At 57.2% G+C, this 57671-nt stretch carries 41 protein-coding genes (2 of these 41 cut by a window edge); 23 read left to right on the forward strand and 18 right to left on the reverse strand.

The window, feature by feature from the left end:
- The 3 genes in view from RISK_RS04650 to RISK_RS04660 are tightly spaced (at most 48 nt apart) and all read right to left on the reverse strand, a layout consistent with a single transcriptional unit that may run on beyond the window.
- Window positions 1–1564, reverse strand: the 5' portion of a protein-coding gene (locus RISK_RS04650; protein ID WP_083434778.1) for a secretin N-terminal domain-containing protein. 743 nt of this gene lie to the left of the window's left edge; 1564 of the gene's 2307 nt are visible here — the first part of the coding sequence; its start codon is at window positions 1562–1564; its stop codon lies off the left edge, out of view.
- A gap of 48 nt (window positions 1565–1612) precedes the next feature.
- Complete coding sequence (locus tag RISK_RS04655; RefSeq protein WP_047813102.1) at window positions 1613–2260, reverse strand: hypothetical protein; 648 nt, start codon at window positions 2258–2260, stop codon at window positions 1613–1615.
- Window positions 2253–3869, reverse strand: coding sequence for a hypothetical protein (locus RISK_RS04660; RefSeq protein WP_047813103.1), 1617 nt, complete (start codon window positions 3867–3869; stop codon window positions 2253–2255). The genes RISK_RS04655 and RISK_RS04660 overlap by 8 nt, the downstream gene beginning before the upstream one ends.
- Before the next feature lie 285 nt (window positions 3870–4154).
- On the opposite strand from RISK_RS04660, the gene RISK_RS04670 reads away from it, so the two are divergent.
- The 5 genes from RISK_RS04670 to RISK_RS04690 all read left to right on the forward strand — a co-directional run bounded on the left by RISK_RS04670 (window position 4155) and on the right by RISK_RS04690 (window position 9990).
- Entirely contained in the window at window positions 4155–5627 is a 1473-nt protein-coding gene (locus tag RISK_RS04670) for a hypothetical protein (protein ID WP_390173915.1), read from the forward strand.
- A gap of 56 nt (window positions 5628–5683) precedes the next feature.
- Complete coding sequence (locus tag RISK_RS04675) at window positions 5684–6403, forward strand: zinc ribbon domain-containing protein (RefSeq protein WP_047813105.1); 720 nt, start codon at window positions 5684–5686, stop codon at window positions 6401–6403.
- Window positions 6404–6602: 199 nt separating this feature from the next.
- Window positions 6603–7625 carry a putative zinc-binding metallopeptidase gene (locus tag RISK_RS04680; RefSeq protein WP_047813106.1) on the forward strand — a complete coding sequence of 341 codons (1023 nt, stop codon included), beginning with the start codon at window positions 6603–6605 and terminating at the stop codon, window positions 7623–7625.
- Between the two features lie 180 nt (window positions 7626–7805).
- Complete coding sequence (locus RISK_RS04685; RefSeq protein ID WP_047813107.1) at window positions 7806–8831, forward strand: D-alanine--D-alanine ligase family protein; 1026 nt, start codon at window positions 7806–7808, stop codon at window positions 8829–8831.
- Between the two features lie 424 nt (window positions 8832–9255).
- Window positions 9256–9990, forward strand: coding sequence for a hypothetical protein (locus tag RISK_RS04690; RefSeq protein WP_047813156.1), 735 nt, complete (start codon window positions 9256–9258; stop codon window positions 9988–9990).
- Window positions 9991–10048: 58 nt separating this feature from the next.
- Here RISK_RS04690 and RISK_RS04695 read toward each other — a convergent pair whose 3' ends face one another.
- Together RISK_RS04695 and acs are read right to left on the reverse strand one after the other, a co-directional pair.
- Window positions 10049–12358, reverse strand: coding sequence for a serine/threonine protein kinase (locus tag RISK_RS04695; protein ID WP_047813108.1), 2310 nt, complete (start codon window positions 12356–12358; stop codon window positions 10049–10051).
- Window positions 12359–12428: 70 nt separating this feature from the next.
- Window positions 12429–14444 (reverse strand): acetate--CoA ligase, encoded by a 2016-nt coding sequence (acs, locus tag RISK_RS04700; RefSeq protein ID WP_047813109.1) that lies wholly within the window; start codon window positions 14442–14444, stop codon window positions 12429–12431.
- A 224-nt stretch (window positions 14445–14668) separates the two neighbouring features.
- Here acs and asnS point away from each other — a divergent pair, with 224 nt between their 5' ends.
- Together asnS and gluQRS are read left to right on the forward strand one after the other, a co-directional pair.
- The gene (gene asnS / locus RISK_RS04705) at window positions 14669–16069 is read left to right on the forward strand and encodes an asparagine--tRNA ligase (RefSeq protein ID WP_449314164.1); all 1401 of its coding nucleotides are present in this window, start codon (window positions 14669–14671) and stop codon (window positions 16067–16069) included.
- Window positions 16069–17055, forward strand: a complete 987-nt coding sequence (gluQRS, locus tag RISK_RS04710) for a tRNA glutamyl-Q(34) synthetase GluQRS (protein WP_047813110.1) — start codon at window positions 16069–16071, stop codon at window positions 17053–17055. Before asnS ends, gluQRS begins: the two co-directional genes overlap by 1 nt.
- A 143-nt stretch (window positions 17056–17198) precedes the next feature.
- Here gluQRS and acuI read toward each other — a convergent pair whose 3' ends face one another.
- Window positions 17199–18179, reverse strand: coding sequence for an acrylyl-CoA reductase (NADPH) (gene acuI / locus RISK_RS04715; protein ID WP_047813111.1), 981 nt, complete (start codon window positions 18177–18179; stop codon window positions 17199–17201).
- A 242-nt stretch (window positions 18180–18421) separates the two neighbouring features.
- Between acuI and RISK_RS04720 the strand changes: the two genes are divergently transcribed.
- On the forward strand, window positions 18422–20038 hold the full coding sequence (locus RISK_RS04720) for a DUF5060 domain-containing protein (protein ID WP_047813112.1): 1617 nt from the start codon (window positions 18422–18424) through the stop codon (window positions 20036–20038).
- A 6-nt stretch (window positions 20039–20044) separates the two neighbouring features.
- On the opposite strand, the gene RISK_RS04725 is transcribed toward RISK_RS04720, so the two are convergent.
- The 4 genes from RISK_RS04725 to RISK_RS04740 form a co-directional block, all read right to left on the reverse strand.
- Complete coding sequence (locus tag RISK_RS04725) at window positions 20045–20905, reverse strand: alpha/beta fold hydrolase (protein ID WP_236696025.1); 861 nt, start codon at window positions 20903–20905, stop codon at window positions 20045–20047.
- Window positions 20906–21015: 110 nt separating this feature from the next.
- Window positions 21016–21630 (reverse strand): TetR/AcrR family transcriptional regulator, encoded by a 615-nt coding sequence (locus RISK_RS04730; RefSeq protein ID WP_047813114.1) that lies wholly within the window; start codon window positions 21628–21630, stop codon window positions 21016–21018.
- A 453-nt stretch (window positions 21631–22083) separates the two neighbouring features.
- A complete protein-coding gene (locus tag RISK_RS04735) occupies window positions 22084–23319 on the reverse strand; it encodes an aminotransferase class V-fold PLP-dependent enzyme (protein WP_047813115.1) in 1236 nt (411 codons plus the stop codon).
- Window positions 23316–23744 carry a SufE family protein gene (locus RISK_RS04740; RefSeq protein WP_047813116.1) on the reverse strand — a complete coding sequence of 143 codons (429 nt, stop codon included), beginning with the start codon at window positions 23742–23744 and terminating at the stop codon, window positions 23316–23318. The genes RISK_RS04735 and RISK_RS04740 overlap by 4 nt, the downstream gene beginning before the upstream one ends.
- An 807-nt stretch (window positions 23745–24551) precedes the next feature.
- On the opposite strand from RISK_RS04740, the gene RISK_RS04750 reads away from it, so the two are divergent.
- From RISK_RS04750 to RISK_RS04800, 11 genes are all read left to right on the forward strand, one after another.
- Window positions 24552–25013 carry a hypothetical protein gene (locus RISK_RS04750; protein WP_047813118.1) on the forward strand — a complete coding sequence of 154 codons (462 nt, stop codon included), beginning with the start codon at window positions 24552–24554 and terminating at the stop codon, window positions 25011–25013.
- Window positions 25003–25455 (forward strand): MarR family winged helix-turn-helix transcriptional regulator, encoded by a 453-nt coding sequence (locus RISK_RS04755; protein WP_047813158.1) that lies wholly within the window; start codon window positions 25003–25005, stop codon window positions 25453–25455. The genes RISK_RS04750 and RISK_RS04755 overlap by 11 nt, the downstream gene beginning before the upstream one ends.
- Before the next feature lie 354 nt (window positions 25456–25809).
- Complete coding sequence (locus RISK_RS04760; protein WP_236696026.1) at window positions 25810–26574, forward strand: siderophore-interacting protein; 765 nt, start codon at window positions 25810–25812, stop codon at window positions 26572–26574.
- A gap of 473 nt (window positions 26575–27047) precedes the next feature.
- Complete coding sequence (locus tag RISK_RS04765) at window positions 27048–27608, forward strand: hypothetical protein (RefSeq protein WP_047813119.1); 561 nt, start codon at window positions 27048–27050, stop codon at window positions 27606–27608.
- Window positions 27609–28222: 614 nt separating this feature from the next.
- Window positions 28223–30031, forward strand: coding sequence for a PQQ-binding-like beta-propeller repeat protein (locus RISK_RS04770; protein WP_047813120.1), 1809 nt, complete (start codon window positions 28223–28225; stop codon window positions 30029–30031).
- A gap of 282 nt (window positions 30032–30313) precedes the next feature.
- Window positions 30314–30619, forward strand: a complete 306-nt coding sequence (locus RISK_RS04775; protein ID WP_236696027.1) for a hypothetical protein — start codon at window positions 30314–30316, stop codon at window positions 30617–30619.
- Window positions 30620–30702: 83 nt separating this feature from the next.
- Window positions 30703–31533 (forward strand): CvfB family protein, encoded by an 831-nt coding sequence (locus RISK_RS04780; RefSeq protein WP_083434779.1) that lies wholly within the window; start codon window positions 30703–30705, stop codon window positions 31531–31533.
- Between the two features lie 280 nt (window positions 31534–31813).
- Window positions 31814–32332 (forward strand): sigma-70 family RNA polymerase sigma factor, encoded by a 519-nt coding sequence (locus tag RISK_RS04785; protein WP_047813122.1) that lies wholly within the window; start codon window positions 31814–31816, stop codon window positions 32330–32332.
- On the forward strand, window positions 32329–34053 hold the full coding sequence (locus RISK_RS04790) for a LamG-like jellyroll fold domain-containing protein (RefSeq protein WP_047813123.1): 1725 nt from the start codon (window positions 32329–32331) through the stop codon (window positions 34051–34053). The genes RISK_RS04785 and RISK_RS04790 overlap by 4 nt, the downstream gene beginning before the upstream one ends.
- A 136-nt stretch (window positions 34054–34189) precedes the next feature.
- Window positions 34190–36628 (forward strand): PSD1 and planctomycete cytochrome C domain-containing protein, encoded by a 2439-nt coding sequence (locus RISK_RS04795; protein ID WP_390173916.1) that lies wholly within the window; start codon window positions 34190–34192, stop codon window positions 36626–36628.
- A gap of 62 nt (window positions 36629–36690) precedes the next feature.
- The gene (locus RISK_RS04800) at window positions 36691–38100 is read left to right on the forward strand and encodes a DUF1501 domain-containing protein (RefSeq protein WP_047813124.1); all 1410 of its coding nucleotides are present in this window, start codon (window positions 36691–36693) and stop codon (window positions 38098–38100) included.
- A 23-nt stretch (window positions 38101–38123) separates the two neighbouring features.
- Here RISK_RS04800 and RISK_RS32910 read toward each other — a convergent pair whose 3' ends face one another.
- The 6 genes from RISK_RS32910 to RISK_RS04830 form a co-directional block, all read right to left on the reverse strand.
- On the reverse strand, window positions 38124–38789 hold the full coding sequence (locus RISK_RS32910) for a PEP-CTERM sorting domain-containing protein (RefSeq protein ID WP_047813125.1): 666 nt from the start codon (window positions 38787–38789) through the stop codon (window positions 38124–38126).
- Between the two features lie 532 nt (window positions 38790–39321).
- Window positions 39322–39798 (reverse strand): thioredoxin family protein, encoded by a 477-nt coding sequence (locus RISK_RS04810; protein ID WP_047813126.1) that lies wholly within the window; start codon window positions 39796–39798, stop codon window positions 39322–39324.
- Window positions 39799–40211: 413 nt separating this feature from the next.
- The gene (locus RISK_RS29090) at window positions 40212–40901 is read right to left on the reverse strand and encodes a PEP-CTERM sorting domain-containing protein (RefSeq protein WP_083434781.1); all 690 of its coding nucleotides are present in this window, start codon (window positions 40899–40901) and stop codon (window positions 40212–40214) included.
- A 506-nt stretch (window positions 40902–41407) separates the two neighbouring features.
- The gene (locus RISK_RS04820) at window positions 41408–42130 is read right to left on the reverse strand and encodes a CPBP family intramembrane glutamic endopeptidase (RefSeq protein WP_236696028.1); all 723 of its coding nucleotides are present in this window, start codon (window positions 42128–42130) and stop codon (window positions 41408–41410) included.
- Window positions 42131–42228: 98 nt separating this feature from the next.
- Entirely contained in the window at window positions 42229–43614 is a 1386-nt protein-coding gene (locus tag RISK_RS04825; RefSeq protein ID WP_047813128.1) for a serine/threonine protein kinase, read from the reverse strand.
- 4 nt (window positions 43615–43618) lie between these two features.
- Window positions 43619–46795: a hypothetical protein gene (locus RISK_RS04830; RefSeq protein ID WP_236696029.1), complete on the reverse strand. Its 3177-nt coding sequence runs from the start codon at window positions 46793–46795 to the stop codon at window positions 43619–43621.
- 218 nt (window positions 46796–47013) lie between these two features.
- Between RISK_RS04830 and pilM the strand changes: the two genes are divergently transcribed.
- The 4 genes from pilM (at window position 47014) to holA (ending at window position 54242) form a co-directional block, all read left to right on the forward strand.
- On the forward strand, window positions 47014–49167 hold the full coding sequence (gene pilM / locus RISK_RS04835) for a type IV pilus assembly protein PilM (RefSeq protein ID WP_047813129.1): 2154 nt from the start codon (window positions 47014–47016) through the stop codon (window positions 49165–49167).
- A 66-nt stretch (window positions 49168–49233) separates the two neighbouring features.
- Entirely contained in the window at window positions 49234–51027 is a 1794-nt protein-coding gene (locus tag RISK_RS04840) for a hypothetical protein (protein ID WP_047813130.1), read from the forward strand.
- A gap of 113 nt (window positions 51028–51140) precedes the next feature.
- The gene (locus RISK_RS04845; protein WP_047813131.1) at window positions 51141–53186 is read left to right on the forward strand and encodes a hypothetical protein; all 2046 of its coding nucleotides are present in this window, start codon (window positions 51141–51143) and stop codon (window positions 53184–53186) included.
- 6 nt (window positions 53187–53192) lie between these two features.
- A complete protein-coding gene (holA, locus tag RISK_RS04850; RefSeq protein WP_047813132.1) occupies window positions 53193–54242 on the forward strand; it encodes a DNA polymerase III subunit delta in 1050 nt (349 codons plus the stop codon).
- Window positions 54243–54267: 25 nt separating this feature from the next.
- Here the strand turns inward: holA and RISK_RS04855 are convergent, their stop codons facing one another.
- Together RISK_RS04855 and RISK_RS04860 are read right to left on the reverse strand one after the other, a co-directional pair.
- Window positions 54268–56241, reverse strand: a complete 1974-nt coding sequence (locus RISK_RS04855; RefSeq protein ID WP_047813164.1) for a PAS domain-containing sensor histidine kinase — start codon at window positions 56239–56241, stop codon at window positions 54268–54270.
- Window positions 56242–56269: 28 nt separating this feature from the next.
- A protein-coding gene (locus RISK_RS04860) for a tetratricopeptide repeat protein (RefSeq protein ID WP_047813133.1) crosses the window boundary here: on the reverse strand, window positions 56270–57671 show its 3' portion. 731 nt of this gene lie beyond the right edge of the window; the window shows 1402 of its 2133 coding nt (coding positions 732–2133); its start codon lies beyond the right edge, outside the window — the gene reads right to left on this strand; it ends in the stop codon at window positions 56270–56272.

Here is a 57671-nt window from a genome sequence, read left to right on the forward strand (position 1 = left end):
TGTCGTTGCTGATCCGCGGGGTCACCTTGAGGATGATCCCGGCGTCCTTGAATTCGACCTGGGCGAAGACGACATTGCTTCCTTCAGCAGGCTGAGCGGCGACAATCGGGATCTGCTGAACGATTTTGATCGACGCTTCCCGGCGATCAATCGCGGTGATCGATGGATCGGCCAACAGCTTGGCTTCATCACTGCTGTCCAAAGCGCTGAGCAGGAAGCTGGTGTCAAAGTTGTCCGTCAAGGTTCGAATGCCCATCGTGGTGGCGCCACCGGAACCAAGCGTGCCAAAGGTCACCGCTTGCTCCACGTTGCCAGCAAAATCAGCGAGCGCCGATTCATCGGTGGTGTTCAACCGAAAACCGCGTCCCCAATTGACCCCCAGCATTTCGAGCTCTTCCAAACTGACGTCGTAGATCAACGCTGTGATTCGAACCTGAGCACGCGGCACATCCAGTTGCTTGAAGGCTTGCGATGCCAAGTCCAACTGCGCGCGATTGCCTTTGATCATGATGCGGTTCTCCGCTTCATAGACCGCCACGATCGTGCCTTCCCCGAGTGCCTCCTGAAGTGACTCACGCATCTCCGAGGCTTCGGTGAACTGAGGCGTCAAATAGATCAACTCCGTCGCCAGCGTGTCATAAACACTTGGTGCCCGCGCTCCTTGACGATCGGTGGAGGCCCCGCCGCCCGAGGTTTCGCCCCCGGTTCTGCTACGTGGCATCGCCGCTTCCGGTGACATCGCAGTCAACATTTCTTGCACGCGGTTGATGTTGGTCTTGTTGTCGACGACCAGCATCGCCCCCCGTCCAACCGCTTGGATTCGGCCGCGATCGGACAACAGCAACTGCGCCGCGGAGATCGTGGCACTCATCTCGTTCTCATCCGCGGTTTGAAAACGCAATGTTCGTGACTCGAACTCCGGACTTCCTGTGCCCACTTCATCCAGCGGCAACACCACCAAACTGTTTCCCGCGGCGATGTAACCGTAGCCGGACGAGGTCAAAATCGCGGACAGCACGTCCCGCAGAGGAGCGTCCTTGAAGACTCCCGAGACATCGCCGGTCACCTTCTCACCGGCCACGATATTGATGTTCCAGAGATCCGAGAGCAGGAAAACCACTTCTTGCAGTGACGTTTTGCGAAACGTGATGCTGCCTCGCTGCAACAGAACTTCCTCAATCGCCAGGGGAGGCCCGGTCAACGAAACGGAACTTCGGGGTGTGAGTGTCTCGGCAACGCCGTCGGACTCAACACTGGATTCGGTGTCAGGCGAATCAGTGGAGGAGGTCGCCCCCAAAGCAGGACCTGCCATCGTACTTGTCGCCGTCGTCACGCTGGCTTCGACGTTGGTAGCAACCGTTGTCTCAGCCGCGGTCAACGTCGAACCGCTCCATGTCATCCCGAGCATCGTCAACGACACGCCGATGCCCAACGAGGCTGATTGAATCAATCCCACAAGCGCGCGTCGAGTTCTCACACAACGCAAGGTCATCGGACTCGCGAGCGAATCGCTCGGAGTTGAAATGACAGGTTCAGCTTGTGACGCGGAGCCTTCCTTGGCCATGCGTTGATTCCTAATGGTGAAAATGGTGTGGGCCGACGTGGCGTCGGCTCACTTCAGCCGCATTCTTGTGCTGGTTGCGACCAGATCGTCTTCTTCGAGCACGGAACGCTGCAGGCCATACAACGAGATCCGCAGTTCCAAACCAATCCATTTGTCGTTTGAGCCTGCAGGCTCCAAGGCCAAACTCTCGACCGTCATCAACCACCGCTGGCGGTTGATTTTCTCCGTCACTTCCATCACCGCATCCAACGAGCCATCCGCGACCAAAGTCAACGAGTGCGAATGCAGCTCAAAGTCCGATTCCATGTCCATCTCTGGCAACCGTCGATTGTGCGGGTTGTCACCTCGACTGGCCCATCGACGCCGCTGCCCATCGTCAATTTCCAAACTACGCAACGTCGCGTTTCCCTGTCGAACGATACCGATCACGGTGTCGCGAACCTGTTGAATTCGGTCTGGCGTGGTGGAACGCTCCAACAGTTGCTGGCGTTCATCCGCCAGTGTCGTTTCGATTCGTTGCAACCGCACATCACGCGACTGCAGCGTGTCAAATTCTTCTTCCAGCTTTGACAGTTCACGCTGACCAGCACGAAGCTCCCTGTACTCATCGACCAGTGGCTTTCCGATCACTATCAATGCAAGGAAACTTCCAGCCGCGACGATCCCCCGGATTAGCCGGTCATTCGGTTTATTCATGGGATGCCCCTTGACCCAGATCCGTCGCGGAACGATCGGGACGCATCCCCAACCGAATCTGAAAATTCAAACCGTCATCGTCCGCGCTGGCGGTCGTCCCCAGCAACGCGACTTGGTCGATTTCAGGCACACGTCGGACGTAGCTGATCACGTCATAAATGTCGTTTTCCTGCGCCGTCCATCCTTCCAAATGAATTTGCCGATCGGAATCCAACACCATCGATCGCAAACGGGTTTGAGCGGGCAAGCACTGCGCCATTTGCGTGACCAGCTGCTCGACCTGTGGCGAGAACGTTTTGGATTCAATCGTTTGCAAATGCGTGACGATTTCCCGCATCTCACGCACGCCGGCCATTCGGACTTGGGTTTGCCGCATTTGCGTTTCGACAAACTCTCGTTTTTGCAGCTGCCGATCGGCGCGGGACCGCTCGTTGGCCACCATCGCAAACCCGAACAACAACAAACACGCGGCCGCCGCGACGGGCCAAGCGGTCCCCGTCATTCGTCGCAAAAACGATTTGCCACGATCCCGCCGGATCTCTTGCAGCAAATCAGGTTTGGGCATCTCGTGGTTGCTGATCAACGGCAACACCGCTGCCATCACAGCGACCGTGTCACTCGCCGCCAACGGTACGTCACAAGCGATTTTGTCATGGTCGTCATCGGAAACGTTCTTGTACCGATCAATCTTCCATGACGCGGAACTCAAATCGATGGCGGACACGGAGAGCTTGGAATCATTCGCGAAGTGGCGGACAACAGGATTCACTTTGTCGACGCCGCCCCCGACAAACAGTTGATCCAACTGGTGGTCAGACATCCCGCGATGACGCTGACAAAATCGCTGCAATCGCTCGAGGTGATGATCGATCACATCCGCGAACTCACTGCCATCTCGGGTCGCTGCCGGACGATAGTCCAACAACAATCGTCCCTCGAATGAAATCCCCACTTCCCACGACTGACCAAACGAATCGGCAATCAACACAGGTGCGTGTCGGTCCAACCCCAACCACCCCGTCAGTCGGGCCAAGCTGACCAACGAAGGTTCCAACCAAGCGATCTCGACATCGCACATTCGAAACACTTCGTACAGATTTTTCAGACGCACTCGGTTGCCCACCGCTGTCAGTGCGTGCTCCATCCCCGGACCGATTGTCTCGCGCGTGTGTCCCGTGACTTTCCCGCCCGGCCCCAACTGCAAATAGCGAGGGATGCGTCCCGCCAGGGCGGACAGATCGCGGTCCACATCTTCCACCGTCCCCACCGAAATTCGCGTGACGCAGAAGTCTCCGCTGAGCGAGATGGCCACTGGATCATCACCAATTTGATGGCGCTGTTTCAAAGTCGCCAGCGCTTCCGCCATTTCAGCCCAACGCCCACTGTTGATCCAACCTTTGGAATCGGAACAGCGGATTTGATCGACGATCATTTCGTCGGCGGGTTCGTTCAGTTGCATCGCCTCGGCCGAGTGACTGGCGATGCACAACATCAATCGATCGTCTTCGATTCGCAACGCGACACGTCGATCGCTCGACGGTCCGTTCGCCGATCGCCCCAAGGGCCACCGCCGAGCGCGTTCGTTCAATTTGGTTGCAGAGCGATTCATATGCTCGTGCCAACGGCATTCACGCCAGGAAGACTGAGCCTAAAACCGCACCAGGTGGAAAGATTCCACCTGCTTTCGGTTGACCGACCAGGTCTTGGCCGCATTACCGAACAGAACGGCAGCCTCGTGTTGGCAAAGTGTTACGATAACAACAGTCGATTCAATTGCTTGGCTGGTAACATCCCTGCCTCCACCGGGCATCTCCATGATCTGAAATCGGACCATCTCCTCATGACTTCTTCTCTTCCCATCGGTTCGAAATCGAGCGGCGACGCTGTGGTTTGCATGAACCAACCTTCGAACCGTCGTCGCCATCTTTTCGGACGACCGCAAACTCGCGTCGGTGTGCTGTTGATCGCCAGCTTGCTTTTCAGCTTGTTCGCTGCCCCCTCTGCCTCGGCCCAGAACGGATCGTTCCTGGAAAGCTTGTTCCGATCGATCGCCGAACAGAAGCTGCAAGAGGAAATGTCGAAACGCGAAGCGGATCGTGGAGGACGACCGACCGCCCCCGCACCTCGCCCGGCACCACGGCCCGGAGAATTCCCCGCCGGCCCCCTCGGCCCAGCCACGCCTGGAAACCGCCCCCCACCGTCTTCGAACCATCCCCGCGACGACCATCGCCACGATGGGCCGCAGACGATTCGCACGTCCTCCCGAGAGGTTCGACAGTTCGCCGAACAGTTGATTCAGATGGATCGTGAATTGGCGGAACTCAAGGAAGCCCTCCAAGCCTTGTCGCGACGTGACGCTGGCGTTCGTGCTTTGCTGCCGGAGACCTATCAGGTTCAAGCCCTCACGCGAACCGTGCTTCATCAATGCGATGGAGCCAACTCGCTCGCGCCACTGCATGATCCCTATCGCAGTTTGGACCAACGTTGGCGGGAACTTTCTTTCCAAGTTCGCTCGTTGCCGAATCGTTCCGATCAACTGCGAGCGATTGTTGCCAGTTGTGATCAAACCGGCCGCCAGTTGTCACGCCAAATGGGAATCGAAGCCCAATTTGATCGCCACGGTTTGCACGATCAAATGCTCATCGCCGCGACTTACATGCAAGCTCTGCTGGATGACGTCGAGACCGCTCGGGTGCCATCGGATCAGGCGCGCGACTTGGTGCACCGAGGCCGATTGCTTCGCGAAGTGATCCTGGAAGAAGCTGACCGGGCGGAGACGGTTCAGTACGACGTGATCGTCAGCCGCTTCACTGATTTCGTGGCTCGCTGGCAAGACTACGCCAATGAATTGGCCTCCCTTCGCGATCCGGTGCTGGACCGTCGTCTGGCTCGCATCGCTCAATGCGGCGACCAAACCTACGCTTTGTTGTGGATGCCACCGCCGTCTCGTCCGACGTTGCCTGGTGGTGGTTCACGGCAAGACGAACTGTCCCCTCGGACACGACAAGCTCTGCTGTCCGAAGCCGCGTCGCTAGAAGGATCCGCCGAGTACTTTCGAGCTGACTTGAAACGCTACGCACGGTACCTGACGCCAGACTCTTACGAGCGAGAGGTTCTTCGGGGCACGGACCGACTTTACGAACTGGCCAAAAAGCTGCACGAGGACTTGGATCGCCGCCAGCCGTTGGATCGATTGCAACGCACCGTGTCCGAACTGGCAGAGACCTGGGAAGATCTGGCAAATGAGATCGGTCACATTGACTCGCATGGTCTGACCGGTCGCCGCGCCGATGCGATCCGACAGCGATTTGAGCAAATGCTGCCAATGGTCGGTTCCTTGTCCGCCGCTTTGCTGCCGACTCGCTAATCGACGTTTGTGTTTTCCTGTTCTCATTCGCCTCCATTTCAGTCTGACTCGCGCCCATGAGCCACCGTTCCGTTCGCTGCCCGCAGTGCAAAACCACCGCCAACGTTCCCGCGTCGGTGGTGACCGCTCGCTGCCCCTCCTGCAGCCATGTGTTCAGCGTGGACTCAGCCCAAGTCGTGGAGGCACCGCAGACGACACCCGCGAAACCGAAGAAAAACAAGTCTTCCTCGGCGAGTGGTGACCTGAACGTGCCGCTTCTCGCGGGGGTACTGGGAGGCGTGTTGATGTTCGCAATGGTTGGCGTGTTGGCCGTGATGTTGACGTCGGATTCCGAATCGTCCGGTTCCTCCCCCCCCAGCGATTCCCAGGCATCGGATGCGGCACCGTCAGAGAGTGACCAACCGGTCCTCGTCGTGCTCAGCGAAGCCGAACTCGCGGCGCTCCCGATCGCGAATGTTCCCGAAAGCAAACGCCGTTTGATTTACGATCAAATCCGAGCCTCGGCCCGGACGACGCTCGAGGCCCCGCTGCTGGTTCCTGACGGAAATCCTCTGCGAGCTTCCCTGGAAAAGAACCAACAAGCCATCCACGACAACTCGATGCGGCAGTTGGCCGCGTTGCACGATGTGCCACTGAACGACATGGCATTGATCACCGCCGAAGGCGATGCCAAAAACTGGGACCCCAGCCCACGCAGTCACGCTCGACGCAATGGCGAGCGACTCTATCCCGAGGAACGCAGTCGGGGCTGGAAGGGAAAGAGCAAAGGCAATTAGAAATGGTCGGCAACAACCGCTCAGCGCAACCGGCCGATTGTGTTTCACGAATTGTCTTTCGCGAACCTTTGAACTCGCATCTGCCAAGAACGCAAATACACTGAGCGACGACCGATGGAACGTCATCAGGAAATGTCTCGGCGGCACGTTCCTGAGTGGCCACTCTCGCAACGGATTCGACTCTTAGCACCACGGATTGATGGCGAAACGAAAACCGGATCTCGATTCTCTCTCAGACGAGCAATTGCTCGATCTGCGAATGTGTGACCTGGGTGTCACGATCGCCAATTCGCCGCTGAAGAAACGGATCGAGCAACTCAATGCCGAACTGGCTGACCGCGATCTCCGATTCACTCCCCACTGTTGGTTAAGTGAGGATTGGTTCTCACCCGATGAAATCCCTGGGATCGCCATTCCGTTTTACTTGGCGCATCCCCGACTGATGCGACTGGAACGAAAACAGTTGCTGGAGGTCGAAGGTGGCACTCACGAATGGTGCATGAAGATTTTGCGGCACGAGGCTGGACATGCGATCGACACCGCATTCCGGTTGCGACGCAAGGCCATCTACCGCAACACATTCGGCAAAACCTCGCTGCCTTACCCAGAATACTATCAGCCCAAACCGTCGAGCCGCGATCACGTTTTGCACCTCGACATGTGGTACGCTCAAGTCCACCCTTTGGAGGACTTTGCCGAGACATTCGCAGTCTGGCTGCGTCCCGGTTCACGCTGGCGAACTCGCTACAAAGACTGGCCAGCGATCGAAAAGTTGAAGATGGTGAACGAACTCATGACGTCGCTACAGGGCAAGAAGCCGCCGGTGCAATGCCGAGCGACCTTGGATCCGATCAGCCGCATTCGCAGAACCTTGCGGACGCACTACGAGCGGAAACGCCAGCACTACGGGTTGGATCTCCCCAGCGTTTACGACAATGATTTGCGTCGTCTCTTCTCGTCCGACGATGGCCATCGCCGCAATGTCACCGCGGCCGCATTCCTCAGCCGCATCCGCACTGAACTGCGTGGCTCGGTCGCGAAATGGACCGGTGAATACGCCTACACAATCGATCAAGTCATCCAGGAAATGATCGAACGCTGCCGCGAACTGCAACTTCGTCTGGGAGCCTCGCCGGAAGATACCAAACGGGATGCGATGATCTTGGTCGCCGTCCGCACGACGAACTTCCTGCACGAAGGGGGTCACCGTGCTGCGGTCTAGAGCAAGTGAACCCGGCTCCCAATTCTTGGGCCACCCCAACCGCCTCGTCGAGGGTTCAGCATCGGATCCAGCGCGTAACCCTCCCCGGCTCGAAGCAGGGAGACCCTCCCCAAGGGAGGATGAAGCGAGGGGAGGCCCGAGCATGAGCTCGGCAACCGCCCTCACCGCAGGAGACCACAGATGAGCAAATTGCGTGTGCTGGTGTTGGTCCGCGAAGGCAATGTTCCTCCCGATTCACTGGAAGGCTTCACCGACAAAGAATCCGACCCTTGGAAAGCCGAATACGATGTCTGCGAGACCCTCCGTGGACTCGGGCATGAGGTGCTGCCGCTGGGGATCTTTGATGACCTGGCCCCCATTCGTGCGGCCCTGCAGAACTTCCAACCCGACATCACTTACATGTTGTTGGAAGAGTTCTACGGTGTGGTCACCTACGATTTCGCCGTGATCAGTTATCTGGAATTGATGCAGCAACCGTACAGCGGCTGCAACCCGCGTGGATTGATGCTCAGCAAAGACAAAGCATTGTCGAAAAAGTTGCTGATGTACCACCGAATCCCGACCCCGCGTTTCGCGGTGTTCCCCAATGGCCGAGCCGTCCGACGCCCTAAGAAGCTGGAATTCCCGCTCTTTGTGAAGTCCACCATCGAGGACGCGTCCTTCGGAATCGCCCAAGCCTCGATCGTTCACAACGACGAAGCCCTCGCCGAACGAGTCACCTTCCTGCACGAGAAAACGGGCGGCGACGTGATCGTGGAACAGTACATCGAAGGCCGTGAACTGTACGTCGGTGTGATGGGCAACACACGTTTGGTCACGTTCCCCGCATGGGAAATGGACTTTGGCAAAATGCCGGACGAGTCGGCGCGAATCGCCACCAGCCGAGTGAAGTGGGACCGCAAATACCAAGAGAAACATGACATCACCTGCCACGCCGCGGAAGGCTTGACCGACACCCAACAAAAGCACATCGCCAAGCTCTGCAAACGAGTTTACCGAGCGCTTCACATGAGTGGATACGCTCGCATGGATTTGCGGATGACACCTTCCGGCGAGGTCCACGTGATCGAAGCCAACGCGAATCCCAACATCGAATACGGGGAAGACTTCGCCGAGTCAGCCGCCGCAGCAGGCATCCCGTACGAGTCGTTGATCCAGCGCATTCTCAACCTCGGTCTCAGCTACCGAGCCGCCTGGATGGGCTGAGCCTGGGCTGATAAAGATGAAATCAACCAGGCGGTTTGGGCGGTTTCCGACGAATGGTATTGAGACGGCGTTTGTCGCGATTGAAAAAGTGAAAGTGCAAATTGACAATTGTAAAATGCTGGAATGCGTGGATGAGATCGCATCAATTTGCATTTTCCAATTGTCAATTTAACTTTTTCAATGAGTTGCATTCGGTTCGCACACTTACCACCCTGCCAACCTATTCATCAGCCCAGGGTGAGCCCCTGATCCGTCGGCGAGACCCTGAAATCGTCCCCGGTGGCCTTTTCCAAGCTTGCCTAACCAGACCCTCCTGGATGCAGATGGATTCTGGTGCCCATTGTTCCGATGGGAACCAATGGATGGATCGGATCACCGCCAACGCACGTCGCTCGACGGGCCAAGCCAGGAAGGGTCTCAGGCAATGCCTCTGAAGAAGCTGTGGAATTCTCTGCGTGGAGTCACTTCTCAACCGAAGGTGACTTCCGAGGCAACCCCTGCGGTCACCTCGCCGGACGCTGACGCACCACCCCAACCGGTCGTGCGTTCCAAGTCAGCCAAGAAGCTCGCTGCGAAAGCATCGGCTGCTGTGGCACAACCGGTCGCCGCCCCGACGGTGCCAGTCACCGCTCCAGCACCGGCTCCCACCGCGAAAGCGAAACCCGCCGCCACGTCGCGAGGCGTGCTGTCGATGCTGTCTCGTGGTGAGCACGATGGGCTGGTCAAAATGCTGACCAAGCAACAGCCAGCCAGCGTGTTGGAAATCGGCGTCGGTGATGGCTCGCGCACACCCGCGGTGGTGCATGCCTTGGCCGAAGCCAACCCGGCGCTGAAGTACGCGGTGATCGACCAGTTTGAGATGGTGGGCGGCACGCTGAAACTTCGGGACTTCCACGGTCAATTGGCTGGGCTCGCAATTCGTCCATCGATCATCCCTGAATCCGCCGCTCGCGGTGTGGTGACGGTCCTGCATCGATTGGGAATGATGGACGCCGTGATCCTCGATCCATCGCTGGACGCTGAAACCTTGCTTGGGCTCGAAGCCGTGCTGAGCAAGGTCTCTTACGCTGACACGATGATCCTGCGTCAAACCAACGGCAAATGGCAAGCCACGGCTTCGAACTCGCCCACGTTGCGAGCCACTCGCCGAGCCGCCTGAATCTCGGCCGCTTGATTCTCGAAACGCGCTCCCGACGAGGGTCACTTCCCCGGCTCGATCAACGAGTCAGGGCGGTGTCATCCAGCGTTGGATTTTTGGTCTGGCCCGGCTGCGTTCGCGCGGCTTGATCGAACTCATTGGCCCACCAATCGGCGGACTTGGCCTGGGTCCAGCGCCCGGCCTCAGGCAGTGATTCGAGTGCCGCGGTGCAATCGGCCACGGACTTGAAACGCTTGGATGCGGAACGGTCCAAGCATGTCATCAAGATATCTTGCAGCTCGTTTGGCAACGAACGATTGAGCCGATCCTGGGGCCGCGGGGGGACCTGTTCGAGCTGTTTCAAACACAGATCGATGACCGAGTCACCTTCGAAGATCGGGCGTCCAGTCAGCAACGCGTAGCCGACCGAACCGATCGAATAAATGTCCGCGCGAGGCGACGCCGAAGCCGGGTCGCGAATCGTTTCGGGTGCCATGTAAAGCGGGGTGCCGGTCATCGAATCGGCGCGGGTCATGCCTTCGTGCAGCGTCAAACTGGAATCGCCTCCCAGGTCTTTGACCAACCCAAAATCCAACACCTTGATATGGTCCCAAAGCCCACCGTGGGCACTGACCAGAATGTTGGCTGGTTTGATGTCGCGGTGAATCAGCCCTGTGCTGTGGGCTTCCGCGATCGAACCACAAATCTGCAACAAAAAGTGGACGGTTCGCTCCGGCGATTGAGGCCCGTAGTAATCGATCAATTGCTGAAGTGAAATCCCATCGATGTATTCCATCACATAATAAAACGTCCCCTCGGGATCGATGACATCCCCGATTCGCGAATTGCCAATCTGGGATTCTCCCGTCGCGGCACTGCACTGTCCAAAGTCATAGATCGCGATGGTATTGGGGTGACGCAGCGTTGATGTCAGCTGGACTTCGCGATGAAAGCGGGCCACCGAACGCGCCGACAATCGCTCGCCCTCAAGCACCTTGATCGCAACATCACGACGCAAATACTCGTGGCGTCCTCGGTAGACCGACCCCATCCCGCCGACCCCCAACAGTTCCAAGATTCGGTACTGACCGATCTGACGGCCATCCCCCTCCTCTTCCAACTGCCTCTGTTTGCGAACCGCTCGGTGCCGCGAATAAGCAATCAAACTCAATGCCATTCCGACGGAGATCACCCCACCGGCCAGCGTCGAGATCAGAACCCCGCGCAGGATCCTGGCTGGTTGATACGCCTCGGCCACATCGATCTCGGTCGCGACGGCCAAGTCAAATTCGGGCAACCACTTCCAAGCCCCCACCACCGTCGCCCCGCGATAGTTTCGATAGCCTTCCAGATCCATCCCGTCGGCGCGCCGGGTCGCCTGATCCGCCATCCGCGTCAAAGGCAATTTCTGGGCCGGTGTTGAGTTCATCTCGCCGGCAAGAATGTCCGATCCTGGGTCACGCACTTGATAGTTCAGCACGCTGCGTTCAGGGAAACCCTTTTGAGCCAATTGGACTTCAAACCGACTGGTCGACAACATCCGGCCTTGGCCATCCATTGCATAGGACTCATCCGTTTCACCAGATCGAGTGATTTGCAACAGATCACTGAATCGATCGTCTGCTTCCATCATCCACCCGAACGCGCCGATGCATTGGTTGCGGTCCATCAAGGGCGACATCGAAACCATGATTGCGGTCTCATTGTCGTGGCCCTTCAACCGCTGAGGTTTCGCCAGTGTCGGATGACCTCCGATCAATCGCTCTTGGTTGACTTTGGAATACTCGATCGTCAGCCCCACCATCTCGTCCAGACTGCTGGCCACGATGCCTCCACTGCGATCCATCAACACCCAGTGAACCGTCCCGATCAGCGGCGGAATGGTCGTCAACAGATCCCGCTGGATGGACTCGCGTGCGTCGGGGGACGGCGGGTCCTCGCCACGCAGCAACTGCAAACTGAGCTGACGGACGCGTTCGTCGTGAGCGTAGCGTTCCGATTCGCCTAGCAAATCGGAAAACATCATTTCCAGCGAATTCACGTTGGCAGCCAGAACCGACTGCATGGAATGAGCGACCAAGTTCTCGGTCGCTCGCTGAATGGCCGAGGCCAAGATCGCCCCGGCAAAGCACGCGGCCAACAAGATCACCAGCAGAGAAACCCCCGTCGCAACGCGACGACGAGTGAACCAAGGCACGTCCTGCGACAATTGCTGCGGGTGATTTCCCGAATGCGGTCCATTGGCCCCATCAGTGCTGTTTCCAAACATAGACGAGAGCGTCTTCGCACCCCCGGCTACCCACGGACGACCGTGCCCATTGGCCAGCGCCCCGTCCACGGACCGGCCGTTCGACTGCGGCGTGTCAACGGATTTCGGGTCACCTGGCATGGAGCATGCATCGGTTCGCTCAGGAACCGATCTCGTGGAATCAAAGAAGTGGGGTCAGGGCCCCACCACTCTAGTCTTCCTCTCGCAATTTCGCGAGCGAGGAAAGGTCTTCCAGCGTCGATGTGTCACCCACCAATTCGCGGCCAGCGGCCACATCCCGCAGCAACCGTCGCATGATTTTGCCGCTGCGAGTCTTGGGCAATGCCGCCGTGAACCGAATGTCATCGGGCTGAGCCAATGCACCGATTTGTTTCCGCACATGCAGCTTCAATTCCTTGCGGAATTCATCGTCGTGACCGCGATCGTTGGAAGTCACGAAGGCTGCGATGGCCTGGCCCTTCAAGTCGTGGGGACGACCCACCACAGCAGCTTCACACACGTCCGGATGAGAAACCAAGGCCGACTCGACTTCGATCGTGCTCAGACGGTGCCCAGAAACATTGATCACATCGTCGATGCGTCCCATGATCCAGTAGTACCCATCGGTGTCACAACGTGCGTTGTCGCCCGTCAGATACTTGCCCGGGACATCGGTCCAGTACTGCTCAACAAATCGTTCTTCGTCGCCGTAGATCCCACGCAGCATCCCAGGCCAGGGTTGAGCGATGCAGAGCTTGCCGCCGTGTTCGCTGTCAACCGAGTTGCCCAGTTCATCCACAATGCTGGGCACAACGCCCGGCAACGGCCGGGTGCAGGACCCCGGTTTGGTGGGTGTGATCCCTGGCAGAGGACTCATCATGATGCCGCCGGTTTCGGTCTGCCACCACGTGTCGACGATCGGGCATTTCTCGCCGCCAATTTTCTTGTGGTACCACATCCAAGCCTCGGGGTTGATGCCTTCCCCAACGCTTCCCAGCAATCGCAGGCTGGACAAATCGTGCTTGTCGACGTGTTCGTCGCCCCACTTGATGAAGGCCCGAACGGCGGTCGGTGCGGTGTACAGCACGCTGACTTTGTGCCGCTCAACAATGTCCCAGAACCGATCTTCGGCGGGGAAATTGGGGGCTCCTTCGTACATCAAGCACGTCGCCCCAGCCGACAACGGCCCGTACACGACGTAGCTGTGCCCCGTGATCCAGCCGCAATCAGCGGTGCACCAGTAAACGTCGTCTTCGCGATGGTCAAACACCCACTGGAATGTCCGCTTCGCCCACAAGTTGTATCCCGCGGTGGTGTGCAGGATGCCTTTGGGTTTCCCGGTGCTGCCGGAGGTGTACAGGATGAACAGCGGTGTTTCGCTGTCGAGCGGCTGAGCTGGCATCTCGCCCGGCTGATTCTCCACGACGTCGTGCCACCAGACGTCGCGACCTTCCTGCATGGGTGCCTCTTCCCCGGTGCGTCGCAGCACCAAGCATTTTTCAACCGTGGGCGATTTCTCGAGCGCTTCATCGACCGTCACCTTGAGTGGCAGCACTTTCCCGCGGCGATACAGCCCATCCGAGGTGATGACCAGCTTGGCGGAGGCATCGTTGTTTCGATCCGCAATCGACTCCGCACTGAATCCCGCAAAGATCACCGAGTGAATCGCTCCGATTCGTGCACAGGCCAGCATGGCGACCGCGAGTTCAGGCGTCATCGGCATGTAGATGCTGACGACGTCGCCAAGGCCGATGCCCAATTGCGTCAACCCTTCGGCACACTTTGCGACCTCGGTCTGCAATTCCGCATAGGTCAGCGTCCGTTGATCACACGGCTGGCCGTCTTCCATCGGCTCGCCTTCCCAAATGATGGCGGTCCGATCACCGCGGCCGGCGGCCACGTGAGCGTCGACGCTGTTGTAACAAGCGTTGGTTTTGCCACCGACAAACCACTTCGCATGAGGGGGTTGCCAATCACACACCGTGTCAAACGGTTCGAACCAATGCAAATGCTCCAATGCTTCCGCTCGCCAAAATTCGTCGGGGTTGTCGCGAGCGGCGGCGGCCAACTTCTCGTATTGTTCTTCGGTCGAAATCACCGCTTGGGATGTGAACTCGGCCGGAGGATGAAACAGGCGATCTTCGATCAATACGTGATCAATCGACCCCGACGCATCTGCCGGCTGGGATGGATTGGAATTGGATTCAGACGCGGACGCGGTGGGCATGGGTCAGGAAGGGGGCAATCGAGGACGGGGGAGGGAAACACGTCAGCCCTTAGTTTAGTGGGAATCGCTTCCGTTGTGGTGGAGGCGTCCCCAGACCAATTCGCTACGATACAACACGATCGAATCACAAAGACCCCAATACGCTGTTGTCTGCCGCACTCACGGCCCAAAACCACGTTTTGATTTTTGTGTTGGATTCCCTGTTTGTCTCCTCCCAACGCTCGATGATTGCCCCCATGGACTGGACCACGATTGATGCCTGCCGCACCTGCACCGAGTTGCCTCGCCCAGTCGAAATTCGCGGCTGGATCCGAACACGACGCGACAGCAAAGGCGGTTTCAGCTTCTTGGAAGTCAACGACGGCACGTCCCTGGGCAACCTGCAAGTCGTTGCTCCCGCCGAACTGGACAACTACGCCGAAGAGATTCAAAAGCTGACGGCCGGCTGCAGCGTGGTCGTTCAAGGTGAGCTGGTTGAATCCCCCGCCAAAGGCCAATCGACCGAAATGCACGCCAGCTCCGTTCGTGTCGTCGGATGGTGCGATGGAGAAACCTACCCGCTGCAAAAGAAACGGCACTCCTTCGAAAAGCTCCGCGAGTGGTCGCACCTGCGAGCCCGGACGAACACCCTGGGCGCTGTGATGCGGGTTCGCAATCGGATCAGCCAATCGATCCACCGCTTCTTCGACGACGAAGGCTTCAACTACCTGCACACGCCGATCATCACGGCCAGTGACTGCGAAGGTGCCGGCGAAATGTTTCGTGTCACGACGCTGAACCTGGAAAAACTGGCTGGTTCGAATCGCCCCTTCGACACCAAACAAGATTTCTTCCAAAAGCCAACCCACCTGACCGTCAGCGGCCAATTGGAAGCCGAGACCTACGCGACGGCACTGTCTCGTGTGTACACCTTCGGCCCCACCTTCCGGGCCGAAAACAGCAACACGTCGCGGCACCTGGCCGAGTTTTGGATGGTCGAACCCGAAGCCGCGTTTTATGATCTCCAGGACAACATGCGTTTGGCGGAACGTTTTCTCAAACGCGTCTTCTCAGATTGCCTCTCGCACTGTGGCGAAGACATGGAATTCTTCAACGAGCGCATCGAAAAGGGCAAGATCGATCAACTGCAGTCCGTGATCGAAAAACCGTTCGAACACATGACCTACACCGACGCGGTCGAGCGTTTGCTCGCTTGCGATGAAAAATTTGAATACCCGGTCGAGTGGGGAACGGACCTGCAAGCCGAACACGAGCGTTACTTGACCAGCGTGGTCGGCGGCCCAGTCATCCTGACGGACTACCCTTCCTCGATCAAACCGTTTTATATGCGAGTCAGCGAGGACGGAAAAACGGTCGCCGCGATGGATGTGTTGGTCCCCGGCGTCGGCGAAATCATCGGCGGCTCCCAACGCGAAGAACGACTCGATGTGCTGCAGCGCCGCATGGCCGAAGGCGGCTTGGACGAATCCGAATACTGGTGGTACGTCGACCTGCGTCGATACGGCACCGTGCCGCATGCTGGTTTCGGCTTGGGACTGGAACGCGCCGTCCAGTACGTCACCGGCATGGCCAACATTCGCGACGTCATCCCATTCCCGCGCACACCCGGCAACGCCGAATTCTGATGTCCAGTGCCGTCTGCCGATTGGCACCTTCCCCGACGGGAGCACAACACCTCGGCAACGCGAGAACATTCCTGATCGCGTACTGGAGTGCTCGGTCCCAAAACGCTCGCTTGATGCTGAGGATCGAGGACATCGATTCGCCTCGCATCAAGCCCTGGGCAACCGCACAAGCCATCACGGACCTGAACTGGCTGGGGATGGACTGGGACGGTGACCCGATCATCCAAACCGAGCGTTCGACGCTGTACGACCAAGCCCGCAACCAGTTGATGGAAGCAGGCCGTGTGTACCCGTGCACCTGCACTCGCCGCGACATCGAAGCCGCCGCTTCAGCCCCGCATGAAAGCACCGCCTCGGGATGGACGCCCGATGCCCCGGTCTATCCCGGCACCTGTGCGGGCTGGAAAAACGGTGACCCGTTGCCGGAAGACAAACCGTTCTGCTTTCGCTTTCGAATGCACGCGAAGCCCGATCGTTTCTTTGATCGAGTCCACGGCGAAGTCACCTGCGATCCCATTCGAGACATCGGCGACTTTCCCATCACACGAAAAGCCGAAACAGCAGCAGACTGCTTGGCGGCGTATCAACTCGCGGTCGTGATCGATGACATCGACGCAGGGGTCACGGAAGTGGTTCGCGGCGACGACTTGATCCTCAGCACCTTTCGACAGCTTCAACTCTACGAAGCACTGGGACATTCCCCACCCAGCCACGCCCACGTGCCATTGGTCACCGGCACCGATGGACGCCGACTCGCCAAACGTCACGGCGACACACGTCTGTCACATTTTCGCGAACAAGGCATGACACCTGAAACGATCGTCCGCTGGGCCGCGAAAACATCGGGACTGTGCCCCGATTCAGACGACTCGCTGAAAGACATGACGCTCGATCAAATTCACCAAAAACTGATCGGTCAATTCGACTGGGTTCACATCCGTCGTCAACCAACCGTCGTCGATGACTTCGGTTCAGCCATCGACTGATCCCTGCACGAGTTGTCGAGTGGTCTGTCACAGCCAAAAGTGAGGGTTGATCGTAGTGGACGAGGCCACGAGTCCTTGGATTTGACGCCAGTTCAGGACTCGTGGCCTCGCCCACTACCCTAAAAACAAGTCCTGACAGACGACTAGGCTTGAACCGCCACCACGACACGTCCGCGGTGATCGCTCTGTCCCCAATTTTTCGCGGTCTCGATCACGTCGTCCAGCTTGATCTCGTTGATCATCGTTTCCAGTTTGCCGAGGTCCAAATCGCGGACCAAACGCTGCCACGCCTCTGAGCGCCGAGGTTGCTTGCACTGGACGCTGTCGATGCCAGCCAACGTCACCCCACGCAGGATGAACGGAGCCACGGTGGCGGGAAAATCCATTCCACCGGCCAGCCCGCACGCGGTCACGACGCCGTCGTACTTGGTCGACGCACAAATATTCGCCAACGTGTGACTGCCGACCACATCGACCGCGCCCGCCCAACGCTCTTTGCCCAGCGGTTTGCCGGGCTGCGAAAAATCGGATCGCGGCAGGACTTCGTCGGCCCCCAGCTCTTTCAAATAGCCCGCTGTTTCCGGGCGTCCCGATACCGCAGCGACCTCGTGCCCCAATTTCGATAGCAAGCTGATCGCAACGCTGCCGACACCTCCGCCCGCACCGGTCACCAAGATCGGGCCTTGCTCAGGCGTGACACCGCCTCGTTCCAATGCCATCACGCACAGCATCGCAGTGAAACCTGCCGTCCCGATCGCCATCGATTGACGCAGCGACAACCCTTCTGGCAACGGCACCAACCAATCGCCGGGCACACGTGCCAATTCTGCATACCCGCCCCAGTGGGCTTCGCCAATTCCGTAGCCGGTCACCAAGACCTCTTGCCCGACTTGGTAGCGTTCATCGTCGCTGGATTCGATCACCCCAGCCAAGTCGATCCCTGGCACCATCGGGAACGATCGAATCACCGGCACTTCTCCGGTGATCGCAAGCACATCCTTGTAGTTGAAGCTGGACCAATGCACTCGAATGGTCACGTCTCCCTCGGGCAACTGTTGCTCATCGATTTCCTGCAACGTTGCGGTCAAGTCCTTGTCGTTCTTCGTGACCAAGACGCCTCGCATGGCTGTGTTCCTGTGGTTGTGGGGGAGATGATCACAAACTCTAGCAATGCAGATTCTCCCTCGACATCCGCCGATCCCCAACCCGGCACGATCCATAGAGCCCTTTCGCCATCCGATCGCGTCTCACACTGGAAAACGCGGCGTTTTCGGTTTTCTTGCGTCCGCTCGAATAGAAGCCGCCCACCGGCTGGAATACGATGCCTCGTCTCGCTTCCCCACCCCATCTCCCCCAGATGAATCTCATGCGTTTGCCAGCTTTCGCACCCCACTTGCTTCTCGCCAGTTGCGTCGCGATCGGACATTCCTTCGTCCATGCCGACGAAGCGTCTCCCCAAACACCGACGCAATGGGAGGTCACCGAGCTTCGTTTCCAAGTCGACTCGCTGGCAGACAATCCCGTCGACACACCGTTCTCCGCGACCTTCGAAAGCGAATCCGGCCAAGCGATCAGCATTCCCGGTTTTTATGACGGAGACCAAACCTATTGCATCCGTTTCACACCGTCCGCAGCAGGCAAGTGGACCTACACAACCGCATCGACGACCAATGCACTCAACAACCAATCCGGAAAACTGACCGTCTCGCCCGCGACCGACGAACGCCGTGGCGGAATCGAGCTCGATCCGGACAACGACCGCCAGTTCCAATTTCAAAACGGAGACCGCTATTACCCGATCGCCTTTGAATGCGATTGGTTGTTCGCACTCGACGCTGAAAACGCCAACGACATTCCCAAGACGCGGCAGTTCGTCGACACGCTGGCCGAAAACGGATTCAACCAAGTCGTCCTGAACGTGTTTGCCTACGACGTCAAATGGGCCAAGGACGATCGCTTGGACACCAAGTACGAATACGGAAGCCCCAAGGTCTATCCTTTCGCCGGCGACAACGAATCACCTGATCATTCGAAGCTCAACATCGAGTACTTCCAACGACTCGATCGCGTGATCGAATACCTCGATCAAAAGGGCATCGCCGCTCACTTGATGGTTTATGTCTGGAACAAACGTGTGAACTGGCCGGAAGCCAACTCCGACGCCGACAACCGCTACTTCGATTACGTCGTCCGCCGCTACCAAGCCTACCCCAACCTGATCTGGGACATCTCCAAAGAGGCTCTTGGATACGGTCACAACGACGTCACCTACATCCACGGCCGCATCAAGCGTCTGCGTGAGTTGGATGCCTACCAACGTTTGATCACCGTGCATGACTACGGCTACTGCCGACGCTTCGCCGACAAAATTGATTTTGTTTCGGTTCAGCTTTGGCAATCCGAGCTCTACCACGTGATGCGAGAAGTCTGCAAAAACATCCCCGGCAAACCGATCCTCAACATCGAACACGGCGGCTACGAAAAAGGCCCCTACGTCGTCTTCAACGGCAACTACACGTCACCAGAGGTCTGCCTGGAACGATCCTACCAGTGTGTCTTCGCAGGCACGTTCCCAACCCACTACTGGCAAGGCGCCGCGTGGAATGTCATCGTCCCTGACGTCACCGAACTCGCTCCCGCAGACCGCCCGCGATTGGAGTACTACCGCCACCTGCAAACTCTGGTCGAGAAGTACGACCTCGGCAATTTGATCGCCGGTGACAAACGCAGCAACGCTGGCTTCTGCCTCCACAACGGCAAGGGCCAAGTCCTCTACTACGTCCCCAAAGAAAATGACTTCTTGGGACTGCGACTGCCCAGCGAAGTCCGCGGGCAAACGATGAGCTTGACCTGGTTCAATCCCTTCGACGGCACGTTCAGTGAAACGACTCAGCAAAAGATTGAACAATGGCCCGCGGTGAAAGTCCCTGGCGGAGATGGTTTCCGAATTTTGATTCTGAACCATCCCGTCGCCAGCGAGTGAATCACCCTACACGGCCACAGGAACCCGTTGCAGGAACTCGAGCGTCGCACTGGCGAACTCTTCCGGGTTGTCTTGCGGCACCCAGTGCGAGCAGTCCTTCATCGGATGCAGTTCCGCATGAGGCATGTCCTTCACCAATTGCTCCGCCGTGCTGATCGGCTGCCATTTGTCATCTTCGCCCCACAGCAGTAGCGTCGGTTGCTGCATCTGGCCCAGACGACTGGTCAGTGGAGTGGTGTGGTTCGTGTTCAAGCTCGCCGCGTTGCGAACCAAGCTCACGATTCCGTCACGTTCTTGGTAGGGCGTCACGATGCCTTCCTTGAACTCTTCGGTGAGTCGTTCTGGACGCGACAAACCAAACTGAAAACTCTCGACCAACTTTTCGGTCATCTCTTCCGGTTCCATCTTCGCATTGCGAGGATGCCCCATCGCGAGCATTTCATCCACGGGCCAACTGTCATACGCCACGCTGTTGGACAACACCATCGACCGAACCAACTCCGGTTTTCGGTCCGCCAAAATCAAAGCCACCCCGCCCCCGATGTCGTGAGCCACGAAGTGGGCACTTTCGACGTCCAAGTGTTCCAGGAAACGCTCGACGAAGTTGGCCTGGAACTCAATCGATCGATCGAATTGGTCGCGGCGGTCGGAGTACCCATAGCCAATCATGTCCGGCGCGATGACTCGGTAATGCTGAGCGAGTGTGTCGATCACGTCGTGGAACAAAAACGACCAAGTTGGGATGCCATGCAACAACAGAATGGGCTCGCCCTCGCCCACGTCGGTGTAAGCGACGTCCAGCGGTTCATGGATCACGCCATCGAGCGAGATGGTTTGTTGACGTTTTCGAAATTCTTGAATATTCATCGGAGTCTCCATCAAAAGGGAAATGCATCTCGTTTTTGAATGTCTGTTCAAAAACAAAATGCACAGCGATGATTCAAGCCCGCCATGCGTTCGACCAACTCACTGTCGCATCAGCGACTGCGAATCAATTCCGTCAGCGTCGCCAGCGTTTGCTTCGCGGCAGCCGCATCGCCACTGACGCGAGCCTGCAACAATGCCCCATCGCCCAACGCGACGGTGAGCCGAGCCAACGATTTCGCGGACGGTTTGGTTGCGATCACACCTGATCTCATCGCTTGTTGATAAGTCTTGGCAAACTCATTCACCAAACGTTGGGTCGAGTTTGCCATCCGATCCGCAATGGCCGCATTTCTTGCGCCAATCTCACCGCCCGTGTTGACCAACAAACATCCGCGATGATCAGGCGCCTTCGCATCCGCTTCCCATCGAGCCAACACATTCGCGATTCGGTCCAATGGTTCGCCCTCCCCGCGAAGCAACTCGACCACTTCTTTGACGCGGTGATCGATGTAGCACTGAATGGCTTTTTCAAAGATAGCCGCCTTGTCACCGAACGCGTTCACCAAACTTTGGCGGCCTTCGCCGGTCGCGGCTTCCAATTCGCGAAAGCTGGTTTGGTTGTATCCCAATCGCCAGAACACATCGACGATCGCCAACAGAGTCTCCGCGCGGTCAAACTTGCGTGGCCGACCGATCGGTCGCGGGGAATCGTGTTCAGCAGCCATGGAGCGGGTCAGAGCCTGAATGCGGCAGGGGGTGAAGGAAGCGATCAGCTTAAACGATCCGCCTCTTCCGTCACTCTCAATTCGCGAATTCAACCTCCTGAACGCAGAGCTGTCGGTTGGCCACTCTTGGCCGACATCCACCACTCTGACGGGTAAGAGTGCCCATCCTACATGCGTCGAAATCTAGTGGTCCGTCAAAGTTAAAAGTTAGGGTTGATCGTAGTGGACGAGGCCACGAGTCCTTGGATTTGACGCCGGTTCAGGACTCGTGGCCTCGTCCACTACCCTAAAAACAAGTCCTGACAGACCACTAGGCAGGGACGGGCAGGCGTGCCCATCCTACATGCGTTGCAACGTCGTTGACGACTAGATCAACAGTCTGCCAACGCCCAAACGGTGCACTTGCTTCACAACCTGGCCTTCTTCGATGAAACCGCGATTCCCAGCGTCCGATCAGGTCAAACGCAAGCGTTGGCAGGCGAATTGGATCGCATCCATCAGTGCGTCGACGTCGCCGCGCGAGTTGTAAACGCCGAAGCTTGCTCGCACCGTCGCGCTGACGCCCAGCAGATCGTGGAGCGGCATCGTGCAGTGGTGACCATGCCGGACGAAGACGCCTTTTCGATCGAGCAGTTGGGCCAAATCTTCCGGATGGGCTCCGTCGATCGTGAAGCTGGTGATCGCCCCGCGGTGCTCGATTCCGGGGCCGTAAATCCGCATTCCGGGGATCTCTTGCAAACGGGTGTAGGCGTATTCGAGCACGTCTCGCTCGTGTGCGTGAACGCTTTCCATCCCTAGCGTCGTCATGTAATCGATCGCTGAGCCCAGCGCAATCGCTTGAGCAATCTGGATCGTTCCCGCTTCGAACTTGGCAGGGGACGGTGCCCAAGTCGAGTGATCTTTGTAGACGCGATCGATCATGTGGCCGCCGAAGAGCATCGGGTCGGTCTGCTCGAGCAATTCGCGTTTGCCATACAGCACACCAATCCCGCTCGGCCCATACAACTTGTGTCCCGAGAAGGTCAGGAAGTCGATCTCACTGGCGACGACATCCGTTTGCTCGTGCGGGACACTCTGTGCTCCGTCGACAACGATGATCGCTCCCGCGTCGTGGGCCTTTTTCGCGAGCTCCGCGATTGGATTGATGGTGCCCAGCACGTTCGACATGCCGGTGACGGCCAGCACTTTCGTTTTGTCGCTCAGCACTTCGCCGATCCGGTCCATGTCCAAACGGCCATCTTCGGTGAGCGGAAGGAAGCGGCAGGTCGCTCCCGTCTGCAAGGCGAGTTGTTGCCATGGAACCAAGTTCGCATGGTGTTCCATCTCGTTGAGGATGATCTCGTCGCCGGCCTTGAGGTTTCGCTTGCCCCAGCCACTGGCGACCAAGTTCAGCGACATCGTGCAACCAGCAGTGAAGACGATCTCTTCGGAATGCTCCGCGTTGATGAACTGCCGGATCTTCTCACGTGCACCTTCCAATTCTTCATCGACGATCGATCCAAATCGATACACGCCGCGATAGGCGTTGGCGTAATAGTTCTCGTAGACCTCTCGTTCTTTATCGATCACGCACTGGGGTTTTTGTGCGGACGATCCGCTGTCGAGATAGACGAGCGGCAAACCCTTGGGAAGTGGTTTGTGCAGAATCGGGAAGTCGCCGCGAACGGCGTCGATGTCAAGTGGATTCATGATTGGGCCTCTGCCTGGACGGCTAGTTCTCGGACTCGCTGGACCATGCTGTACAGCCCGTTCCGCCGTTGCGGGCTGAGGTGCCGCTCGAGACCCAGTTTTTTGAAAACGTCTTGGGCATCGATCGCGATGATCTCCTGTGGTGTCTTGCCGGAATACAACGCCGCGATCACCGCGATCAAACCGTTGACGATGACGGCATCGCTGTTCGCGAGGAATTCCACGGTCGGTGGGGTGGAGTTCTTGATGTCAGCAACCAACCAGACGTTGCTTTGGCAGCCGTGGACACGATTTTCCTCGATTTTGGCTTCCGCGGGCAACTCAGGCAAGTTGAAGCCGAGGTCAATCAAGTAATCACAACGCTCGTCCCAATCGGGCAAGTCCTCGAATTCCTCGTACAATTCGTCGATCGTTAAATCTTGCAATCCAATCTACCTCTGTTTGTGTGGTTGCCTTCCGCTGACCGCATCGTCCGTTCGATGCTTTCGCGGTCTCAGTTGTTGGAACCATGAAGGTCCATCGCCAGGAGCCACGCAAAGACGTTTTTCGCCTTCTTCGCTGCACTCTCGCTCTAGTTTGACGCAGAATCGCCGTTTCCAATAGGTCAGGCGATGCCGGAAAGCTCCGCGGCATTGCCCGTTCGGCGTGATTTGTCTGCACATGCGTCGGGCAAATCGTGGCGACGAGCCAGGTGTCCAGTGGAGTGCCCGCACAGAAGTCGCGTCAGGCAACCTCCAATTCGACTGTTGGGCTTGCTTTAGACTGCGAAATCTTTGCGATTGGCACTCCAACAGCGGATGCAATTTTTCTTCCGGCTTCTGCCTTTCTTCATCCCGGTAGGGATTTCAGATGGTAGCCGGGGGTCGCTGTTGGCAGCGTACCCCCGGAAAACGAGCGTCCCCCAAAATACTCTCCATCCCACCGTGGCCATTGGCCACCGCGGGATGGAGAGTGGCGACGCGGGCGACAGATCCGTCGGTGGCGCGATCGCTTACCGACGGCTACTCTCTGACGTCCCTACCTGGATGAAAACTTGCGCAAGCCAATGCGTTTCACAACATCAAACATTTCGCAGCCAAGGCTTGCTCCAGGTGGGAAGATTCTTCCCCGCCTGAGTTGACAACACCATGGATAACTGTAGAGTGCAGGTAACGGGCTCTTGGGGATGTGTGTGGTCTACACGAAAGGCCGGTCCGTCAACGTGAAATCGCAATTCAAAATGGTGCCGAAAGATGTCCTCCATGGAAAATCGAAGCGTTCGACTTCCCCGTCTCGCATTCGTGGTGCGGATTGTGTTCGCACTGTTCCTGTTCGGGACGGGAATCATGACGATGGGCTTTGGATTGAACGGGTACCCGGTCGATCAAACGCCTGACGAGGTGGGGCAATTCATGATTGCACTTCAGGCAACGGGCTACCTGATCTTTTGGGTGGGCTTGTTCAAGGCCATCGCTGGCGGGTTGATGTTCTTTCCACGCACTGCCCCGCTGGCGATCCTGATGTCGCTGCCATACGCATTCAACATCCTGCTGTATGTGACCTTCTTTGCTCATCAATACTTGGCGGTCGGGCTGCCGGATTTCGGGGCGTGTGCGTTTCTGCTTTACTGCTATTTTGATTGGTATCGACCAATCTTTGCGGCACCGACAACGGGTGCGACTCCTGGTTCATGGGAGGATGCAAATGCAGTTTGATTCGGAATCCTCACCAGGATTCGCGATTGGTCGGGTTGCCTATCTGATTCGATCTGAAATGGCGTCCGTTCTCAAAGGTGTTGGTTGGCCGTTTTCCCCAGAGGAAACACAGACCTTGATCACCTTGTCCGACGCTGGCGAACCACTTTGCATGAGCGATTTGGCAGCCCACATGATCCGAGATCCGACGACCGTCAAGCGACAATTGGATCGTCTGGTTGAGCAGCAATTTGTCGAGCGGAGCGTGTCGAGTGAAGACGCTCGCATCGTGATGGTCGGTTTGACTCGGCTTGGGGAGAAGCAACTCGCGACCGTCTTGCCGGTGCTGGACGAATTGCGGAAAGCGACGCTTGACGGCGTCTCCAAGACAGAACTCGATGCCACACAGCGGGTTCTTCGAAAGATGCAAAAGAACCTAGCAAAACGTCTTTCAAAGGGTTAACCCGACGAAGCGATTCCTCTTCTGTCTTGCTGAGGCAACCTGAAGCCTGCTGACGCGAATCGCGAATGCAAAAGGTGCCTGGCCGAGAACCGTGCGGCCCTGGCTGCTGAAGGTGGAACGATTCACAATTCAATTGGATCTGACTTCTCGCAGAGCGAAACGGAACAACCAATGCCTTCGCTTTTTCCCGTGAGAAGGAGAACGACATGAACGACTCGACGAACAGAACCGCCGTGGTGACGGTGGCGTGGTCTGAGCAAGCGTTGCCAGATCCCAAGTTGCATGCAAGGAAGCCTGCAAAATTTTTGTGCGGTCCGCTGATTGCGATCCGTATCTCATCCGAAACCTCATTGAGTGAAGATTGATTCCATGGCACAACGCACCACGATGGAACTGGAAGTGATCCGGTCGACGCCGATCACCGAGCATGTGCTTCGCATCACCTTGGGTGGTGAGGGGCTCGCGAGTTTGCCTGTTGATCAGGAGAGTGCTTACGTGAAGTTGTTGATCCCTCAGGGTGATGGTGAACCGCCGCTGAAGAGATCCTATACGATTCGGTACCAGCGACCGACGGAGATCGATATCGACTTTGTCTTGCATGAGTCGCCGGGGCCAGCGTCCAGTTGGGCGATCGATGCTCAACCAGGAGATCGGATCACCGTCGCGGGACCAGGGCCGAAGAAGCTGCTCAACCAGGAAGCCGACTGGTTTCTGTTGGCAGGAGACTTGACCGCGCTTCCGGCGATCAGTGTGAACCTACGGCAACTGCCCGACGACGCTGTCGGTTACGCCGTGATCGAGGTCCCCAGTCAAGCTGATCTTCAAGATTTGGAACACCCGGAAAAGGTTGAGCTGCACTGGGAAGTCAATCCGGAACCGAATGTCGACGGTTTGTTTTTGGCCTCGAAAGTCCGAGCGTTGCCGTGGTTGGAAGGCCAGCCTGCTGTTTGGGCAGCTTGTGAGTTCAATAGCATGCGGGTGCTTCGAAGTTTCCTGCGAGAGCACGACAACCTTCCCAACACCCATCTGTACCTGTCGAGTTATTGGAAACTCGGTCAATCCGACGAAGGGCATAAACAAGCAAAGCGACTCGACAGCGAACAGAGCCCGCTCCCGTAGTGGACAAGGCAACGAGTCCTTCCCCGGTTTGCGGCACCAGGATTCGTTGCCTCATCCACTACGATGTTGTGGTGTCCCTTCGGACGGAAGCAGGACGCGACTGCAGATTGAGACCGTAGTGGACGAGGCAACGAGTCCTTCCCTGAGTTCGCGATATCAGGATTCGTGGCCTCATCCACTACGATGTTGTGGTGTCGTTTCGGACGGAAGCAGGATGCGACTGCAGATTGAGACCGTAGTGGACGAGGCAACGAGTCCTTCCCCGGTTTTCGGCACCAGGATTCGTGGCCTCATCCACTACGATGTTGTGGTGTCGTTTCGGACGGAAGCAGGACGTGACTGCAGACTGAGACCGTAGTGGACGAGGCAACGAGTCCTTCCTGAGTTTGCGGAGCCAGGATTCGTTGCCTCATCCACTACGCAATGGCCCGCCCCATGGTCCCCGTTTCTTCCAATGAATAGCGAGCAGCCCAATGAGCCAACGAGATCATCTTCGGCGATTGCCGCGTGAGTACTATCAAGCGGATGCAATCGTGCACTGGACAATCTCGACATTTGAACGCGAGCGAGGCTGGCTGACAGGCGTGTTCCTGTACCGTTTTCGTGAACTGCTGACGCACTCGCTGTTCCGCTATGGCCTGGCTTGTCCTCTGTTTTGCCTCATGCCGGATCACATTCACATGGTTTGGATGGGACTGTGCAAAGGAAGTGATCAGCTCAATGCAATGAAACATTTTCGCCCGCGTTGTGATGAAACCTTGAATCGGATTGGTTTCACGCTGCAGGATCAGGCTTACGATCACGTTTTCAGCGAAGGAGAACGCAGCGAGCCGGAGTTTCGAAATGTTTGTGAATACATTGCTCGGAATCCGGAGCGTGCCGGACTGGTGGAAGCGGACGGGTACGCATCGTACGTTTTCACCGGTTGTCTCGTCCCTGGATACCCTGAATTGCGTCCTTTCGAGTCGGGGTATTGGAATCAATTTGATAAGATCACCTCCTTTCTTCGGAAAGAAGGCATGATGCGCACATAGCCTGAAAACGTAGTGGACGAGGCAACGAGTCCTTCCCCGGTTTGCGGCATCAGGATTCGTGGCCTCATCCACTACGATGTTGTGGTGTCCCTTCGGACGGAAGCAGGATGCGACGGCAGATTGAGACCGTAGTGGACGAGGCAACGAGTCCTTCCCCGGTTTGCGGCACCGGGATTCGTGGCCTCATCCACTACGATGTTGTGGTGTCCTTTCGGACGGAAGCAGGACGCGACTGCAGATTGAGACCGTAGTGGACGAGGCAACGAGTCCTTCCTGAGTTTGCGGCACCGGGATTCGTGGCCTCATCCACTACGATGTTGTGGTGTCGTTTCGGACGGAAGCAGGACGCGACTGCAGATTGAGACCGTAGTGGACGAGGCAACGAGTCCTTCCTGAGTTCGCGATGCCACTTTCCCCGCCCAAATATCTTCAACCTCCCCCTGGGAGGGTCGAGCGAAGCGAGGGGAGGTCGAACCGTGACCTACCAAGCCAGCTTCCAATCCCATTGCCTTCCACTCCGCTGAGAAGCTGCTCCTTGGCTGGTTGTTTGCACCCGTTTGTGCTACCAAAGCAACCAGCCAAACATCGTTCCATGACCAACCGAAAGAGCCGCTATGAGTGACACTGAGCCTGAGTCCATCGAGCCAGCGGCGGAATCAAAACCGGAGAACTCGGCGGCCGAGTCTTCGATGAGCGACGTTGCATCCGGTGAATCGAAACCGCTGCGAGTCTGGCCTGCGGTGGTGCTGTTGTTGCTGATGGCGATCGCCCGGTTCCTGCCTTCGATGATCGAAGACGCTCCGCTGTTCTTGATGATGGTGGCGGTGATCGGGCCGGTGGTTTTAGGGGGATTGATCCTGCTGTGGTGGCTGACGTTCAGTCGTGCCTCCATGAAAGAACGCTTGGTGGGCTTCTTCGGCGCGTTGTTGATTGCGGTTGGGGGCGTCTTGTCGTTGGATCAAACGATGATGGGGCCTGGCATCATCATGGTCGCCGCTCCACTGGGCACGGCGGCGTTTGGCATCAGTGCCGTGCTATTGTGTCGTTGGCAATCTTTCAAACGGACGATCGTCATCTTGCTGATGACGTTGTGCGGGTTTGGTTATTCAACCCTGTTGCGCAGCGAAGGCATGTGGGGACACTTCGCTCTGGATTTGCACTGGCGTTGGGAACCAACGGCCGAAGAATTGATGTTGGCCGATCGAGCGGACGCTCCGGCAAGCGTCGAAGCGATCAGCTCGGAGGTTGAAATGGACGAGTGGCTTGCCGATCCACAATGGACTCAGTTTCGTGGCCCAAACCGTGTGAGCCAACAGCACGGGCCTGCGATTCAAACGGACTGGTCGACGAACCAGCCCGAACTCGTGTGGAAGATTCCCGTTGGTCCTGGTTGGTCGTCGTTTGCCGTGGCTGGGAACCTGCTGTTCACGCAGGAACAACGTGGCGAACAAGAAACCGTGGTTTGCTACACCGCTGATGAAGGAAAAGAAGTCTGGTCGCAGGAAATTGAGTCGCGATTCTTTGATCCGCTCGGTGGGCCTGGGCCACGAGCCACACCGACGCTTGCTGGTGGCAGCGTTTTTGTTCAAGGAGCGAGCGGGCAACTGCAGCGACTGGATGCCAAAACGGGCGAATCAATTTGGGAAGTCGACGTGCGAGAGGTCGCGGACCGGGAGCCACCGATGTGGGGATTCTCGTCGTCTCCGTTGGTGGTCGGTGGGGTCGTGATCGTTCACGCAGGAGGTGATGGCGACAAGGGCACGCTCGCGTTTGAAATCGAGTCGGGTGAATTGAAATGGTCCGCCGCGGCTGGCGATCATTCCTACAGTTCGCCGCAGTTGCTGAATCTTTTCGGCGATGACTACGTGGTGATGTTCACTAACGCTGGCATGAACATCCTGGATCCCGAATCAGGCGAATCACGATGCGACTTTGAGTGGAAATTGGAAGGCTACAGTGCCGTGCAACCTCAGGTCATCGCAGGCAACTCGATCGTCTTGGCAACCCAGCAAGAAACGCGGTGTCTGGAACTGACTCAGGCCGACGACGGGTTCACGGTGGAGGAACGTTGGGCGTCGCGAAAGCTGAAGCCTGACTTCAATGACTTCGTGATCCACGATGGGTATGCGTACGGGTTTGACGCTGAAATCTTTGCCTGCATCGACTTGGAATCTGGCCAACGCGAATGGAAGCGTGGACGTTATGGGAAGGGCCAGGTTCTGATGATGGTTGACTCCGGCGTGTTGCTGGTGATCAGCGAACGCGGGGAGGTCGTTTTGCTGGCGGCGAATCCATCGAAGCATGAAGAGCTGGCCAAGTTCGAAGCTCTCGAGGGCAAGACATGGAACCACCCCGTTGTCATTGGTGACCGCCTGTACCTCCGCAATTCGCAAGAGGCGGCATGCTACCGACTGCCGATTTAACCAAGCCGAGCGCCGAAAGGCACTTGGTTTTGATCGTTTTCGATCTGGTTCCGGGACGGTTGGTTGTTTCCGGAGTTGTCACGGGCGTTCGAGTTTTGGTTTTTCTAGAGACGCTTGGTCCAGGCGGCTTGGTGACGTAAACGCCTGCCAGCAATGGGCTTGATGGGGCTCTCGCTGAGCGGTGACGTGCAGGACGGATTTCTGCTTTTCGACCTCGTATCGAACCGGACTCCATTCGGATACAGTTCAGTGTTCAATCACCTCCTAGTGGCCGAGGAAACCATGGCAAAAGTCGATCAACCAGCCCCAAAGAAAGATGAACCGGAGTCGCTTGCCGACCACACGGCAACCATCAAGTCGCAGATTCTCGAACAGATCGGCAGGCCCCCACGGTTGCACCGTGTCGAGGTTTGTCGGCACCACAACGGCAACTACCGGGTCAACATCTGGGAAGAACTGGAACCCATCGGGGAATTCTCTCTGTCAAAGCGGATTCACATCGGGGCGTCTTACTACCTGAAGGTTTCCGATTCCGGCGAGATCCTTCACAGCAATCCGCCTCTGAAGAAACGCAAATTCAAATCGTAAAGTTGTCCTCTCGACCTCCGGCGAATCGGATGTCCTTTGGGATGCCCCGATCAACGGTGGCTTGATTGGATGGAAGAACCATCATGATGATCGAAATCGGCGGAACGTTTGACCTGGAAGTGCTCAAGCGAACCGACTTTGGAATGTTTTTGGACGCTGGGGATCTGGGCGAGATTCTGCTGCCTACCAAGCACACCCCCGACGACCTGAGCGTCGGTGACATTGTCGAAGTCTTCCTGTACCTGGATTCGGAAGATCGCCCGATCGCGACCACTCAGGTGCCCAAGGCGGAAGTGGGCGAATTCGCTTACTTGGAAGTCAAAGAGAACACTCCTATCGGTGCGTTCTTGGATTGGGGATTGGACAAAGACGTCCTGGTCCCATTCGCGGAACAGCATCGACCGATGAGGGTGGGCGACTCCTACCTGGTGTTCCTGTACCTCGACAACCAAGATCGAATCACGGCAACGTCCAAAATCGACAAGTACGTGAGCAATGATCCCGAGCATGGTTTCTACCCGCAACAGGCGGTTGAGTTGATCATCGCCAACAGCACCGAAATGGGCCACAAGGCGATTGTGGACCAGAGTCATTGGGGGCTGCTGTACAAGGATGAGGTGGATCAACGGATCAGCTTTGGCCAGACCATCCAAGGTTTCGTCAAACACGTTCGTCTCGACGGGAAAATTGATCTCAGCCTGAAGAGTGGTCAGCAAATTCGTGACGACTTCAGCCAAGTCATTCAGACCCATTTGGAAGAGAAGGGTGGGTTTGCGGCGGTTCATGACAAGTCGCCGCCGAATGAGATTTTTGATCTTTTTGGGATGAGCAAAGGGCAGTTCAAAAAGGCGATCGGTGCCCTCTACAAGCAAAAAGTCATCGCGATCGAAAAGGATGGGATTCGTTTGCTTTGAGTGGTGCTAAGCAGGTACGCAGGTGTCATCGGGTATGTGAGCCGTTGGCGTTAGCCACGGTTTTCACGCACAACCGGGGCTAACGCCCAAACGGCTCACATGGTTGTGCCCGATCATTCCAGCCGACCTGCTTAGCTTGTTTTCTAAGTCGGAAGGCGGTTGCGAGATCGTGTGTCGGGCTCGCTGAGCCGGTTTTCGAACGGTTTCGATGTTTTTTCGTTCTCTCTGTGTCACACTCTCGATGGTGGAGACATGGTAGTGGCGAAAGGAACAGTGACCGATGCAACGAAACGAATTCGCGAAACTTGTGCTTGAACATCAAGCCCGGCTAAGGATGTTCATCCGGATGCTTGGTGCGATGCCCGATGCGGTGGATGATTTGGCTCAGGATGCGTTTGTGGTTGCGTACGAGCGAATTGAAACGCTGGACGACATCGACGACGCGGGGCCTTGGTTGCGTTCGATCGCTCGCAACTTGGTGCGAAACGAGTTGCGGAAAACGTCTCGTCGGCGACGCGTCGTCAACGCCTCCCTCAGCGAAGCCATGCTGGCGATGTCCGACGAGCCCACCACTGGCCCGTGGTCCGAGGACTGGTTCGCGGCGCTTCGTGCTTGCGTGGATCGATTGCCCGGTCACGGTCGAGCCCTGGTCAACGGCCGCTACACGCGAGGACAAAATGCGACGCAGTTGGCGAACGAATCGGAGATGACACCAGCCGCGGTGAGGCAGGCTTTGTCCCGTCTTCGCGGGCTGCTGCGGACTTGCGTCGAGACCCGTTTGACGGAGGGAACAACATGAGCGAACAAGCTCGGGAACCCGATTTCGATCTGCAACTCGGACGTTTGCTGGAAGGCGAACTCAGTGATGCGGAAATGGATCAGCTGGCTGATTCGTTGGCGAATGACGATTCGTTGCAGCGGCGCTATCGCGACCAAGTCGAAATGGACGAGGGGTTGGCGATGCTGGTCTGCGATGAACGAGCGGGTGAGCGGTTCGTGCAGTTGTTGGATCAACGACTCGATGCCGAATCGCAGAAGTTTGACTTTCTGCACAGCGTGCTGGATCGTTCCAGTCTGACGGCCGCGCGAGACCAACTCCGCCGCTGGGCTCCGCTGGCCGCTCTCGCGATTGCCGCCTGTTTGGTGGTCGCGTTTTGGATTGGAATGTGGACGGGCCGACATGCCGGGTTGGCACAATCCGGTTCCCTCCCGGGGGAGCGAACCCAGGCGATGGTGACGATCCAATCGGAACCAGCGGATGCTTCCGTGGCGTTGTTGAAACGAGTGGTCAATGTCGAGTGGATGGACGACTCGGCGTTGCGAATGGGCGATTCTGTTTCGTCAAACCAGACGCTGCACCTGAGCTCTGGATGGGTGCAGTTGCAATTCTTTCGGGGTGCCGTGTTGACGTTGGAAGGCCCTGCCAAGCTCGAGATTCGCGATCCGAACCGAGTCATGCTGCACGCGGGAAATGCCTGGGCGAGCGTTCCCGTTCCGGCACGAGGGTTCACGGTGCTGACGCCGGAAACCAAAATCGTTGATCTGGGGACCGAATTTGGTGTGTCGGCAAATCCCGGCCAGCGAACCGAGGTTCATGTCTTTGACGGATTGGTGGAACTGCACGATCCATTGGCAGCCGGCGATGCCGAATCACTTCATGAATTGGTCACCGGCCAATCGATGAGTGTTGACGGGAAAGGCAATTCGCGTCCAGAAAGCACTCGCATCGCCAAGATGCCGTCCGAATCGCTGCTTCAACAGAACCAAACCGAACGTCGACAGCAACGGATTGAACGTTGGCAGCGATGGAGTGCTGCGATTCGCAAGGACCCTCGCGTGCTGATTTACTACGATTTCGCGTCGCCGGATCCGTTTGGTTCGGAAACGTCGCCAACGACATTGCCAAACCTTGCTGCTGCCCAAGAGGATTCGGATGGTTCCATCATCGGCTGTGCGTGGTCGGAGGGACGTTGGCCAGGCAAAACCGCGTTGGATTTCAAACGTCCCAGCGACCGAGTTCGCTTTCATCTGGCGGGAGAATACGAATCGATCACGTTGGCGGCATGGGTGCGTGTCGATGGGCTGGATCGGTTGCTGAGTTCGTTGCTGCTGACCGATGGTTGGGACCAAGGCGAAGTTCATTGGCAATTTGATCAGCGCGGGCAACTTGGTTTATCCGTTGGGCAAGTGTCAGGCGTGGCGTGGCGGTACACACCGCCGCTGGTGGATCTGACGCGTCTGGGGCAATGGATTCATGTTGCTTCGGTGTTCGATGGAACCAGCCAAACGGTGCGTCACTACTTCAACGGCCAGCGTGTGCCTTGCGAAGGCGAACTTCAGTACGATGGACCAATCCGAATTGGGGATGCGGAACTGTGCAATTGGGGACGCCCTGTCGACCAGAGTTCTCACGCAATCCGTAATTTCAATGGGCGAATGGACGAGTTTCTGATGCTCGATGATGCCCTGGACGAAGGGCAGATTTTGGAGATCTACCATGCCGGAAATCCCAAGTTCTAGGAGACGTTCGATGAATCCAAGCAAGTCGGGAAGACCGCTCGTCGACCATGGTGCCGACGGTTGTTTGCATTCGGTCGGCTCGGAAATCAGGATGATCCACCACATCGTGGTTGGTGCTGTGATGGGCCTGTTGGCGATGAGTCCGATCGCCGCTTGGGCCGAAAAGGATGTCAAGCGGAGCGATACGGTGCAGGCAACGCCGGAACAGCTTGACTTTTTTGAATCCAAGATTCGTCCGTTGCTGATTGACCACTGTTACGAATGTCACGGGAGGGATTCGCAGGAATCGGAACTCCGAGTCGACACGCTAGGGGGAATGCTGACGGGCGGATTGGCGGGAGCGTCTTTGGTTCCGGGAAAACCCACCAGCAGTTTGTTGGTGACCGCGGTTCGGTATCAAGACAATGATCTGAAGATGCCACCCGACGAAAAATTGTCCGACATTCAGATCGCCGACTTGATTCGTTGGGTTGAAATGGGCGCACCGCATCCCGATTCGGGGACCGTCGGACCGATTGTCCAGCGGGGCGAGGTCGATGTGCAGGAAGGCCGCAAGCACTGGGCATTCCAAACTCCCGACAAAGCCACGCCGCCTGTTGGCGATGCTTCCTCAGACGCTCCGAACCCGATCGATGCGTTTGTGCTGGCTAAATTGCGAGCCCAAGGTTTGCGTCCGAATCCACCGGCGGACAAGCGAACGTTGCTCCGCCGAGTCACATTTGACTTGATCGGTTTGCCGCCGACCCCCGAGGAAATTGACGCCTTCCTGGCAGATGGCTCTCGCGATGCGTTCGCCAGTGTCGTTGATCGATTGCTCGCTTCGCCGCATTACGGTGAACGCTGGGGACGCCACTGGTTGGATGTTGCTCGCTACGCCGATTCGAACGGCCTCGATGAAAACGTGGTTCATGGGAACGCCTGGCGCTACCGCGATTACGTTGTGCGTTCACTCAACGACGACAAGCCATACGACGAATTCGTGGTCGAACAATTGGCGGGCGATCTGCTGGATTCCGATGACGACGTCGAACTTCGCCATGAGCGTTTGATCGCGACCGGGTTTCTCGTCCTGGGGCCAAAGGTTTTGGCGGAGCAGGACGAAGCCAAGATGGCAATGGACATCATCGATGAGCAGATCGACACCGTCGGTCGCAGCCTGCTGGGACTGACGCTCGGGTGTGCCCGCTGTCACACGCACAAGTTTGATCCGATCAGCCACCATGACTACTACGGGTTAGCTGGGATCTTTCAGAGCACCCAGACGATGGACAGTTACAAGACGGTTGCCAAGTGGCATGAGAACACGATTGAAACACCACAGCAGGCGGCCGATCTGACTGCCCACGAAGAAAAGATTACTGCTCGAGAAAAGCTGATTGCAGACAACGTCGCAGCCGCCAAGTCGAATCTGGACCCGCCAGTGGATTCCGAGGAGAAACCCGGCGAAGTCGAGAAGCGATTCCCGGCGGAGACTCAGGCGGAGCTCAAGACGCTTCGTGAGGAATTGGCCGCGTGGAAGGAGGCAACTCCAGAATTGCCGACCGCAATGGGCGTGACGGATGGCGAGATTGTGGACACCGCAGTCCATCTTCGTGGCAGTCACCTGACGCTCGGCGACGTTGTGTCTCGCCGCGTCCCTGAGGTGTTGGCATTGGACGACCAGCCCGCAATTCCAGATGAACAAAGCGGCCGCCTTCAGTTTGCTCAGTGGCTGACGAATGGGCGTCATCCACTGACCGCCCGCGTGATGGTCAACCGAATGTGGCGGGGGCACTTTGGCAAGGGGTTGGTCAGCACCGTCGACAACTTTGGACTCAAAGGCAGCCCGCCAAGCCACCCGGAGTTGCTGGATTGGTTGGCGGTTCGATTCGTCGAGGAAGGTTGGTCGATCAAGGCGATGCACCGGATGATCCTGTTGTCGCAAACCTATCAACGAAGCAGCGACTTCGATGCGGAAAATGCGGGACTGGATCCCGGCAACCAGTGGTACTGGCGATTCAGTCTTCGCCGACTGGAAGCCGAAGCGATTCGTGACGGGTTGTTGGCCGTCAGCGGTCAACTTGACCCGACCACGGGCGGGAATCTCATGCAGTACAAGAACCGTGAGTACGTGTTCAACCACACGTCGCAGGACAAATCCAAGTACGATTCGACCCGGCGTTCGATCTACGTGCCCGTGATTCGCAATCACCTTTACGACATGTTTCAATTGTTTGACTACACCGACGCAAGTGTTCTGACTGGTGACCGCAACACCAGCACGATTGCCCCGCAAGCTTTGTTCCTGATGAACTCGGAAATGGTCTCTGACCTGACATTTGCCTTGGCGGATCGTCTGCTGGAAGACGACGCCGACTCTTCCCAGCGAATCCGCCGCTTGTATCGGGAAGCGTACGGGCGACCTCCCAGCGACTTGGAGATTTCCGAGGGCGTTCGCTTCCTCTCGCAGTTTGAAACGCTCCTGCAGCGAAACCAGGTTGCGTCCGGGGACAGAGAGTCCGATCCGGAACGATCGGCCTGGCAAGCGTTTTGCCAAGCCGTGGTCTCGTCCAGTGAGTTTGTTTACATCCGTTAGGAACTATCGCGAATACCGCGTCAACCAATGCCGTCCCCCCTCCTTCCATCCCTCCTGAGCTGATGCAACTCTCACGACGACACCTCTTGCAGACCACCGCAGCTGGTTTTGGATCGCTCGCGTTGGCATCGTTGCTGGCGGACGATGTCCACGCGTCCGGCGGCATCTCAGGGGCTCCCGGTTTGGGGACCCCGCATTTCGCACCGAAAGCGAAACGTGTGATCTTTTTGTTCATGAAGGGCGGGCCGTCGCACATGGACACGTTTGATTTCAAACCTCAACTTCAGAAGGACGACGGCAAACCATTGCCGTTTGAAAAGCCTCGCGTTCAGTTCGCGCCGACCAGCAACCTGTTGGCTTCGCCTTGGAAGTTCAAGCAATACGGCGAGAGCGGCATTGCCGTCAGCGAATTGTTTCCACATGTCGCGGAGTGTGTTGACGATTTGTGCATCGTCAATTCGCTGCATGGAACCAACCCGGCGCATGGCGGGGCGAGCATGAAGTTGCACACGGGCAGCGACGTCTTCGTGCGGCCCAGCATGGGATCGTGGGTCACGTATGGATTGGGCACCGAGAACCAGAACCTGCCGGGGTTCATTACCATCTGTCCGACGCTGGCCCATGGCGGCACGAAAAATTGGGGCTCGGCGTTCTTGCCTGCCAGCGTCTCGGGGACGCCGATCGGCAATGCCAGCCAACCATCGGATCAAGCTCGCGTGAAGTTCGTGAAGAACGCACGGTTGTCGCTCGAAGCACAGCGGATGCAGCTGGACTTGGCCCAGTCGATGAACCGAGGGTTTCTGGAGACGACCGGTCCGGACTCGGCACTCGAAGCTCGGATCAAGTCCTTTGAGTTGGCGTTTCGCATGCAGACCGAGATGCCGGAGGCATTGGACTTGGATTCCGAAACGGCAGCGACACACAAGCTGTACGGCATCGACAACGAAAACACCGCCGACTTCGGTCGCCAATGCTTGATGGCACGCCGATTTGCCGAACGAGGCGTGCGGTTTGTCCAGGTCACGCATAGCAACACCGAAGTGCAATGGGACCAACACGGCAACCTTCGCAAAGGTCACACCCAGAACGCCGCGGAGGTGGATTTGCCGATCGCGGGCCTGTTAAAAGATCTGAAGGCACGCGGGCTGTTGGACGACACGCTGGTGTTGTGGGGAGGCGAGTTTGGCCGCACGCCAACGTGCCAAGGATCCGGGAATGACGGACGCGACCACAATCCGGAAGGGTTCACGATGTGGATGGCGGGCGCTGGATTGAAGACCGGGATCCAGTACGGTGCGACGGACGAGTACGGGTACTACGCGATCGAAAACAAAGTCCACCTGCACGATTTGCACGCCACGATGTTGCATCTGGTGGGGCTCGATCACGAACAACTTACCTATCGCCACGCTGGCCGAGATTTCCGGCTGACCGACGTCGCCGGCAAAGTCGTCCACGACCTATTTGCGTAGGCGAGCAATTTGTTGGTCGTCAATCAGACCAAAGTCTTGTTCGATTTGCGACGACGCCAGGCAAGCCCCGCACCACCGATCGCTAACAGTGCCATCGAAGAGGGTTCTGGAATGGCGGTGACCGAACCATTGAACGCAAATTCCTGAAGGCTATACGTCGTGAGTTGACTTTCGCCGGACGTATCGCTTTGGATGTACAGGCGAAAGTCAATGTACGTTGTGATGTTCTGGAACTTTGGGTCGGCAAGACTGATCGTGGTGCCGGTGAGATTGGCAACGCCGATATCCTCTCGAAATAAATCCAGGCTTGATCTCAATGCGAACTTGGTTGCACCAGATACTCCCTCGCCATCGACGTTCTGATTCCCCACGTAGGTGAAGCTTTCGAGGTCGATTACCGAGTCATTGGTAGGCTCGATGATGAACTCGAAGTAGCGAGTGCTGCCCGCTATCGAACCATCTTGTGTGCGCAAGTCACCCACGACCAATTCATTCTCCCCGACCAGCAGGCTGTATCCGACCCGAGAAACGCCTGCTCTGTAGACATTGGGAGCAGTCACTTGCCCATTCAAATACTCTGCTTCTGTTCCTGTGTTTCCATCGAAGGTGTTACCCAAGATGATTGCAGCGTGCGCCGACGCATCGGCAATCGCCAGGCTGACAACAACGGCGAGTAGAAATCGAGTCACTCTGGATGTTCCGATATCAAAATTGGACGGGACGAGCGTCTCGTCATGATTGGATTCTTACCGACAGTTTTGATCTTATCCGCATTGGGTTCCTTGGGGCAGGGGGCTGTGTTTCCCCATGTGGTGTTGCGTCTCGGGGCCTTGCATAGCCGTTGCTTTCAGTCGACGCGAACATAGTCGACCAGCACACGTGACAATTGCCGCATATCTTCGTTTTCGGAAGCGAAGGGGCCTGTGGTGCGTGCTCGCTCGCACTGGAGCACCGCAAGTCCATGGCGTCCGCTTTCTCGCATTGGTCTGGATCGAACCTCAAGACTCCTAAGAGTAGAACAATTGTCCCCAATTGTTCCGGGAGCCCACCTCAACACGCAAAGCCATCCACGACTTCCGAGATCAGCCAACAGAAATGCCGAGGGAATGGACGTTAGACGACGTGTTGCACGGTTCTTTACAGAACAGTTTTCCTCGACTGTTCTACTCTGGCAGGATGGAACACGCTGAAATGTTGGGTGGCACCGAACAGTGTTCCAACCTAGGAATTGTGCGGCGTCGAATCGATTTCAGAAGCGGACTTTGCCGCAAAGGGATTGGAGTGGACATCGCCGACGATGACGTTCTGCGAACTGATCCAACTGCGAATTTGTTCTTCGGTTTGATAGCCGACTTGATCGCCCAGTTTTTGTCCGCTGCGGAACAAGATCATCCGTGGGATGCCGGTGATGTCGAACTTGCGTGCGAGGTCTCGATTGGCGTTGATGCTGAGAGCATGAATCTCGAAACCTGCCGGCGGATCAGCTTCGATCGCCGCAAGTTCCTCGTCCAAACGGTTGCAGGGGCCGCACGAGGAGGAACCAAACTTCACCAAGATCAGCTTGTCTTGGCCGATCAACTGGTCGAACGATTCTTCGCTGTGCGATCCCGTGATTTCCGACATGCTGCAACCGCTACCCAGCCCGATGATTGCAATGCAGAAAAGCAAACCGATTCGAGTTGAAAACAGGTGGTTCATGGGTGGGAGCTTTCGTGCGGGCTGAGAATCGTGCGTTCACCTCATGGTTGCGGGAGGGGGCGACCATGGTCCTTCCTGGAACTCTTGGTCGCAAATCATGTCATGTCAAATTTTTGGCTGCGATCCGAAGCCACGTCCACTTCCAGCCATTCGCGTCACGCCGATCGACGACATCAAGCAGCCACGCGAACATTTGAGGACAAACGTTCTACTCTGTCGCTGAGTCTTTGCGGCGTCGGATGGTGTTCACCACTATTCTGAAAGATCCCGGAGTTGGAGTGTGCCCAACGCAGAATGGTGCGATTCGTGGATGGTGCGTTCCGGATCGCGAGGCAGGCAAGAAAAAAGGCACCCTCACTTTGGTGAGGATGCCTCGGAGTTGGATCGATGAATCCGGTTCGTCGGTCGGCAGTCTATCGGGCCGAATTCTTCTTTGATTTGCGTCGGCGCCAAGCAAGTCCCGCTCCACCAAAAGCAAGCAACGCCATGGAAGAAGGCTCGGGAACGGCGGAGACTGTTCCGTTGAACGCAAACGAGTCCAAGTTGTATGTCGAGCTAGGGTTCGCAGATGGGTCACTACTTTGAATGTAAAGTCGGAAGTTGACCGGAGAGGTAAGATCCTGGAACTCGGTGTCACTGAGATCAATGGTCGTGCCAAGCAAATTGGCCCCAGGAATCTGGGTAGCGTAACTATCTCGACTTGAGCGAAGTTGGAAGATATCAGGTTCAATCGTTGAGCTACCAGACAATGTTACGAATCCTTCGTAAGTGAAGTCAGTGAGATCGACTTCATAACCGGTAACTGGTTGGATATTGAATTCGAAATAGCGGGTTGAGGAATTGATATTGCCTGAGCCAGCAAAGTTCCGGTAGTCGCCACCAACAAGTGCGGAGTCACCGCCGACAAATCCTCCACCATTCAGGCTGTATCCAATGCGGCTCACCCCTGTCGACGTGATATTTGGATCTGTTACTTGTCCGGCGCTAAAAGGAGAATCACCAGTCGTTTGAACTGGAAATGTGTTTCCGAGAACAATTGCAGCGTTCGCGGATGAAGAGCTCAAGAACAGCAGGCAACCAACGACAATGGTGGTTCGAATCATGGGAAAATATCCTCAGCTATATAGGGTGCACACAAAATGTGTCTGCGAGTAGGCTTCCAGGCTACTTAGGAGACAACTGTATACGCGTGCTAAAATCGCGGAATTTGAAGTCTCTCTTGAGGTTGGCGAGTAGCCCTTTCGGGTTGGGTTCAATTTGATCCCGTGGTTTGCCAAATTCCAAATTCATCGGAGTCAGACGCGTCGCCCTTGTCGCTACTGCCGTTCCGTCAAACGGTGCTGCTCCTTTTCGACGGCCCCATCCGGGGCGGCATGGTGAATTTGCGAACGTTGTCTCGGGGCTTCCACCCCGAGCTAACTACGAGGACTCCTCCGGAGCCATTCATGCCCCTCCGCACCGGAATGGGACGGTCATCGCGAACCAGCGTGCGCACAACTAAGGACCACGTGAACAACGAGTGACGTAGCGGAAGGGCGCGAGCCCTCCGGTTCCTCACCGGGCGGCTTGCGCCACACCGCTAACATCGTCACTTGTTGTTCACGCGTTGCTAACCCGGCAGCAGGCCGAAGGCTGCGGCCAGGAAGGCGGGGCCGTTGAACATGGCGTGGATTAAGATCGCGACCGTTGTGTTTTGGGTCCGATCGAACACGAATGGTAAAACCAGCATCAGCGGCAAGGACAGGACCATCGTCGAAACGCCAAACGGGATGTGGAAGGCGAGCCATAGCATTCCAATGGCCAGCCAACTGTGCCGCATCGTGAGGCGTGATTGCACATAACCTCGCCACAGCAGTTCTTCGCCGACGATGTTCAGCACGAACATGGGCACCCAAAGCAAGAGCAACCAACGGTCGCGACCTTCCAACGGCGACATGTCGATGCACCATGGTTCGGTCTCGACTGGTGGTAACAGATCAAGCCTGGCCAAGTTGCTCCAGGCTGCGAGCAGGAGCCCCGTTCCACCCAGTACCGTGAAAATTCCTGCAGCGGCGTAGTGCCAATCCCGCTGGGTCATCGGATGAACGCGGAGTGACCCAAGCAGCTTCGCGAATGTGTCGGCTCCCTCGCGTCGTGCTTGCCAGACCGCGTAGGCGATCATGGGCGGGAACAATGCGAAGCCGATCAAGTACCAATGCGTCGCCGGGTGAAGTCCGACCTGAGCTCGCAACACCGGAAGCACCCACCACAAAAGCAACACCAGGTACACGAGCGCTGCCAAAAAGATGGCCGCTGCCTGCGAGATCGTCAGTGAAATTTGCCTGCTACTCATTGGGCAACCTCGAAGTCGGCTTCACGCATCCAAACCAATCCTGAGGTTGGCTGGTCGATGCTCGATTCGAACGACTGAAAAGAGGTGCGGGGGTCTCTTCAATGGAACAACACACCGCGAGCGGTCAGGTATCCAACCACAAAGCCAATCGCGGTGAAAACGAGAACGCTGGCCAACCACTGGCCGGTGGAGATGCCTGTTGAGGAAGGCGATGGCGTGAGGGCATCGGGATCCGATTCGGGCGGCGGGGGCGGCGTGACGGTTGAATTGCTGAGCGCAGCGGAGGCCAGCGGGTCGCCAGCAGAGGAGCCGACGTTGTCCCAGCTCATTTCGTCCAGCATGGATTCGCCGAGTGAATCTTCCGGGCGTGGGATACCGGCCGCTGGAATTGCGACGGGTTGCATGCCTTCACCGATTTGAATGGTTCCCGAATCGTTGGTGTCGGCATCCATTGTGGCCCAGGGACTCAGTCGCATCACGACTTCGGCCGCAGTGGTGATCCGCCGGGACACATCCTTTTCCATCATGTCCGCGATTGTGTCGACAAACGCATCACTGAGTTCGGGTGCCTGTTGAGTCGGCTTGAGCGGCATCTCGTTCAAGTGCCGGCGGCATTTCGATTTCGAGTCGCCGCCGGGAAATGGAACCGAACCTGTGCAGGCGTAGTACAGCGTGCAACCGAGCGAATAGATATCGCTGGGCGGTCCGACTTGGTCTGGCGTTCGAATCTGTTCAGGGGACAAATAATCAGCCGTTCCGACCACCATCCCGGCCCGCGGATCGTCATCCGGCCCAAAGGACAACGCGGCCAAGCCAACGTCAGAAACTTTGGCGTGACCGTCGGGCGTGACCATGATGTTGGCGGGCTTCACGTCGCGATGGACCAAACCGGATTCATGAGCGTAGGCGAGTCCGGCGGCGGCTTGGGCGATGATCGACGCGGCTTGTTGCATCGACAGTCGACCGTGCTCGCGAACCAAGCGTCGCAAATCGGTGCCGGGGACATACTCGGTGACCAAGTAATGTACCTTGCCGTCCTTGCCCGCGTCGAAAGCACGCACCAAGTAAGGACTGTCCAGATTTGATTGGAGCCGAATTTCGCGAGCGAAGCTTTCCAGGCTCAACGGGTCGGACTTTTGCAACGGCAAGACCTTGATCGCGCACTGCCGGCCCATGATCTTGTGCACGCCACCGAAGACTTGCCCCATCCCGCCTTGGCCGAGAAACTCCGTGATGACGTAGTTGCCCAATGTCAACTTGGTTCGCCCAGCCCGAATTTGTTGTGACTGGTAAGGTGTCAAGATTCGATCGCGAACGAGAACCTTGGACATCTCTTCGCAGACCAATTCGGGGTCCAAGCGATCTTCGCTGGCAAGGTTTTGTTTGACCTCTTTGGCGGCGCGTTCCCATTGCTCCGCCTGCAGCAAGTCAGATCGCAGGGCGGCTTCTCTAAAAACGGCGACGGGGGAAAGCGGTTCGCTCATCGGGTCACTTGTTGGTGTCGAAGACGACGCACAAGTGAGTCACGCCGTGTCCCGACGAGGCCCATTCAATCCGGTCGTCTTCGCATTTGACTTCGCCGTCAATCGATGCCTTGTCAATGGCTTGCATCGCAACGGTTTTCGGCGGTGCCGACACGTCTTCGTTGTGATTCCCAAGTGGGCGAGACAAGGGCGAGATCGGATGGGCCAAAGCAACCGGCTGGCAGAAACGAACCACACCCCGAACCGATTTGCTGGTCGTTTGGATGGCACGCAAGTGCAACACCATGCGGCCATCGTCCAGCTTCCCAGTGGCGACAATTTGGACGCGCATGGTGGATGGCGATGCGTGCATCAACCAAGAACCAGCGGGCACACCATTTCGAATCAGTTGACCGTCGGGAACCTGCAACACCGTCGGAGTGCGCCAAGGTTGCATGGAAGCGTCGATTGGGTGCGGCACGTCAAATCCAAACGCGAATTCGTGCCACGGCGAAAAGCCATCGGTGGCTTCGTTTGTCGGAGGGGCTGCCTCGGCGAGAGGCAGCAAGGTTTCCAGGAAGCGATCTTCGCTGCGGCGATGAAAGCTGTTGCCGTGGGTGGCGACCAGCGTTTGGCACTCGTCTTCCTCATGAACGAATCCAAGTGGAGCGAGGAATCGTCGAGCACTGGTCCGGTGCAGCTTTTCACGCACGATGGCCCTCACCACGGGGCTGGCACCGGGGAACGCCATCCGCAGGACCGGGTGATGGATCCAATCCAAGGGAGCGTTCGCATTTTTCTCAGCGTTGGATGTTCGTGGTAACGCTTCGAATCGGATGCGGTACCGCACCAATCGGCTGCCTCGAACCAATTCAATTTCGGATTGCCACTGGAGCTGTTGCCCGGTGGCCGAATCGGAGGCATCTCCGGAGCTCGCGGTGGGCAGTGCGATCGTACCGGCCATCGCGACAACGCCTCGCGAGACCGAGTTTTCTTTCGTTTGCACCGAGTCGCATTTGGCGACCAAGCCGCTTGCGTTCTTGTCGGCCGACTTCCTTTTGGCGGGCACAAATTCAATCCGAGTCGACAGGCGATTGCCGCGGACTTTGCCGCTGTAAACGCCTTGGATTCCACCGTGTTCGGGATTGAGGTTGAGTTCCAAGAACTCGTTGCTCATCCGTTCGCCGTCCACAATTGCGCCGGGACCGCGGCTCATCGAACGGCCAAGTTGTTTCGCCCATCGAATCAGGCGAGGGTGATCGCCGCCGGCGGCGGGGACGCCGGTTTGCACGGCGGGTTCAGCCAGCAACGGTTTGGCCGCAGGGTTGGAACTGGTCCAGCGATATCCCCAAGCAGGAATATCGAGCACCGCGTCGGTGTGGTTGCGAACGGCGTGGGCATGAAAGACGGAACGATTGTTCGTTGGCAATTTGCCTTTGACGAGTACTCGTTGCCGCGTCGGCACACCGCTGTGATTGATGACCAGCACATTGTCGGTTGGTTGGGGATTTGAGGTCAAATCCGCAGGTGCTTCGGTGCAGCCGGTCAGGCCGAGGGATTCGGCCAGCCCATGAGTTGGGTCCGTTCGGCGCGGGTTGGCCAGCATCGACAGACCGCTGGCATCGCGACTCGATTGTTGTTGAACCAAGGAAGCGTACCCGGTCGCGGATTGTCGAGCCGCTTTGGCTCCCGCTTGCATGCGATCCGCAGGTGAGGCTTTCCAAGAGGCCGAGGAGCCATGGTGATAGGGATTTTCGCCGTCGATGAAGTATTCGTCGATTTTCCAGAAGCGACCGAGGGCAAGGGTCCAGGTCGCGGCTCGATTCAAATCATTGAAGCTGTCGCAGCCTTCCCCCGGCCAGTGGACTAGCAAGGCCGTCGCGATTTCGCCCGCGTCGATCGCTTCGCCCAAACGCGTTCCGAGCGTTAGGAAGGACGACTCGTTGTTGGCATCCAGAGGCTTGGCCGTGAGCGCCTCAATTTCGTGACCGTTCTCGCCAAGGATCACCTTTGCTTCGTCACCAAAGCCGGTTCCGTTCAGAAAGTCGATGGGCAGCAATCCGCGGCACTGAGTTTGGGATTGCCCATCGTGCTTGTGGCTGGCCAAGGCTGCGACGACTTCCGGTGTGGTGCTGCCGCCCAATCGAGCATGCACGACCATCGGTTGGCCAATCGCTCGCTCTGCCTGATCAATGGATTCACGCAGGGTGCGTTCCATTTCGTCGATCGTCAGCTCATCGAAACAAATTGAGGGAGCGGGGCCGCCGCCGGCCCACGACATCGCCTCCGCCGCAAAACGCGATTGGAATTTTTGCTGCACCGTTGCATCGGCATTCAGCACCGCCTCCGCAACGGCTTGATCGACCAACGCGTTGCGGGGTGTCGCCAAGATCGCTTCGGTTGTGCTGGTCGTCGGCTCGGGCTGATCGAAAAAACGGTCCAGCGTCGACGGGGTCAAAAGCGTGAGGTCGATCAACGACGGGTCGGACGCAAAGTAGTGGTCGCGTTCTTCCGCGAGAGCGTCGAAGCAATCGTGCAGTGCCGCCGCGGTGGCTTCAGCGTCGTTCCGCGTCCACGCTTCGGCGGCATCGAGAACTCGTGTTTCGAAGTAAACCTGATCGAGATTGCTGGTGTAGCGAAGCCGGCGGGTCAGCACCTGAATTTGCCACCACGTGTAGCCGAGTGCGAAAAAGTCGGCGGGGCCGATCTCGCGGCCGTTTTCCGTCACCAGGCGGATGTCATCCAGCAGCGAGGCTGAAAGATTGGGCCAATCCGTGTTGGGCTCCTTCTTCAACGTGCTCGAGTCACCGAACCAATTGGATTCGATCGACGAATCAATCAGAGCCAATGCGTCTTGGCGACTGCGGCAACGGATTCGGATTTCGCGGTGCGTTTCCTGTTCAATCGTGACGCACCGGTGCTCTGCATCGGACTGCGGCAAAGAATCGCGAACGGAGGCGGTCAGTTTGGAAATGCTGGCTTCCGGCACCAGTAACAGACGAGTGGCCCCCTCGTTGGAGGGGCTGTTGTCTGCTGTTGGGGAGGATTCGGTCGATTTCGAATGGCTGCCGAGAGGAGTCGGCGGCGATGGCAAATCGTCGGCTCGATGCCAGGTGGGGACGCGTCCCACCTGAGAGAGAAGGCGAGGGTGCCAAGCAGCGGTCAACGTGCCCAGCAGGCTCTGGGCGGCGTTATGATCCAACCGGGAAGGGAAATCTTCGATCGTGCTGCAAGGAATTAGGACGCAACATTCGGCAAAGGACGGCATGAGCGACTAAAATTTGACGTGAAGGAGCGAAAAGGGGATACTAGCGGTTTGGCGAGATCGCCGGCACCTCCCGGACTCGCCCCTGGTATCAACTTTAGCTGATGCCACTCATCGATTTGAAAAATCTTGTCTCTTCGTGTTGAAAGTAAACCATGGCCGGATCCGGCGGCGTTTGGGGAATCGAAATTGGTCAGAGCGCGCTCAAAGCGTTGCACTGCGTCAAACAAGGCGATGAGATCGTTGCCGATGCGTTTGATCTGATCGAGTATCCCAAAATTCTGGGACAGGCCGATGCGGATCCTGACCAGCTGATCGCCGATGCGCTCGATCAGTTGATGCAACGAAATGATGCCATTCGCGATCGAGTCTGCATCAGCGTTCCCGGTCAAAGCGGTCTGGCGAAGTTCTTCAAACCACCACCGGTGGAACTGAAGAAAATCCACGACATCGTCAAGTACGAAGCCAAGACTCAGATCCCGTTTGAATTGTCCGACGTGGTTTGGGATTACCAAACGATGCCGGGAGCAACGATCCAAGAAGGCTACGCCCTGGAAAGCGAAGTCGGTTTGTTCGCAATGAAACGTGAGCAGGCCTACCGTCAACTCGCACCGTTCCAGGAGTCCGACATCGAAGTCGACATGGTGCAGCTGACTCCAATCGCTCTTTACAACATGGTCGCTTACGACCGGTTCCATGAGCGAATTGAAAACGAGACGTTTGATCCGGATGAACCACCGACGTCCAGCGTGCTGCTTTCGATCGGCACCGACAGCAGCGACTTGATCGTGACGAACGGTTTTCGGATTTGGCAACGCAGCATGCCGATCGGCGGGAACCACTTCACCCGGCAACTCACGAAAGACCTCAAGCTCACGTTTGCGAAAGCTGAGCACCTCAAACGCAATGCTCGCGAAGCGGTCGACCCGAAGCTTGTCTTCCAAACCATGCGGCCGGTCTTCAATGATTTGGTCACCGAGGTCCAGCGTTCGATCGGATTCTTCCGCAGCATCGACAAGAAGGCCGAGATCACTGAATTGTTGGTGACGGGGAACACAGTCAAGATGCCCGGCCTGGCGGCTTACTTGGGCAAAAACCTCGGTTACGAAGTCCACACGCTGGATCGATTCAATCGATTGTCCGGCGATGACGTCTTGAGCATCCCAACCTTCCGCGACAACGCACCGACTTTCGCGGTCTGTTACGGGTTGTGTCTGCAAGGGCTGGGACTGAGCCAGATTCACACGTCGCTGATCCCGGCCGAGATCAAAACCGAACGGATGATCCGTGCGAAGAAGCCTTGGGCTTTGGCGGGCATGGCGGCTCTGTTGTTGGGCGCGACCACCCAGTACGCGTTGACACAGCGGTCTTGGCAAACGACTCACGAGGACCTTTGGTCCAGTGCCGAAGCAGCCGTGACGAGCATGTCATCTTACAGTTCGGATCAAAAATCCGAAGACTCGTTGTTGGTCAGTCGCTTGACGTTCCTGAATCGTCTGGGCGAAGAAATTTCGGGCAACGCGGAACGCCGCCTCGTCTGGTTGGAACTCATCAACGCAGTCAACGCTGCGATCCCACGTGCGGAATACCCTGAGGGGAAGATCCCCAGCGTCAAAGAACTGCCGCTGGAAGACCGTATCGATTTCCACATCTCCGAGATCGACACCAAGTTCTACGAAGATCTCGCGGAAGGTTGGTACTCCGAGCGGTTGGATGTTCGTTACAAAGAAGAGATGAAGAACTGGTACGACTTGATGCGAGATTCGGCGCCGCCGGAAGAACTCGCCGACGACACGGGGCCCGAAGAAGAAGGTTGGGTCATCCAACTCAAGGGATACCACTACTACAACAGCCCGAAACACAAGGGCGAAGAAGGCAGTCAGCACGTTCGCAAGTACCTGACGACCAACTTCCGTGAAAAACCAATCAACTTGATCGACCCGCAGGGCAATCCGATCACCTTCACACCGGAAGAGTTTGGTTTCAGCTACCCATTGTTGCTGAATGAGAACCAACCCCAACTGGTTCAGGTTCCGAACCCGGATTACGACCCCGTCTCCGCCATGACTGCGATGCAATTGCGGGCCGAAGGGGACGAGGACGTCAAAGTTGAATCGCCCACCTTGGAGGTCCTACGGCTCGACTTCGTGTTCCAGGTGGTTTGGAAAGAAAGCGTTCTCAGTGAACGAATCGAAGCCAAGCGATTGGCGGATGAAGAAGCTGCTTTGGAGGCCGAAATGGAAGGCGAGGGCGGCAGCACCGAGGACGATCTCGATGCCGATCCGGATTCCGTCGCGATGGCCAACTAGTCCAACTTTTCGGCGATCACCTCGCCACCCACAAACAACCTTTTCACTCTCGACTCGGTCTGATCGATGGATCAACTCAAGCAAGCATTCGCTTCCGCAGCCAAGTATGGCTTTTGGATCGGTACCGGCACCATCACGCTTGGCGCGCTGGCGATCTGGTTCATCGTCACCGGCAATCTGGTGAAGGAGAACACAAGTCGCGCCGGAAAGATCAAGGGCGACGTCAGTGCCGTGTCGTCGTTACGCTCGGAACTCAACGAGCATCCCAACCCGACTTCCAAGGAGGCGATGGATTTACTGATTGAAGCTCGCCAGGACGAAGTCTTGCAAGCTTGGCAAGAAGTCTACGATGCCCAACGCGACATCCTCGTGTGGCCCGAAGAGGAACTCACAAAGGAGTTCGTCGACGAATTTCGAGACCTCGTCCCGATCGAGGCCCACATTGCCTACCCGCCAGAACCAGGGCAGGAAAAGCCCACATCGTTCTTGAACACCTACGCGTTCTATATCAAGAACGTGTTGCCCAGCATCGCTGAAATCGCGAAAGCCGAATGGGAAGCCGAATTCCGTTCCAACAGTGCGGCCGGTGGTGGAATGGATGCCATGATGGGTGGCATGGATTCGATGATGGGGATGGGCATGGGAATGGGCCGCGGTCCAGTCAACATCGCTGGCGTGGAAGATGTTCCATTGGTGGATTGGCCTGTGGGTTCGCAGTCAGCCATCATCTCGGAATTGTTCCCGTGGCAAGGTCGTCGTCCCACAACGTTGGAAGTCTATTACAGCCAAGAAAATCTTTGGATTCTGCGGCAACTGCTGGGAATCGTGGCGGACGTCAATGGCGATGCGAAGCAACCGTTCGAAGCCAAGATTCACGTCATCAACCACCTCTCTCTCGGTAAGAAGGTGAAGTTCACCGCCGGTTCCATTCAAAAACCAGGTGTTGCGATGGCCGGTGGCATGGGGGGCATGGGCGGAATGGACATGGGCATGGATATGGGAATGGACATGGGCATGGGGGGAATGGACGATATGTACGGAGACATGGGCGGGATGGGAGGCATGGGTGGAATGAGTGGCATGGAAGCTCCCGATCCAGTTGACAATCGTTACGTCGATACCGCTTATGAACCCATTGATGGGGCGACCTTGCGATCCGCTCTGGAAAGCGAATCTCCCGAAGACGCACCGTTGAAAGTTGCCAAACGTGTGCCAGTCATGATGTCTCTCCAAGTTGACCAACGCTACATCCCAGACTTGCTGGCAGCGTGCGGCAGTGCACCGCTGATGGTCGAGGTCAAACAGGTCCGAATCCTTCCGAAGTCGGCGGGTGCAAGCGCTGTTGGCGCAATGGGCGGTGGCGGGGGTGGCGGCATGGGCGGCATGGATTCAATGATGGGCGGCATGGGAATGGATGAAGGCATGGGCATGGGGGGCGGCATGGGCATGGATGGCGGCATGGGTATGGGCGGCATGGGTGGTATGGGTGGAGGAGCCAGCCAAGGTCCCAAGGAGAAATTTCCTCTCGATGTCACCGTCGAGGTCTATGGTCTGATTCACATTTACAACCCACCTAAGAAAGACCAACTGGGCGTGGAACTGGTCACCGAAGACACCGTCTTGGATGGCGAGACCATGGCCGAGAGTGCAGAGGAAGACCTGAAGGAGTCCAATGGCGGCAATGGTGCGGCGGGTTCCGGAGCCGATGCGACCGCTCCTGTTGACACGCCCGATTCAGCTTTGCCACCACCAGCCGGATCGGAACCGGATGCGGTGAATCCTGTGGATGACGCCAATGCACCGGCACCCCCGGCGGGCGAAGCGTCGGTGACAGGTGGTTCCGCCGCGACGACGGGATAGCCGTTTGAAGTTGTGGTTCTGATTGGAGGAGGCGACCCTCCAATCGATGAACCGGGTTTGATTGACCTCGTCGCCAACCTTTCCTTTTCTTTTTCGTTTGTGCGAGACAACTCATGGATGCCGACAAGATCAAGCAATTCTTCATCCTTCACGGTGAAAAATTTGTGGTCGGAATCGTTGTTCTGGCGGCTGCGTGGATGGTCTACGCTGGCCTGCAGATGCCCAACATGCTGGACGAGGTGCAGCCCGAGCGATTGGCCACTGATGCCAACACGGTGCGGAGCAGCATCGATGAGGATCACAACGAGCAAATCTTGCCCGAACGAAAACCGCAGTTCGACATCCTGGCGGAAACCGCTCGCAAACGGACGCCGGTCGATTCCACGGCGTACAAGATGCCTCACCTGTTGGAACGAAAGACAATCGACACCTCGGTTCGACGCAAGGACCCGGTGATGCATCCGCCGATGGAACTGCGTGTCGACAGCCACATCGCTTCGATCGCAATGCTCTCGCGAAGTGGAGACTACGCGCTCAAGGATCTGGAAGGTGCCGAAGCCTTGGAAGTGGTGGAACAAGAGAAGCCTCGCCCGCGTCGTGGGAGAAATCGCCGTGGCGGTGGCATGGATGAAATGATGGGCATGGGCATGGAAATGGGGATGGATATGGGCATGGGCATGGACGCTGGGATGTACGGCGAAGACATGGGGATGGGCATGGACATGGGAATGATGGCCGGCGGCATGGGAACCATGTCCGCCTCATCAGCCGGTCGCCGTTTCAATGCGAAAAACAACTTCGGGTTCGTTGCGACTCCGAAGGACAGCATGCAGCCAGTGCCGGAATACGCCTGGTTCATTTCCGGGACCGCCGTCATCCCTCACAAAGTGCTCGCCGAATCATTCCGCGAGGCGCTTCAAGAAGCGGAAGGCTACCTGCCGATTCGCGACCAACCGCTGTACCACAATTACGAGGTGCAACGTGCTGACGTGACGAACAAGAGCGTGGACGAACTGACCGACAAGGACTGGGTGGTTCGCTACACGCGTGAAAAGAACGTTTTGGAAGCAGCCAAACTTTGGGCCGGGTATGCCAAAGAAGTTGTGCCGGAAGAATATCGCGACTTGAACGTGACCGCGTACATCCCGCCGATTTTGTTGGTTGACTACAAAGACTTCGTCACTCACCCGTTGATTCCGATGATCTCCCGTCGCGAAGAGCAGATGAAGGCTCGCGAGGAAATGATGAAGGAACAAGAGTTCGGGATCGATGACCTCGAATTGGCTGGTCCCAATGCCTCGGGAATGTCCGGCATGGGAATGGGGATGGATATGGGCATGGACATGGGCATGGACATGGGGATGCAAATGGACATGGGCATGGGCATGGGTGGCATGGGAGCCTATGGCGGGATGGCGATGGTGGAAGAAGATCCCGTTGAATACAAGCTGATGCGGTTTTACGATTTTGCGAGCACCGCCGACAAGAATACGCCTCGTCCTGGTCGCAAATACGTCTACCGAATTCGGTTGGCGGTCGTGGACCCGAACTTCCCCGCCAACGCTCTGCAACAACCCAAGGTCTCCACCTTGTCGGGCGAGGTCTATCAACGAGTCTCCAAGTTGATGGAAGCCGCCGAAGCGGACAAAGCCCGCAAGGGACACTTCCAACGTTGGTCGGAATGGAGTGCACCGAGCCCGCCGATTTCGCTGCCAACTTTCAATGACTACTTCGCTGGACCTGTCGAGTCACCACGCACGAAGGTGTTGACGGTTCAAGGCAAGAAAGTGGAGTACTCCCCGGATCCGCCGACCGCGAAAGCAGTCAACTTCAGTTACAACACGACGTATAAAACGGTGATGCCGATTTGGATGGAAAGCATCAGCCCAGGTTCTGTTCTTTCCTACGAGGGCCCGGCGGAGTTGATTGATCCGATTGATCTCGTGGTCAAAAAGGTAGAAGATGCGAAGGTGACTTCGCAAACCACGGTCATCGATCTCGAGGGTGGCCGCGTGCTGCCCATGACGGGCGATTCTGAATTGGAAGAGCCGGGGATGATGTTGCTATACGACGAGAATGGCTCGTTGAAGGTGACCGGCGAAGTGGACGATCAAGAGATGTATCGCATCTACTCCTTTGCCGAAGAACGCGGTCTGTAATAGCGAATGCCCCGATTCAACGCCTTTGAATATCTTTCCGCGCCAGAATCCACTCAGGCGGGAGCGTGCATCGGCGTTGTCTACGGTGTGGACAGCACACTACGCAAATGGGCGATCGATGCGATCGTTGGCGACAGTGAATGGACGCAGGTCGACGGCGAGGTTTGCAAATGGTCGGACCTGCGTGACGACTTAGCCACGGCGTCGTTGTTTGACTTTGACGGCGGGGACAAGCGAACTTTGGTCGTCCGATCCGCTGACAAGTTTCTTTCCAACCATCGCAACGAGATCGAAAAGTACGTCGCCGCGCCCGGCGACGCGACGCGGTTGGTGTTGGAACTGGAATCGCTCGCGAGCAACACGCGAGTGTACAAGGCGGTCGACAAAGAGCACTTGCTGGTCGCTTGCACCAGTGCCACCGATGCGAAACTCGGGGTCACTGCGGCGTCGCGTCGAAAGTTTCTAACCAACTTTGTTGCCGAGCGTCACAAAACCCAACTTGCCGCCGCCGCTGCCGATGCGTTGATCGAGATGTTGGGGGAAGAGATTGGGATGCTTGACACCGAGATCGCAAAGCTGGCGTTGTACGTGGACGTGGGAGGAAAGATCGAAGAGCCGCTGGTGCGCGATGTCGTCGCGGGATGGCAAGGCAAGACGGTCTGGCAAATCACCGACGCGATTGCGGCGGGGGATGCCGCAGAAGCTTTGAGGCAGCTCGATAAACTCTTCAGTGGCGGGCAACGGGCGATCGCGTTGCTGCCTCAAATCGCGTGGTCGCTGAGACGTTTGGGCATGACCACCGCTGCGATCGAATATCGCGAACGAAGTGGGCGTCCCTGGCAATTTGAGGACGCGTTGGCGGCCGGCGGCATCCGGCGTGGATTTGAAATTCAATCGGCGAAGAAACAGTTGCAGTCGATTGGTCGCGAGCGAGCGAAGCAGCTCTTGCCGTGGTTGTTGGATGCGGATCTTCGGTTGAAGGGAACGCACAGCGCGGAAGGCCGTGACCGTTTCTTGCTCGAACAATTGATTCTGAAGCTCGCTCGACAAACCTGATTGGCGGCACGCATTTGGTGGTGCCTCAGCTGATGCTCAGCTGAGGTTCGGCCGCTGTGATGATGTTCTCATCCGTCGGCCAAGTGAAGCGGAACGTGGCTCCTTTGCCCTTGCCGGGATCAACCCAAGCTTCGCAGCCTTGGACTTGGACCAATCGTTTCACCAAATGCAGCCCCATGCCAGTTCCGCGACGGTCTTGTCCGCTTTCGAGCGTTTGGAACATTCCAAAAATACGTTCTTGAGCAATGGACGGAATGCCGGGTCCATCATCGCTCACCGTGAATTGATAGGACTCGTCGATGACTTGAGACGTGACGGTGATGACACGGCCTTGCGGTGCGTGTTTGATGGCGTTGCCAATCAAGTTTCGGAAGACCTGTTCGAGTGGTCCACGAGCAGTGGTGAGGCACGGCAATTGTTCTGGCAGTGACAATCGCATCGTGTCGGGCGGGGACATGAACGCGAACAGTTGTGGCAATGCCGTGTTCAGGTCAATTGGCTCGACTGTATCGGTTTGTTGGTTCACGCGAGCATAGGCCAGCAAATCATTGAGCAACCCGTCCATCCGGCTGACTTGAGCGTTCAGCATCGTGAGGTGTTCGCGAACCTCTTGTCCAACCTGCTTGGGCATGTCTTCGTTAATCCACTCAGCCAAGTGCATGATGCCCCGGAGCGGTGCTTTGAGATCGTGCGACGCAATGTAGGCGAAGCGATCCAGGTCTTCATTGCTGCGTTCGAGTTCTTCTTGTTTTGCTTTGAGATCGATCGCGACCAAATGAGGTTCCGTGATATCGGTGAAGGTCGCCAGGGTCATGATTTGGTTTTCAACTTCGATTGGGGCGGTGACCACACTGATCCGCATCTCGCTTCCATCGGTGCGAGTGGTTTGAAACTCGAGTTGACGAAGTGTTGACGCTTGCGATGCCCGTTTGTCCGCTGGGGGTGTGAGGTGTTCGTGCAAATACACCGGCATCAGATCGCTCAATTGAATCGGGTGATCAGCGGTGGGGGCGAGTTGATACATCGATTCAATCTTCGAATTGACCAACTGCAATTGGTGATTGGAATCGATCAGCACACTGCCCATTGGGCTGCGTTCGAAGAGGTTTCGAAACTGAGCCTCTTTGTTTGCCAGAGCCTGCTGTGCCTCGTCGATCTCGGTGATGTTGGTGCCGACGACCAGGATGCGTGGAGCGTGATCGTGAAGCGAAGGCATCTCGTACTTGTCGATCAGCATTTTGTAGTCTTTGCCGTTTTGATTCTCCAATGTTTCCCGAGCTCGTCGAAGTGGTTGCTTGTCTTGCAACAGTTGTCGATCGGAGGCTTGAAAACGCTCTCCCTGTTGCGGGTAGATATCACGAGTGAGTTGGCCTTCGATTTCTTTCGGGCTCAAACCGGTGGCGTCAGCGGCGGCCCGGTTGACCCGTAGGATCCGGTGCGATTCATCTTTGATCCAAACGAAAGTCGGAATCGTGTCCAGAATCGTTTGGATTTCTTGGTGGCTGTCTTCGAGTTCTCGCTTGGCGCGAAACTGCTGGTCCACATCCAGCAGGACACTCAGCCAAATCGTCTCCCCACTTTCCTTCAGAGTGATTGTTCGTCCGCGTTCTTCGGAATATCGATAGCTGCCGTCACCGCGACGCAGTCGATACTGGAGAGGCGCTTCGGTGATCTCAGGATGTTTTTTGGGGGCCCAAACACGGCGTTCAAAAACCTCTCGGTCGTCCGGATGCACGAGATCGAGCCATGTCGAAACCGCGTCGGCGGAAGGCGGGGCAACTTGGTCCAAGGAGGAAAAACAAAGTTGGCTAAACAGCGGCGGTTGCGTGTCGGGCGATGGGCTCGAATGGATCGGCCGCAGATAGAACCCACAAGTTGCAAGTTCCAGCACATCGAGAAAAAGCTCGCCGTGAGACTGGAGGTAGTCGCGGAAGGCTTTCATATCAAAGGTGTTGAACAGAGGGGGGGCGGAGTTGGCGTCGATGAGTAACAGTAGCATCGACTGCCGGGCTCGGCGTTTCGCCTGTTCAATTTGCAAGGCTCTCATATGCAGCGCGATCAGACGCCGTGCTTGGAGGTGTCGTCAACATGATCAACTGAGCGGTGGCTTTTGCCTTGTCGGGGGACCCTGAGTCTGCGATCGCACGCAACCATCCGATCGTTGCTGTGTGCCAAGCCGCGGTACCCTGCGGCAGACCGTCGGCCAGTCGTTTCCACCAAGTGGCCGCACGTTTCTGATCCGATTTCAGTGGTGACACGGCGTAGGCATTGGCCGCTCTCCGGCACCACTGAGCCGCCTGCCCAGGTGATTGATGAAGCTCTTTCGCGATCCGAGTTTCGGCCTTCTCGCTTTGCCCTCCCCAGATCATCCAGCCAACTCGTTGCAGATCGCTGGGGAAGCGACGTGGTTTCGCATCGGCTTCCGTCTGCTCACTTTTCAGGGATAGCAAATAGTGACCGATGTCGACTCGTCGGGTTGGGGTGGCAGCCACGTCGATTTCCAAGCGTCTGGCCAACGCTTCATTCAGCCCGGTGGGAGGAACCGCTTCGATGGAGCGGGATTGCCCCTGGCGAAATGATTGCAACTGACGGAAGAACCCTTCACTGGTATCGGATTGAAACTCAGGCCAACGTGGGTCGGTTGTTTCCGCGAGCAGACTGATCAGGTCGGCATGAATCGTCCGGATGAATCCAAGATCGTCGCGAGCGTCCAGTTCGTCATGCATCGCCTTGATCGCTGCGGGATGCGACAATCGAAGCCAAGCCGTTGCCCACGCCCTCAGCGCATTGTCACGCACGGAATCCAATTCAGACAAATCTGTTTCCCAGTGTGTCTCAGCAAACTGCAGTGAGATTTTGGCGGCGTCGAGCCAGCGTTCATCTCGCCGAGCCCATTCCATTCGCCACCGGATGGCAGCAAAGGCCGATTGGGAGTCCGGCCACTGTTTCGCGATTTGGATCAGCATCTCGTCGACGTCGGAATCCGTGGCGACGGTCGGCCCGGCTGCCTGGGCGATCGTTGCCGCTTGCAGCAATGCCTGGGCCGACTCGGGAGCCTTTGGGTGTCGCTGGCTGATCCGTCGCAACAACTCCACCGCGGCTTTGGAATTGGATTGCCGTGCAAGGAGTGCGGCGGCTTTGAGTGCGGAGTTCACACTTCGCGAGGCGACGCGATCCGAAGCGGCTGCCTTGGCAAAGTGCAGAGCGGATTGCATCGGTTCGCCACGACGCAGGAAGTACATGGCGTCGGCGATCCACAGCCGTGGGTCTGAATCATCCGTAGTTGGTCGGGGGACGCCCTCGGTTGATTGCAACCGAAACTGGGCCACAATCGTGTCGGCGCGATCCTTGGCGTTCGCCCCGTGCCGTTCGTGGATCGATTCCAACCAATCCGCGACTGCCGTTTCGTCTTGTCTCGCCAGCAAGTAA

Source organism: Rhodopirellula islandica, assembly GCF_001027925.1.
Lineage (GTDB): Bacteria > Planctomycetota > Planctomycetia > Pirellulales > Pirellulaceae > Rhodopirellula > Rhodopirellula islandica.

Coding starts and splice junctions, on each gene's coding strand:
- pilM (WP_047813129.1), top strand. CDS start 47,014: ATGGCCGGATCCGGCGGCGTTTGGGGAATCGAAATTGGTCAGAGCGCG.
- RISK_RS04725 (WP_236696025.1), bottom strand. CDS start 20,905: ATGAATATTCAAGAATTTCGAAAACGTCAACAAACCATCTCGCTCGAT.
- RISK_RS04820 (WP_236696028.1), bottom strand. CDS start 42,130: ATGAGTAGCAGGCAAATTTCACTGACGATCTCGCAGGCAGCGGCCATC.
- RISK_RS04730 (WP_047813114.1), bottom strand. CDS start 21,630: ATGGCTGCTGAACACGATTCCCCGCGACCGATCGGTCGGCCACGCAAG.
- gluQRS (WP_047813110.1), top strand. CDS start 16,069: ATGTCCAGTGCCGTCTGCCGATTGGCACCTTCCCCGACGGGAGCACAA.
- acuI (WP_047813111.1), bottom strand. CDS start 18,179: ATGCGAGGCGTCTTGGTCACGAAGAACGACAAGGACTTGACCGCAACG.
- RISK_RS04750 (WP_047813118.1), top strand. CDS start 24,552: ATGTCCTCCATGGAAAATCGAAGCGTTCGACTTCCCCGTCTCGCATTC.
- asnS (WP_449314164.1), top strand. CDS start 14,669: ATGATTGCCCCCATGGACTGGACCACGATTGATGCCTGCCGCACCTGC.
- RISK_RS04735 (WP_047813115.1), bottom strand. CDS start 23,319: ATGAATCCACTTGACATCGACGCCGTTCGCGGCGACTTCCCGATTCTG.
- RISK_RS04670 (WP_390173915.1), top strand. CDS start 4,155: ATGAACCAACCTTCGAACCGTCGTCGCCATCTTTTCGGACGACCGCAA.
- RISK_RS04840 (WP_047813130.1), top strand. CDS start 49,234: ATGGATCAACTCAAGCAAGCATTCGCTTCCGCAGCCAAGTATGGCTTT.
- RISK_RS04680 (WP_047813106.1), top strand. CDS start 6,603: ATGGCGAAACGAAAACCGGATCTCGATTCTCTCTCAGACGAGCAATTG.
- RISK_RS04720 (WP_047813112.1), top strand. CDS start 18,422: ATGCGTTTGCCAGCTTTCGCACCCCACTTGCTTCTCGCCAGTTGCGTC.
- RISK_RS04770 (WP_047813120.1), top strand. CDS start 28,223: ATGAGTGACACTGAGCCTGAGTCCATCGAGCCAGCGGCGGAATCAAAA.
- RISK_RS04855 (WP_047813164.1), bottom strand. CDS start 56,241: ATGCTACTGTTACTCATCGACGCCAACTCCGCCCCCCCTCTGTTCAAC.
- RISK_RS04790 (WP_047813123.1), top strand. CDS start 32,329: ATGAGCGAACAAGCTCGGGAACCCGATTTCGATCTGCAACTCGGACGT.
- RISK_RS04660 (WP_047813103.1), bottom strand. CDS start 3,869: ATGAATCGCTCTGCAACCAAATTGAACGAACGCGCTCGGCGGTGGCCC.
- RISK_RS04825 (WP_047813128.1), bottom strand. CDS start 43,614: ATGAGCGAACCGCTTTCCCCCGTCGCCGTTTTTAGAGAAGCCGCCCTG.
- RISK_RS04695 (WP_047813108.1), bottom strand. CDS start 12,358: ATGCCAGGTGACCCGAAATCCGTTGACACGCCGCAGTCGAACGGCCGG.
- acs (WP_047813109.1), bottom strand. CDS start 14,444: ATGCCCACCGCGTCCGCGTCTGAATCCAATTCCAATCCATCCCAGCCG.
- RISK_RS04685 (WP_047813107.1), top strand. CDS start 7,806: ATGAGCAAATTGCGTGTGCTGGTGTTGGTCCGCGAAGGCAATGTTCCT.
- RISK_RS04765 (WP_047813119.1), top strand. CDS start 27,048: ATGAGCCAACGAGATCATCTTCGGCGATTGCCGCGTGAGTACTATCAA.
- RISK_RS04690 (WP_047813156.1), top strand. CDS start 9,256: ATGCCTCTGAAGAAGCTGTGGAATTCTCTGCGTGGAGTCACTTCTCAA.
- RISK_RS04655 (WP_047813102.1), bottom strand. CDS start 2,260: ATGAATAAACCGAATGACCGGCTAATCCGGGGGATCGTCGCGGCTGGA.
- RISK_RS29090 (WP_083434781.1), bottom strand. CDS start 40,901: ATGATTCGAACCACCATTGTCGTTGGTTGCCTGCTGTTCTTGAGCTCT.
- RISK_RS04780 (WP_083434779.1), top strand. CDS start 30,703: ATGATGATCGAAATCGGCGGAACGTTTGACCTGGAAGTGCTCAAGCGA.
- RISK_RS04795 (WP_390173916.1), top strand. CDS start 34,190: ATGAGTCCGATCGCCGCTTGGGCCGAAAAGGATGTCAAGCGGAGCGAT.
- RISK_RS04785 (WP_047813122.1), top strand. CDS start 31,814: ATGCAACGAAACGAATTCGCGAAACTTGTGCTTGAACATCAAGCCCGG.
- RISK_RS04845 (WP_047813131.1), top strand. CDS start 51,141: ATGGATGCCGACAAGATCAAGCAATTCTTCATCCTTCACGGTGAAAAA.
- RISK_RS04810 (WP_047813126.1), bottom strand. CDS start 39,798: ATGAACCACCTGTTTTCAACTCGAATCGGTTTGCTTTTCTGCATTGCA.
- RISK_RS04675 (WP_047813105.1), top strand. CDS start 5,684: ATGAGCCACCGTTCCGTTCGCTGCCCGCAGTGCAAAACCACCGCCAAC.
- RISK_RS04755 (WP_047813158.1), top strand. CDS start 25,003: ATGCAGTTTGATTCGGAATCCTCACCAGGATTCGCGATTGGTCGGGTT.
- RISK_RS04775 (WP_236696027.1), top strand. CDS start 30,314: ATGGCAAAAGTCGATCAACCAGCCCCAAAGAAAGATGAACCGGAGTCG.
- RISK_RS04800 (WP_047813124.1), top strand. CDS start 36,691: ATGCAACTCTCACGACGACACCTCTTGCAGACCACCGCAGCTGGTTTT.
- holA (WP_047813132.1), top strand. CDS start 53,193: ATGCCCCGATTCAACGCCTTTGAATATCTTTCCGCGCCAGAATCCACT.